The sequence below is a fragment of the Streptosporangium roseum DSM 43021 genome (assembly GCF_000024865.1).
Taxonomy (GTDB): Bacteria; Actinomycetota; Actinomycetes; order Streptosporangiales; family Streptosporangiaceae; genus Streptosporangium; species Streptosporangium roseum.
In genome coordinates this window covers 10,284,649-10,341,314 of sequence record NC_013595.1, presented here as the reverse complement: position 1 = coordinate 10,341,314, position 56,666 = coordinate 10,284,649, and the positions used below count along the sequence as shown (strand labels likewise).

Here is a 56,666-nt window from a genome sequence, read left to right as displayed (position 1 = left end):
TATCCGCGTGTCTCCGGTTTGACCTGGGACACGCGTTCCCCGTAACGTACGACGGTCGGCTTGCCACGCGACGGCTATTTCGCATGCCCCGCTTCCGGCAAGCCAGCCATCGTCGAGCGTCCCCATGTGCTGGGGATGCGTCTCAAGCCTGGAGCCCACTCGTGAGCAAGCGTACTTTCCAGCCGAACAACCGTCGTCGCGCCAAGACCCACGGCTTCCGGCTGCGCATGCGCACCCGCGCCGGTCGCGCCATCCTGGCCGCCCGCCGCCGCAAGGGCCGCGTCGAGCTCTCCGCCTGACGCATCCGTTGCGCCCGGTCCGCCGGGCCAAGGCAGCGTTCCGTCGCCCGTCGGCCGTGATGTCGGCGGGCGATAGCCGTACCTGCCCAGGGTCAGACAAGGTCCTCTCGTGTTGCCGTCCGGGTCCCGCATGCGTCGGGGCGAGGAGTTCGCCAACGCGGTCAGAAAGGGAAGCCGTGCAGGCCGTCCCACCCTGGTCGCGCACTTGAGCGTGCGCGCGGAGGCGGACGAGCCGCCCTTGGTGGGATTTGTGGTGAGCCGCGCTGTGGGAGGTGCGGTTATCCGAAATCGAGTCAAACGTCAGTTGAGACACCTCATCCGGGACCGTCTTCACCGTCTCCCGAGAGGTAGCCTGCTGGTTGTACGCGCCAATCCACCGGCCGCGTCCGCGCGAAGCGAGCGCCTTGCCGCCGAACTCGACGTCGCGCTGGATCGTTTACTCAGGCGGCGAGAGCCTTCCAAGGCTCACATGGATGGGCGATGATGACGGCGCAGCAGATCGCCGGAGTTTCTCCGGCTGCCAGGATCCTGATGGCTCCGATCCGGTTCTACCGGGCCTTTGTGAGCCCTCTGCTGGGTCCCCGTTGCCGTTTCCATCCTTCGTGCAGCGCCTACGGCCTTGAGGCCATGGCCGTCCACGGTGCGCTGCGCGGCACATGGTTGACGATCCGGAGAATCGGGCGTTGCCACCCATTCCATCCCGGAGGTTTTGACCCGGTGCCCCCACGCCCGGTCCGGTCCGACGAAACGCAAGGGAGCTAGCTCGGTGGAGCTGTCCTGGCTGAACTGGCTGTATACAGCCGTCGCCCAAGTCATCACCTGGATTCACCAGGGTTATAGCAGCTTCCTCGCCCCTGACAGCGGGCTGACCTGGGCGCTGACCATCATCACCCTGACGGTGCTGATGCGGCTGCTGATCTTCCCTCTCTTCCTCAAGCAGATGCGCTCGTCGAAGAAGATGCAGGAGCTGGCGCCGAAGGTTCAAGAACTGCGCAAGCGTTACAAGAACGACAAGCAGCGCATGAACCAGGAGGTCATGGCGCTGTACCAGGGGCAGGGAGCCAACCCGCTCGGCGGCTGTCTGCCGATCGTGGCCCAGTTCCCCATCTTCATCTCGATGTTCACCGTGCTGCAGGCGATGGCCAACGGCCAGCTCAAGTTCGGCATGACGCAGCATCTCGTCGACAGCGCCCGTGCGGCGCACATCTTCGGCGCGCCCCTGCCGGCGACGTTCTGGACCAGCTCGGCCGACATCATCAAGCTGGGTGCCGACCCGGTCGTCACCAAGGTCGTTCTCGCGATCTTCGTGGCGATCAGCTCGCTGACCACCTTCCTCACCGTCCGGCAGAGCGTGACCCGCTCGATGGCCCAGATGCCGGACAACCCGATGGCCCAGCAGCAGAAGATCCTGATGTACATCTCGCCGCTGTTCGCCATCTTCTCGCTGAACTTCCCCCTCGGCCTGATCCTCTACTGGGTCACCACCAACCTCTGGACCCTCGGGCAGCAGCACTGGTTCTACAGCCGCAACCCCTCCCCGGTGGCCGACGCCAAGGGCAACATGGTCATGCCCGAGCCCAAGCCGAGCCTGCTGAGCAAGGTCAGGAAGACCGCTCCCGAGCCAGAGGCGCCTCCTGCGGCACCGGAGCCCAAGCCGATCCGCCAGCAGCCGACCCGCCAGCCCCGCAGCAAGCGGACGGGTAGCAAGAAGTCCTGACGACATCCCCGACAGCACGAAGGAGTGGCCGGACGTGACCGAGGCCGAGGCCGAAAAGGAGACCGTGAAAGCGGCTCCTGATCTCGCTGCGCTGGAGCAGGAAGGCGAGATCGCGGCGGACTACGTCGAGGGTCTGCTCGACATCGCCGACATCGACGGTGACATCGACATGGACGTCGAAGGCGATCGCGCCGTGGTGTCGGTCGTGGACATCAAGGGCGGCGACCTCGTGGGCCCCAACGGCGAGGTGCTGGAGGCGATCCAGGAGCTGACCCGGCTCGCCGTCCACCGCCAGACGGGCGAGCGCTCGCGGCTGATGCTGGACATCGGCGGTTACCGCGACCGCCGCCGGACGGAGCTGCGCGAGCTTGGCACCAAGATCGCCGCGGACGTCAAGCGCGACGGCGAGCCCAAGTCGTTGCAGCCGATGACCCCGTTCGAGCGCAAGATCGTGCACGACGCGGTCGCAGCGGCGGGTCTGCGGAGCGAGTCCGAGGGCGAGGAGCCCCGTCGCTTCGTAGTGATCCTGCCCGTATAGCGGCATAACGGACGGAGACTGGCCGTCGCCCCCGGTTTCCCGGGGGCGGCGGCCTTTTTCGTGGCCTGCCCTTGTGCGCCGCCACGGAACGGGCCGTTAGCCTTAGAAAATCCTGACCCAGACAGTTCCGAGGAAGAGTGAGCGTCGAGTGAGCGAGCAGATCCCCGAGCCGCCCGAGGTTGCGCGCGAGGTGTTCACCGGCGACGCATGGTCCAGAGCGGAGACGTTCGCGGAGTTGCTGGCCGGCCCGGGAGTGGTGCGCGGACTGCTCGGCCCCCGCGAGGTGCCCCGCATCTGGGACCGTCACCTGCTCAACTGCGCCGTGGTCGCCGAGGCCGTCCCCGCCGACGTGCGGCTGGTGGACATCGGCTCGGGAGCCGGCCTGCCCGGCCTGGTGCTGGCGATCGTACGGCCGGACATCACGGTCACCCTTCTGGAGCCGCTCCTGCGCCGGACGGTGTTCCTTGAGGAGTGCGTGGAGGCCCTGAAGCTCGACAACGTCGAGGTGCTGCGCGGCCGGGCCGAGGAGTTCGCGGGCAGGCGCGAGTTCGACGTGGCCTCCGCGCGCGCGGTGGCGCCGCTCGAACGGTTGCTGAAGTGGTCGCTGCCGCTGCTGCGCGAGGGGGGCGAGCTCCTCGCGATGAAGGGAGAGCGGGCAGCGGAGGAGCTGGCGGACGCCGAGGGGCAATTGCGGTCCAGTGGGGTGCTGGCTGCCGAGCTTGTATCGGTCGGGCACGGTAAGGTCGAGCCGCCTGCAACTCTCATCCGAGTGGTCGCCGGTCGGGCCCCCGAGGGAGCGCGGCAGACCTCTCGCCGGAAGGATCGTGAATCGCGATCGAAGCGACCACGACGCCAGTAGACAGACCGAGCAAAGCGAGTACGAGGCCAGTGAATGACCGTGGAAGTGCGATCGTCGGCGCAGCGGGCGGTCTCGGCTGGCCGGAGAATCCTGTCGCCTTGCCCCATGGACGCTCCTCTGGCCTGGGCTGGCCGGCATCGGCTCCCGCCCCCGTAGTCAGGCCGGCTGAAAGGACGACGACCGTGACCCAGACCCCCCTTAATCCCGGCGACTCGCCGCTGGTACGAGAGGCACTCAGCTCAGTGGTTTCACGTGAAACATCGGCCCAGACGACTACGGCCTCCCCTGGAGGCTCCACGGGAACCCGGGATGGGGACTGGCCCCGTCCTCCCAAGACACGCATCTTCACCGTCGCCAACCAGAAGGGCGGTGTGGGCAAGACCACCACTTCGGTGAACCTGGCGGCGGCGCTGTCGATGCACGGCCAGCGGGTGCTCGTGGTCGATCTCGACCCGCAGGGCAACGCCTCGACGGCGCTGTCCATCGAGCACCGCGGCGATGTGCCCGACATGTACAAGGTCCTGGTGGAGGACGTGCCTCTGGTGGAGGTCGTCAAGGAGGTCCCGGACATGCCCGGCCTCTACTGCGCTCCCGCCACGATCGACCTGGCCGGTGCCGAGATCGAGCTGGTCTCCATGGTCGCGCGTGAGGCCCGCCTGCAGCGCGCGCTGGGCGCGTACAAGGCGACCGAGTTCGACTACGTCTTCATCGACTGCCCTCCCTCGCTCGGCCTGCTGACCGTCAACGCGCTGATGGCCGCGACCGAGCTGCTGGTCCCCATCCAGTGCGAGTACTACGCGCTGGAAGGCCTCGGGCAGTTGCTCAGGAACGTGGACCTCGTCCGTGCCCATCTGAACCCGGCGCTCGACATGTCCACCATCCTGCTGACGATGTACGACGGGCGGACCCGGCTGGCCTCCCAGGTCGCCGAGGAGGTCCGGTCCCACTTCGGCGACACCGTGCTGACCACCCTGATCCCCCGTAGCGTGCGCGTCTCCGAGGCGCCGAGCTACGGCCAGTCGGTCATGACCTACGACCCGGGTTCCAGCGGTGCGATGGCCTACATGGACGCAGCCCGTGAGATGGCCTACCGAGGCGCGGCCGTGTGAGCGTCGAAAGTTTCGCGGCCGTCACTGCCGCGGAGATGACTGAGGGTGGAACCTTGAGCCTCGGGAGGGGCAGTGAGTAAGCAGCCGAGAGGGATGGGCGGCAGGGGGCTGGCGGCGCTCATCCCGGGCCCGCCCGTGGTGCAGAGCGCCGCACCGTCGGCGACCGCGACGATGGTCGCGCCGGAGCCCGCGGTGCAGCAGCAGCCGTCCCCTCAGCCGGTGGCGGGTGCGTATTTCCTTGAGATCCCGATCGAGAGGATCGAGCGCAATCCGCGCCAGCCCAGAACCGTCTTCGACGGCGAGGCCCTGAAGGAACTCGCCGACTCGATCACCGAGGTCGGTCTGCTCCAGCCCATCGTCGTCCGCGCCACGGGCAAGGACAGCTACGAGCTCATCATGGGAGAGCGCCGCTGGCGTGCCTCCAAACTCGCGGGCCTCAAGGAGATCCCCGCGATCGTCCGGAGCACCCAGGAGGACAAGCTCCTCCTGGACGCGCTCATCGAGAACCTCCAGCGCGAGCAGCTCAACCCCCTGGAGGAGGCGGCGGCCTACCGGCAGCTGCTCGACGACTTCGGCGCCACCCACGAGCAGCTCGCCGTCCGTGTCGGCCGCTCCCGTACCCACGTGACCAACACCCTGCGCCTGCTCAAACTGCCCCCCCGAGTCCAGCTCCGCGTCTCGGCCGGCACGATCACCGCCGGGCACGCGCGGGCCCTGCTGGCCCTGGACGACCCCGCGGCGCAGGAACGCCTCGCCGCCCGGATCGTGGCCGAGCTGCTGTCGGTCCGCGCGGTCGAGGAGATCGTGGCGATGGGCGACGCGCAGGCGGCACCGGCGCCTGCGCCGAAGGCTCCCCGGGCGAAGCCGGACGAGGAGCCCGCTCTCCGCCATCTGGCCGACCGCCTCTCCGACCGTTTCGAGACCCGGGTGAAGGTGGACTTCGGCCGCCGGAAGGGCCGCATCGTGGTGGAGTTCGCGACCATCGACGACCTGGAGCGCATCATCGGGACCATGGCTCCGGGATCCATGCAGCCGGCGGAGGAGTAGTCACCTCACGCATGAGTAGACACCCACGGGCGGTCTCCCTGTTTCACGTGAAACAGGGAGACCGCTTCCGTTTTACCCCGGGGGTTGAACCGGAGACTGCGCGTCGCGCGCCCAGGAAGGTGCCTGGCCGTCCGTATGCCCGTTGGGCGGATGTCTCTCCGGTCAGACAGCTCGGGCGCCACCGTGTCGGGCGCGGGTGATAGTACGGGGGTGATCGATACGTTTGACGGTCGCTACGGCCCGTCTCCTCGATGATCGTGAGAAAGGTGATGCGATGAGCTACGCGGAGGTCAACGGGCTGTCCCTGTACTTCGAGGAGCACGGTTCCGGCGAGCCCCTGGTGCTGCTGCACGGTGGTATCGGCGCGGGCGAGATGTTCGCGCCCATCCTGCCGGCGCTGGCGGAGAGGCGGCGGGTCATCCTGGTAGATCTGCAGGGCCACGGGCGCACGGCGGATGTCGACCGCCCGCTGCGTCCGGAGCTGATGGCCGACGACATCGTCGCTCTGATCAAGCACCTCGGCCTGGCACGGGCCGACATGATGGGCTACTCCCTGGGAGCGGATGTCGCCCTGCGCGCCACGGTCCAGCACCCCCATGCCGTCCGTCGACTTGTGCTCGTCTCCACCCCGTTCAAGCGGGCTGGATGGCATCCGGAGGTCGTGGCGGCGATGGACCGGATGAGCGCCGAGACCGCCGAGGCGATGAAGCACTCCCCGATCTACGAGCTCTACTCCCGGCTCGCGCCGAGGCCGCAGGACTGGCCGGTGCTGATCGGCAAGATAGCCGAGCTGAAGAAGCAGGACTACGACTGGTCTGCCGAGATATCGTCCATCACCGCTCCGGCCCTGCTGGTCTTCGGTGACGCTGACGCGGTACGCCCCGAGCACATGATGGAGTTCTACGGGCTGCTGGGCGGAGGGCTGCGGGACGCGGGATGGGACGGGGCAGGCCGCTCGATCGCCCGGCTGGCGGTCCTGCCCGGCGCCACGCACTACGACATCCTGACGGCACCCGGGCTGGCTGCCACAGTCCTGCCGTTCCTGGATTCATGACCGAGTCGGTGGGGAGCGTCGCGGCGGTGCCGAGATTGATGCGCCCGCGCTTGCCGGAGCGGGCCGGACAGGACGACTCCCAAGTCCCGCCGCTCCGACTCGCGGATTCACCGGAGCGCCCCGGCCATACTCGCTCGCGCCCTCCTCACCCTCGCTCCCTCCGTTCCGAGTGCGCACACCCTCCGTTCTGAGCGCGCAAGTCTGGAGAGGGCGCCGCTGTTTCACGTGAAACAGCGGCGCGTGGAAGGCTGAGCTCTCTGCACTGACCGCACCTCCCCGGGGAAGACCCGATTGGTCATGTGGAATCCAGCCCGCCCGGAAGGTCAGCGCCCCTGCTCCGAAGGTGGACGCCAGGAGGACGGGCGACTGTTTCACGTGAAACGTAGCGCGCGAAGGCGAGACCTCCATGTCGGAGGCATCGACCAGACCGAGGAGTCGCCGTTTCCCGTAAAGCCATGACCCGCCCGGAAGCGGCGCCCTCTGTCCACACAAAGCGCGGCTCGTCTGGAAGCCGGACCCTCTGATTCAGGAACGCGGCCCGCCTGGAAGCTGTGCCTCTGTTCACACGGAGCCTGGACCGCTTGGAAGTCGAGCCTGTGGTTCACATGAAGCACAGCCCGTTTACGGAGCCAGAGCTCCCGTCCGCGTGGAGCGCGGACCGCCCGCAAGCCGGGCCCTCTGGTTCACGCCGAGCCCTCTGGTTCACGTGGAGCACGGCCCGTCTGGAAGCTAGGGCTCCTGTCCGCGTGGAGCGCGGACCGCCCGCAAGCCGGACTCTCTGGTTCACGCCGGGCCCTCTGTTTCACGCCGAGCCCTCTGGTTCACGTGGAGTAGGACCCGTCTGGAGCTGGAGCTTCCGTCTGCGCGGAGCATGGTCCGCCCGCAAGCCGGGCCCTCTGTTTCACGTGAAACGTGGATTCGCCGTGTGGTGATCGCTGGTCCGTCCGCTCCGGGGGCGGCGACCTTCTCTTCTGCCGATGGCCTCACCCGAGGAGCTCCGGTTAGCCGTCGATCGCCGCGCGGACAGCGAGGTGGATGTCGGAGATGAACGTGTTGACGTGCTCGGGCGTGGTGTCGAAGGACGTCACCCACCGCACCACGTTCTCGTCCGCGTCCCAGACGTGGAAGAGGTAACGCTGCTGGAGCTCCGCGATCGCCTTCTCCGGGAGAGCTGGGAAGACGGCGTTGGACTGGACGGGATAGCGGAGCGAGAGGCCGGGGAGGTCGGCGACGCCGTCGGCCAGCCGGTGGGCCATCGCGTTGGCATGAGCGGCGTTCTCACGCCAGAGGTCACCGGTGAGGAGCGCAGTCAGCTGAGCGGAGACGAAGCGCATCTTGGAGGCGAGCTGCATGCCCTGCTTGCGGAGGAACAGCGCCGGAGCGTCCAGCTCGGGGTTGAGGATGACGAGCGCCTCCGCGCCCATGGCGCCGTTCTTGGTCCCGCCGAAGCTGAACAGGTCCACCCCCACGTCGGTGGTGAGCGCACGCATCGAGCAGTTGAGCTCGGCCGCCGCGTTGGCCAGGCGAGCACCGTCCATGTGGAGGAAGAGACCACGGGCGTGAGCGAACTCCGCCAGGTCGGCGATCTCGTCGGCGGTGTAGCAGGTACCGCACTCGGTCACCTGGGAGATGGAGATGACGCGAGGCTGGGAGCGCTGCGTGTTGCCCAGTGCGGAGAGCTGGCCGCGGATGTCGTCCACAGTGATCTTGCCGTTGCCCGTGGGAAGGGGGATCAGCTTGGTGCCGAGCACGCGTTCCACGGCACCGCATTCGTTGCTGTTGATGTGGGCGGTGTCAGGGCAGAGCACGGCGTCGTAGGGACGCAGCACGAGGCCCAGCCCCACCACGTTGGCGCCGGTGCCGTTGAACATGGGGTAGACGGTCGCCTGGGCGCCGAACTCGGCGCGGAAGGCGTCCTCTGCCGCCCGGGTCCAGATGTCATCCCCGTAGGCAGGGGCGTCTCCGGTATTGGCCTCGACGACGGCGGCGAGCACCGCGGGGTGCACGCCCGCGTGGTTGTCGCTGGCGAAGCTCTTGGGGAAGGGAGTGGGAGTCAGCACAGGACCAGCCTAGGTGAGCGGCCCTCGCCGCCGATCTACACACTGGACGCGCCCGCCGTACGCACACCGGGGCCTGCCGTACGCGCACCGGGTGGGTCCGCCATACGCAGCCGGTGGGTCCGCTGTGCGTGCGCCGTGGGCGTGTGTGCCAGGGCGTCCGCTGTGCGTGTGCCGGGTGGGCGTGTGTGCCAGGGCATCCGTTGTGCGTGCGCCGAGCGCGCTCGCCGTCCTCGCCGTATGGATTCGCCGTGCCCGCTCGCCGTCCCCGCTGTATGGATTCGCCGTGCCCGCTCGCCGTCCTCGCCGTATGAATCCGCCGTGCCCATCGTAGGTCCGCCGCGCATGCACCTGGCGCGTCCGCCGTACGCACCGGGTGCGTGTCTGTCGTATGCGCACCCGGTGCGCTCTGCCGGGTGCGCCGAGGGCGTCCGGCGTATGGGTCTGCCGGGTGCACCGGGGGCGCGGCGTACGGGTTCGGCGTGTCCCTCGGGGGCGGCGCGTCCCTTCCGTAGATCGTGGGCGATCCGGGGACGTGGGGTCAGGCGGCGCCGCGGGCGGCGGCCTGCTCCAGCAGGACGCGGCAGAGGGTGCCGAGGTCGTCGCCGGCGGCCTCGACGGCCATCGGGAGAAGGGAGGTCTCGGTCATGCCGGGGGCGACGTTGACCTCAAGGAAATGGGGGAGGCCGTCCCCGTCGACGATGAGGTCGGTGCGGGAGATGTCACGGAGGCCGAGGGCGGTGTGCGCGGTCACGGCCATCTCGGCGCAGGCGGCGGCGGCCTCGGGGGACAGGCGGGCTGGGGCGAAGAACTCGGTGTGGCCGGCGGTGTAGCGGGCCGCGTAGTCATAGACGCCCTTGTCGGGAACGATCTCCACGGGGGGCAGGGCCATCGGGCCGCCGCCGAGATCGACCACGGAGACGGCCACCTCGACACCCTCGATGCAGCGTTCGATCAGCGCGGTGTCACCGTAGGCGAAGCAGCCGACCATGGCGGCGGGGAGGTCCTCGGCGGCACGGACGATCGACGCGCCGAGCGCGGAGCCGCCGCGGGAGGGCTTGACGAACAGGGGGAGACCGAGGCGCTCCACGATGCGGGTCAGCACCGTGGAGGCGCCGAGGTCGTGGAAGGTCTCCTTGGGGAGCGTCACCGAGTCGGGGGTGCGCAGCCCGACGGAGCGGACGACCGTCTTGGCGGTGGGCTTGTCGAAGGCCACCCGGCAGGCGTCGGGGCCGGCGCCGACATAGGGGACGGAGAGGAGTTCGAGCACCGAGCGGATGGCGCCGTCCTCACCGGCCCCGCCGTGAAGGGTGACGAAGACCGCGTCCGGCGGGTCGGCGAGTATGGAGGGCACGAGCGAGGCGTCGGTGTCACGGGTCTCCACGACGATCCCCGCCGTGCGCAGCACCTCGCTCACCCGGCGGCCGGAGCGGAGGGACACCTCCCGCTCGTAAGACAGTCCGCCTGCCAGGACGAGCACGTAGCCCAGATCACTCACCCGAAATACCTCTCTTTGCTGCCCGCGCCGAGCCAATGAGGGGCTCTCACCACGACCGGGGTGTTCGCCGCACAACGACGCCGGAAATCACCGTACGGCAACTCGCCGCGTCGGTGTGCACCCGAGTGATCCCATGTCGGCAGGCGCCTCCGCCTGGAGGCGCCTGCCGGGGAAGGTGTCAGGCGAGATCCGGCCCCGGGGTGTCCACTCCGATGTGGTCGGGAGAGGAGCCGGTGCCGAACGTGTCGCGCAGCCGCAGCTCCTGCTCGATCACTCCGGCCAGGCGGCGGACGCCTTCGCGGATGCGGTCGGGCTCCGGGTAGCAGTAGGACAGCCGCATGTGCCGCGCACCGCCGCCGTCGGCGTAGAAGCCGGTGCCCGGGACGAAGGCCACCCGCTCGGAGACCGCGCGTGGCAGGAGCGCCTTGGAGTCGAGCCCCTCGGGCAGGGTGGCCCAGACGAAGAAACCGCCGCTGGGGCGGGTCCAGGTGAAGTCGGCGGGCATGAGGGCCTCAAGCGAGCTGAGCATGGCGTCCCGCCGCTCGCGATAGAGCTCCCGGAAGGTCTTGATCTGCTCACGCCACGGCTGGGTGGCGAGGTACTGCCCGACGGCGAGCTGGGTGAAGGAGGAGTGGGACAGGACCGCAGACTCCATCGCGAGCACCAGCTTGTCGCGGATGGCGTGCGGGGCCAGCGCCCAGCCGACCCGGAAACCGGGGGCCAGGGTCTTGGAGAACGAGCCGAGGTAGACCACGCCGTCGGCGTTGTCGGCGCGCAGCGCCCGCATGGGCTCACCGTCGAAGCCGAGCATGCCGTACGGGTTGTCCTCGACGATCAGCACGTCGGCTCGCTGGCAGATGTCCAGCACCTGCTGCCTGCGCGCCACGTTGAGCGTCACTCCGGCGGGGTTCTGGAAGGTGGGGATGGTGTACAGGAACTTGATCGGGCTGCCCGCGGTCTTGAGGGCGTAGATGGTCTGGGCGAGCGACTCGGGGATGATCCCCTCGTCGTCCATGGCGATGTGGATGACCTTGGCCTGGTAGGCGGAGAAGGTGCCCAGCGCGCCCACGTAGGAGGGCCCCTCGGCGAGGATGACGTCGCCGGGGTCGATGAAGATGCGGGTGATCAGGTCGAGTGCCTGCTGCGAACCGACGGTCACCACGACGTCGTCGGCGTTGGCCTCGATCCCCTCCATGCGCATGACGTCGCAGATCTGCTCGCGCAGGTGCGGGTCGCCCTGGCCGGAGCCGTACTGCAGGGCGACCGGGCCCCGGCGGGCCACCAGATCGGCGACGAGCTCCCCCACGGTGTCGAGGGGGAGTGCCGTGACGTACGGCATGCCACCGGCGAGCGAGACCACCTCGGGCCTCGACGCGACGGCGAAAAGAGCTCGAACCTCGGAGGCGACCATCCCGGTAGCTCGTGCGGCGTACCGGTCGACGTAGGCGTCGATGCGGGAGCCTTGGGCCGCGACGGTCTGACCGTGATCTGACTCTTGGGGCACGGTCCACCTCCTAGATTATGTGGAGCACAAGGTGCTCATGCTTAGAGAAACCAGGGTACGTCAGTGGCTATTGTCGTCTGCGTGGGGGGACGGGACACCCTGAAACCAGGGCCCTCACTGAGCTACGATGCCAGCTGGAGACGCCGTTTTCGCGCGTTTTTCGCCATGGCTTGCACTCGTCTCGCCAGGATTGGGGCCAACAGGTGTCGCGTCGGCTGGCAAACGTCACACTCGACAATCTCGACGACCTGCCGCGCCGTTGCCGCCGGTGCGTCTTCTGGGAGCTGGATCCCGTGAACGGGAACCGGGCCGTCGAGGTCGGTGATCCGGGGCTGGAGAAAGAGGCCTGGATCTCGTCCACCCTGCTGGAGTGGGGGAGCTGCGGCAAGATCGTCTATGTGGACGGCGTGGCGGCCGGTTTCGTGCTCTACGCGCCGCCGCACTACGTGCCGCGCTCGGTGGCCTTCCCGACCTCGCCGGTCAGCGCCGACGCCGTGCTGCTGATGACCGCGCACATCGTCCCCGAGTTCTCCGGCGGTGGCCTGGGCCGGATGCTGGTCCAGGGCGTGGCCAAGGATCTGACCCGGCGCGGGGTGCGGGCGATCGAGGCGTTCGGCGACCTGAAGTGGGAGCAGCCGGGGGCGTGCCTGATGCCCGCCGACTACCTGCTCTCCGTGGGGTTCAAGACGGTCCGGCCGCATCTGCGCTTCCCCCGGCTCCGCCTTGAGCTCAAGACCGCCGTGTCGTGGCGGGAGGACGTCGAGGTGGCGCTGGAGAGACTGCTGGGCTCAATGAGCCCTGAGAGAGCGCTACGGCCCGTCTGACGGCCCCGGGCTCCCGGGCCCGCGGCTCCGCCCGGAGAGGCGCTATGGCTCATCTGGGCCTGGTATGGACTCCCTTTGGAGGACGCGCGAAAGCCCCCTGCCGTCGGGCGAGGGGGCTTTCACTGGGTGGGTGTGCCGCTCGGAAGCGGGTGGTACGGCGTGCGCCGTGGGGTGCGCGGGCCGCAGGGGGCCTAGATGATGCCCTCGAGCTCGCGGAGCAGCATGGCCTTCGGCTTGGCGCCGATGATCTGCTTCACGACCTCTCCGTTCTTATAGACGTTCAGGGTCGGAATCTGGAGTACGCCGTAATTGCCGGCAGTTGACGGGTTCTCGTCGACGTTCAGCTTGACGATGGTCAGCTTGTCGGCCTGCTCGTTCGCGATCTCCTCCAGGATCGGCGCGACCTGGCGGCAGGGGCCGCACCACTCGGCCCAGAAGTCGACGATGACGGGCTTGTCGCTCTTGAGGACGTCGGCGTCGAAGCTGGCGTCGGTCACGTTCTTGATGGCGCCCAAGGTTCCTGCTCTCCCTATCCGATGGTGCTGTTGGTGTCAGTTGTCGTCGTGGTCGCTCAGCCAGCGCTCGGCGTCGAGCGAGGCGGCGGTGCCGGTGCCCGCGGCGGTGATCGCCTGGCGGTAGGTGTGGTCGACGACGTCGCCGGCGGCGAAGACACCGTCAAGGTTGGTCCGCGTGGAGGGGGAGTCGACCTTGATGTAGCCCTCGTCGTCGAGCTCCACCTGGCCCTTGACGAGCTCGGTGCGGGGGTCGTGGCCGATCGCGATGAACAGGCCGGTGGCCGGGAGCTCGCTCTCCTCGCCGGTCTTGAGGTTGCGCAGGCGGACCCCGGAGACCTTGGACTCGCCCAGGACGTCGGCGACCTCGCTGTCCCAGACGAAACGGATCTTCTCGTTGGCGAACGCGCGGTCCTGCATGATCTTGCTGGCGCGCAGCTCGTCGCGGCGGTGCACGACGGTCACCGAGCCGGCGAACCGGGTGAGGAAGATGGCCTCCTCCATGGCGGTGTCGCCGCCGCCGACGACCACGATGTCCTGGCCGCGGAAGAAGAAGCCGTCGCAGGTGGCGCACCAGGAGACGCCGTGGCCGGACAGGCGCTTCTCGTTGGGCACGCCCAGCTCGCGGTAGCCGGAGCCCATGGCCAGGATGACGGCCTTGGCGTGGTAGGTGTCGGTGGCGGTCCTGACGACCTTGGGGGTGACGGTCAGGTCGACCTCGACCACGTCGTCGGCGATCAGCTCGGCGCCGAACCGCTCGGCCTGCTTGCGCATGTTGTCCATGAGGTCGGGGCCCATGATGCCGTCGGGGAAGCCGGGGAAGTTCTCCACCTCGGTGGTGTTCATCAGCGCGCCGCCGGCGGTGACCGAACCCTCGAAGATCAAGGGCTTGAGGTCGGCACGCGCAGAGTACACAGCCGACGTGTAACCGGCGGGACCCGATCCGATGATGATCACATTCCGGACGTCCATCACTGCTGCGCCTCTCCCTTTGTCATTGCCAGTGGCGTCAACAGATCCTAGGCGGCGGTGATTCCCGGCTGAGACGAGAAGGCCCGGCATGGACGAATCCATGCCGGGCTTCTTCTTGGATGGGGGCTCCCGGTGATCAGTTCCAGCTTGCGAGAGCAGGCTTGCGCAGGTTCTCACACTGCAGGCCCACGACGTGGACGCGCACCGAGTTCTTCTTCTTGTTCTGCCAGAAGACCATGATGTTGGCGTCCTGACCGTTGTAGAGGCCCTGGTCCACCGCGAACGGCGACTTCCCGACCTTGGCGGAGACCTGCTGGACGCACTGTTCGAGCTTGGCGCCCGCACTCATGTCCTTGGCGTCCACGATCTGCGCCGGGCCGATGTAGTCGAGCAGCGAGCCGCTGAGCTCCTGTTCGGTGTAGTTCCAGTTGCTGTCGGTCAGCTTGTAGCCCTGGCCGACGGCGATGGCCGACGGGGCGGTCGGCTGACCGCGCTCCACACCGGGTGCGGAGAGCACGCCGCTCGTCACCACGGTCCCGCCGACCACGGCGGCCAGCACTCCCGCCGCCGCGACGGGCATGGCCCACCGGCGCCGTCGCGTGGCCTGACGCCGCTTGGCCGGAATGACCGGAGTGACGGTGCCGTCGTCGCCGACGACTCCGAGCCGTGTCACCGGCTCCGGCTCAGGCTCCGGCTCGGGAAGAGAGGTCCTCTCCCACGGCGCGTCGCGCATTATGTCGTCCCAGGCCGGTGCTTCCACCAGGCCTACTCCACCTCCACGGAAGCTTTCGGCCTCTGCGGCCAGCGCGCGGTCGATCCTGAGTGCGACTCCCATCGGCATGGCCGGGGTAGGCGTCGCTGACAGCACCTCACGGACCGCTGCGAGGTCGGCAAGGCTCTCGCCACAGGGATCGCAGATCGCGAGATGCTCGCGTACCTGCAGGGCCGTGGCGGCGTCAAGAAGACCTTCGGCCAGCTCGGCCAAGATCTCCAGGTCGTAGTGCGTATCACCCGTCACGAAGTTCTGCTCCCTTCGCGGATGAGACGCGAGACAGGTCTGATCGGTTCCGTAAGTGCGAAAGAATTGGCGCGAGTTTCGCGCGTCCACGCGCGCATCGGCTCTTCACGGTGCCGCTCGGCACCTCCAGGACCTGGGCGGCGTCCTCGACGGAGTAGCCCATCATGTCCACGAGCACCAGCGCGGCCCGCTGGTCGGCGGGGAGCAGCTTGAGCGCGGCCGAGACCTCCATGGAGACCTCGCGCTCGGCTGTCTGGTCGAGCACCGGGGTGTCGCGTTCGGCGGCCTCGACGAGCTCGTCGTCGGCGACCGGGCGCACGGACTTCCGGCGCATGCGGTCCAGGCAGGCGTTCACCACGATGCGGTGCAGCCACGTGGTGACGGCCGCCTCGCCGCGGAAGCTGTCGGCCTTGCGATAGGCCGAGACGAAGGCGTCCTGTACGGCGTCGGCCGCCTCGTCGGGGTCGCCCAGCGTGCGAAGGGCGACCGCCCACATGCGGTCTCGATGTCGCTTGACTATTTCACTGAAAGCGTGCGGATCCCCGGCGATGTGCCGGGTCAGCAGATCGGCGTCGGACACTGCTGCCCGCGCCATCTGCTGTTCCGCCGCTGGCGGGGTCTCGGGTGGGGAATTCACAAGGAGAGTCCTGCTGCCGGTCCGGGGAGAACACCACTACGTGATAGATGGTGCCACGAAATCTCCCATGATCGTCAACGAGACGGGTAAAACCCAGCAAATCGCCCCGGTGTCACTTCGCGGCGAGGACCTTGACGTCGATCACGGTGCCACGGTATTTGCCCTGGTAGGTGGGCATCTTGGTGAACCAGATCAGGACGTGTCTGCCCTTCTTCGGAGACTCGGCGGTGAAGATCTTCTTGCCGGAGGCCTCGGCGGACTTGCCGATCACGGTCATGTTCTTCAGGTCCTGGGAGTCGCCGACCCTGATCTCCGCGGAGCCGCCGGAGCCGCTGCCGAAGTCGACCGACACCTGCTTCACCGGCACGCTCTGGTCCAGGGTGAGCATCAGGCCGACACCGTCCTTCAGCCGGCCGAAGTCCTCGGAGTTGTAGGACTCGGAGTGCCAGTCGGTGGAGGGCTTTCCGTCCACCGCGTAGAGGGCGAGCTCGCCCCGCTCGTCGCCGCCGCCCAGGGGGTCGAAGCCGGTGGCGGAGGCGGGCTTCACCTCGCGGGTGGCGGTGGCCGCGGTCGGCGTGGGTGTGGGCGTCCCCTCCGCGATCGGGGTGCCGGCGTTGCCGATGCTGCGGCCGAGCGTCCAGGCGCCCAGGCCGACGGCCACCATCACCAGCAGCACGACCATGGTCATGGCCACCTTGTTGAGCATTCCGCCGCCGCCCGCCTGACGCGGCGGCTGCTGGTGGTGGTGGTGCTGCGGAGGGGCGGGAGTGCTGGGGTGCTGGGGCGCCGAGGTGTCGAGGCCCTCCGAGCGGGAGGACGCCACCGGGAGCGGGGGCGGGGGCGCCACGTGCATGGGGGTGGGCCGGGGCACCGAGGCGAGGGCTTCGGCGACCCCCTCCGGGGTCGTCAGCGGTTCGAGCCCGCGCCTGCTCTCCGGCAGCAGCACCCGGCAGGTGATGGTGTCGAGGTAGCCGGGGACGCCCGCGGTGACCTGGCGCGGTGAGCAGAAGTGGCCGTCGTCCATGGGGGCGGCGGGCAGGCCGCTCTCCTGCTCGTCACCCGGCCAGTGGCCCGTCAGCCCGGCGTACAGCAGGCGGCCGAGGCCTTCGGCGTCGGTCCGGGCCGGGTCGTCGCTCGTCACGTCGGCCAGGACGGCGTCGACTCCCACGCCGAGCAGCTTGACCGTGCTGCCCGCCGTCCACACCAGGTGGTCGGGGGTCAGGCACAGGTGGGCCTGGTCCGCCTCGTGCGCGTGGGCCAGCGCCTCGGCGGCCTCCGCGACCAGCGCGGCGGCCCGCTCGGGGTCCAGCGGCCCTGAGGTGATCATGTCGGTGAGGGTCTCGCCGCTCACCCACTCGCTGACGACGTAGGAGTGACCGTCGTCCTCGGTGGCGTCGAAGACCTGGGTCAGCCGCGGGTCGGTCAGCCTGCTGGCCGCCCGGGCGGCCGTGACGACCTCGTTGAGGCGGGGGAAGTCGGGGTCGAAGGTGTGCACGGCGACGGGCCGGGCGAGCACCTCGTCGATGGCCTTCCAGAGCGTGGCCCCACCGGACTCGTGGACGCGGTCCTCAAGCCGGAAACGCTCGGCAAGCTTGGTGCCGGGCTCGACGGCGGAGGAACTCATGAGCTCTCCGTAACTGAGAACACGCCAGCGTCTTGCCGGGTTGACACATCAGGACACATCACGCGATGCCGGGTGGATCCGCCCACGCCCTCCTGCTTCCATTAGCCGCATGTCGTCACACGCGTCGCACCATGGTAGTCCCGCGCCGGTTCCGCCCGTGTTCTGCTTGTCAGACGCTTGGGACAAGTCTTGGGGTTACCGGCCTACCCTGCCCGCAACCATTCCAACGACCGAACTGACTTCCGGGATACGCATCCGGTGCGCGATGACCAGGTAGAGCACCATACCGAGACCGCCGCCCGCGGCCAGCATGATGGCCGCGCTGAGCGGGTTCAGGTCGGTCAGCTCCTGGGTGAGCCACAACACACCCAGCGCGGCCGCCGCGGCCGGAAGCGCGGCCATGTACATCCGGGACAGCCCGGCGGCCACGACGCGCCCCTGCAGGCCACGCACGCGGCGGCTGGCGAGCGCCCAGGCCACCCCGGTGCCCGCGATATAGGAGACGGTGAGCGCGAAGGCCAGGCCCATGACGACGTATCGGGCGGGCAGGACGGCCGAGGCGAGGAAGCTGAGCGCGATGCTCACCGCCGTGTTGCCCGCCCCGATGAAGACGGGGGTCCGGGTGTCGCCGAAGGCGTAGAAGACACGCAACAGGAGCTGGAAGATCGAGAACGGCACCAGCGCCAGGCCGAAGACCTGGAGTACGTTGCCTATGTAGACGGCGTCGTCGGGGTTGTTGTTGCCCCAGGAGTAGATCATCACGGTCACGGCCGGACCCAGCACCATCAACAGCAGCCCGGCGGGCACGAGCAGCGACGCCACCAGACGCACGCCTGAGGAGAACTCCTCGCGGATGGAGTCCAGATCGCCCTCGGCGGCCGACCGGCTCATCCGGGGCAGCATCGCGGTGATCACCGAGACCGCGATGATCCCGTAGGGGAGTTGGAACAGCTGGAAGGCTTGCGCGTACGCCGTGTTGCCGGCCCCCGCGGCCTTGGCGCCCGCCCCGGAGGCGATGTTGGTGGTGACCAGGAAGCCGAGCTGGGTGACGCTCACGTAGACGAGGGTCCAGGAGCCGGTGCGGACCATCTCGCCCAGTCCGGCCTCACGCAGGTCGAACCGGGGCCGGAAACGGAAGCCCACCTTGTGCAGCGAGACCATCAGCACCAGGCACTGGACCACGATCCCGGCGGTGGTGCCGAGCCCCAGGAGGGCGAGGTCGGCTTCGCTCACCGTGCCGACGTCCGCGCCCGCGCTGCCCGCCTTCAGGTAGTAAAGGACCAAGACGGCGATCATCACGACGTTGTTCAGCACCGGTGCCCACATCGGAGCGGCGAACCGGTCGCGGGTGTTGAGGATCGCCCCGGCGAGCGCCCCGATGCCGAAGAAGGCGATCTGGGGAAGGACGAACTGGGCCAGGGTGACCGCGACCTCGATCCGCCGGGGGCTCCAGTCCGAGGTGTAGAGGCCGATCAGCGGCCGGGCGAGCAGCACCGCGACCACGGTCAGCAGCGTCAGTGTGATCGTGCCCACGGTCATCAGCCGCTGCTCGTAGGCCCGCCCGCCGTCGATGTCGCTCTTCTGCCGCCGCACGATCATCGGCACGACGACGCTGCTCAGGATCCCGCCGATGAGGAAGTCGAACAGGATGAACGGGATCGCGTTGGCGACGGTGTAGGCGTCGCCCATCTGCGCGCTGCCGAGCGCGGCCACGAGCACCGCCGAGCGGATGAAACCCGTGACGCGGGAGACCATCGTCCCCGCAGCCATGATCGCGCTCGCACGCAGGACCCTGCTCATGCGTTTTCCTCCGCTAGGTCGCTAGGTGCTCAGGACTCGGTGCCGGCCGGCGCGCTCGCGCGCCTCGGGGGTACGGTCGCCGCCGAGGCGCGGCGGGTCCCCCTGCGGCGCAGGACGCGCATGACCACGGCCGCCAGCATCACCAGCAGGGCCGCTCCGACGATCACCAGCGCGATCCCGGTGTAACCGGTGGTCCGTACCGTCAGCTCCACGGGCTTGCCGTAATTCCGGCCGTCCGCCGTGGTGAGCTGGACCGTCACGGTGGTCTGCCCGCTGGCCGTCGTCGTGGCGGTCATCGGGACCCGGATGGTCCGGTTCTGACCGCCGCGGAGCACGATCGGGTCGTCCCGGGCCTCGTAGGGCTCGATCTTCAGCAGGTCGGGCTGGTCGGAGGTCACCTTGAGCCGGACCGTGACCTGGTTGGCGTCGACGTCCTGGCCCAGCCCGTTGTGGACGGTGATCGGCACGTCGCCGTTCTTGCCGGCGAGCGTGCGGATCTGGGTCTGCCCGGTGCCGGTGATGGAGATCTTCCCGATCCGGGCGTCGACCGCGGTCCCGACCTGCTTGACGTACGGCGTCGCGGTCTCGGCCCTGTCCCGCCAGGCGGAGGAGGCGAGCCGGAGCACCGCCAGGTCGAACACGTCGAGGTCCTGCTCCGTGGTCACCGCGGCCGTCAGGTCGGCGCGCGCGGCGACCCGCTTGACGCTGCCCACGTACGGCTTGGCGAGCTCCTTGCGCCGGTCCTGGTCGGTGTAGGTCAGGCCGGTGCGGGGCGTGGGGGCGCCCTTGCCCCGCTTGATCGCGTCGAGCGTGGCCGGGGCGAGCCACGGCAGGGTGGCGGCCGTCTTCGCCAGGCCGGTCACGTAGGCCGGGTCCGGGTCCCAGCGCCGGGGCGGGACGCCGACGACCGTCCTGGCCGTGGTGACGGGCTCGGAGCTGATCATCGCGGTCTCCGCGATGAACCGCTGGCGGTTCAGCAGGGCCGCGCCGGGGGCGGAGGTCTCGGCCCCGATGATCTCGCCCAGCACCGTGTCGGTGACCAGCGCGGTGATCGGGCCGTTCACGCTCTCCACGGTCGCCGAGGCGTCCGGGGTGGTGACCGGAGGGATCGCCGGCGGCAGGTTCAGCGGGTTCAGCAGGACGGTGGCGACGTCGCCGGTGGACAGCAGGTCCAGGCCGTCGTAGTCGATCAGGCCGTTCACCGGCCAGTTCACGTCGGTCAGGACGTCACGGCCGAGGGTCTCCCTGGCGACGATCTTGGCCGCGTCGATCCCGGTCTCGGTGACGTCGTCGACGCCGTTGTGGGCCAGGGCGGCCACGTCGGGGTCGCCGTAGGGGGTCGCCACGACCGGAGGCTTGGCGAGAGCCGTACGGAGGTCGCCGAGCCACTTGGCGGCCGCGGCGTTCGCCGGGCGGTTCTCGCTCTTGTCCTTGGTCCTGAGCGTGTAGGCCCTGCCCAGCGCCCGCACGTCGTCGAGGAGGGCGGGGTCGACCACCCAGGTGAGCCCCTTGGCCGAGGCGGTGTCCCGGGCGATCTCCAGGAGGTTGCCGAGGCGCTTGCCGTCGGCCAGGGCCCCGGGCAGGCCGTCGCTGACGAAGGTGCGGTCGTCGGCCCGGCGGGGCTGGTCGATGAGCGGCAGGACCATGGCGAGCCTGGTGCGCGGCACCTTGACGTCCTTGGGCATGTAGGCCACGAAGGTGCGCTGGACGGCGAGCTGCTGGCCGACGGGGTCGAGCACCTCGACCATGACCGGGTAGACGCCGAACCGGGTCAGGCCCAGCTGCTGCGGCGTGGAGACGAACTCCCACGGCGCCTTGGCGGAGGGCGCGACCTGCGGGACGCTGAGCTGGTTCCAGGTGGTCGGCTGGAGCCCCTGGCCGCTCTGGTAGGCCGCCATGTCGGCGCGCCCGGCGAACGGCTGGGAGGAGTAGCGCATCCGGATCCGCAGGTTGGCGAGCGCCTCGGTGCCGGTGTTGGTGAAGGACCCGGAGATCTTGATCTCGGTGGTCGGCTCACGGGGCACGTCGGGGCTGATCGTCTCCACCACGAGTTGGGGGCTCTGGCGGCTCGCCATGGTGGTCTGGGCGTTCGCCGTAGCCGGAAGCACCACGGCCGCGGGAAGAAGCAGCGTGGTGGTGAGCACGGCGAGCAGCGCGGCCTTGTTGATCACATGCCGGCCATGGGTCGAGTACGGCGCACGCCCGTAATGCTATGGCCTATCCAGCGAGGGGAAAGGTCGCAGGCTCCCTCCGTGACCGGGAATGGACTAGGTCAATGGTCTTCCCAGAGACAAGTGTGAGCAGGTGGTCGGCGCGTATCCGCAGTGCCGTGTGACGCTCTCCCGTGGGTGTGTGGACAACCTGCCCGGTTCCGGCGAGCCGCTCGTCGACCAGCACGGTCAGCCCGTCGGGGAGCAGCAGCGGGCAGATCAGCCCGGCGGCGTAGTCGGTGACGGAGTTCACCGTGAAGGCCGTGGCGGGACGGACCCGGCGGGCGCCCAGGGTGCCGCCGATCACGCCGGGCCGGGGAGGCGAGTCGACGGAGGTGACGACCGCGACGGGCTCGCGGCCGATCCGGGTCATGACCTCGAAGACTGTGACTTGCACGCAGGTCGCCGGGCTCGCGGACAGCAGCTCCGGCAGTTCGTCGACGCATGTCATCGCGCGCGGAAGGCGTACGATCTCATGGTGGACCTGGTGTGCGAGGAGCCAGCGGTGGATCGCGAGGGCGTCCTTCATGTATGTGCTCCTTGCCTCGACGCACGGCCCCCGACGGTCTCCTGACTGACCGTAACCTGGTGATCGCGTCAGGTGTATCCCCAGAGGGGAACATGTTCCGTAACCGAAGGACCTACCCGGCTTGTCCCTTTCAAATCTGTCTGAGAGCCAGCGGCACGGCATGAGCGAGCTGTTCCGAAAGATCGCCCCCGTGGCCGACGAACTCGGCGAACTGTTCTCCGCCAGGGGATACCAGATCGCCCTGGTGGGTGGCTCCGTCCGCGACGTCCTCCTCGGCAGGATCGGCAACGACCTCGACCTGACGACGGACGCGCGTCCGGAGACGGTCCTGGAGCTGATCCGCGACTGGGCCGACTCCATCTGGACGATCGGCATCGACTTCGGCACGGTCGGCGTGCGCAAGGGCAACTGGCTGCTGGAGATCACCACCTACCGCAGCGAGTCCTACGACCCCAAGTCGCGCAAGCCCGACGTGGTCTACGGCGACACGCTGGAGGGCGACCTCGCCCGGCGTGACTTCGCGGTCAACGCGATGGCGCTGCGCCTGCCGTCCCGCGAGTTCGTGGACCCGCACGGCGGCCTCGACGACCTGCACGCCAAGGTGCTGCGCACCCCCGCCCTCCCCGAGCGGTCCTTCGACGACGACCCGCTGCGGATGCTCCGCGCCGCCCGGTTCGCCAGCCAGCTCGCCTTCACCGTCGATCCGGCCGCGTTCGCCGCGATGACCGCGATGGCCGAGCGGATCGAGATCGTCTCCGCCGAGCGGATCCGCGACGAGCTGAACAAGCTGATCTGCGGCGACCACCCCCGCGAGGGGCTCAAGGTCCTCGTCGACTCCGGACTCGCCTCCCACGTCCTGCCCGAACTGCCCAAGCTCCGCCTGGAGATCGACGAGCACCACCGGCACAAGGACGTCTACGAGCACACGCTGATCGTGCTGGAGCAGGCGATCGACCTGGAGGAGAACGGCCCCGACCGCATCCTGCGCTGGGCGGCGCTCCTGCACGACGTGGGCAAGCCCAAGACCCGCCGCCACGAGCCCGGCGGCCGGGTCTCCTTCCACCACCACGAGATGGTCGGCGCGCAGCTCGCCAAGAAGCGGATGTCGGAGCTGAAGTTCCCCAAGGACGTGGTGGCCGACGTGTCCCGCCTGGTGGAGCTGCACCTGCGCTTCCACGGGTACGGCACCGGCGAGTGGACCGACTCGGCCGTGCGCCGCTACGTCCGCGACGGCGGGCCCCTGCTCGAACGCCTGCACAAGCTGACCCGTGCCGACTGCACCACGCGCAACAAGCGCAAGGCCCAGGCGCTGTCGCGGACCTACGACCAGCTTGAGGAGCGCATCGCCCGGCTGGCCGACGAGGAGGAGCTGGGGAAGATCCGTCCCGAGCTCGACGGCAACGAGATCCAGGCGCTCCTCGGCGTCCCCCCGGGCCCGGTCATCGGCCGCGCCTACAAGTTCCTCCTGGACATGCGCCTGGACAAGGGCGTCATCGGCAAGGAGGCGGCGACCGAGGCCCTGCGCCAGTGGGCCCACGAGAACGGCCTCCCCCCTGAGTGACATCGCGGACCTGGACCGCGAGCACGTCTGGCACCCCTACGCGGCCCTGCCGCCGCGGGGGCCCGTGCACGTGGTCTCCAGGGCCGAGGGGGTACGGCTGACGCTCGCGGACGGGCGGGAGCTGGTCGACGGGATGTCGTCCTGGTGGGCGGCGATCCACGGCTACAACCACCCCAGGCTCAACCGGGCCCTGAAGGACCAGGCCGGGAACATGGCGCACGTCATGTTCGGCGGGCTCACCCACGAGCCCGCCGTACGGCTGGCGCACACGCTGGCCACCATGACCGGGCTGCCGAAGGTGTTCCTCGCCGACTCGGGCTCGGTGGCCGTCGAGGTCGCGATCAAGATGGCCTTCCAGCTCACCGGCAAGAGCCGCCTCTTCACGGTCAGGGGCGGCTACCACGGCGACACCTTCGGGGCGATGGCCGTCTGCGACCCGGTCAACGGCATGCACCACCTGTTCTCCGGCGCGCTGGCCGGGCACGTTTTCGCCGGACGGCCGCCGGCCGAGTTCGACGAGGGCTACGCGGCCCGGCTGGACGAGATGGTCGCCGGGCACGCCCACGAGCTGGCGGCGATCATCGTGGAGCCGGTCGTCCAGGGGGCGGGCGGCATGCACTTCTACCACCCCGCCTACCTGCGCCGGCTCCGCGAGCTGGCCGACGAGCACGGCATCCTGCTGATCGCCGACGAGATCGCCACCGGGTTCGGCCGGACGGGGGAGCTGTTCGGCTGCGACCACGCCGGGGTCAGGCCGGACATCATGTGCCTGGGCAAGGCGCTGACCGGCGGCTACATGTCGCTGGCCGCGACGCTGTGCACCGAGCGGGTGGCCGAGGGCGTCGGCGTGCTGATGCACGGGCCGACCTTCATGGGCAACCCGCTGGCCGCCGCCGTCGCGGGCGCCTCCCTGGAGCTGCTGCGGGAGCGCCCGTGGCGCGAGGAGGTCGGGCGGATCGAGGCCGGGCTCGTGCGGGGCCTGGCGGAGGCCGCGGACGCCCCCGGCGTGAAGGACGTGCGGGTGCTCGGCGCGATCGGGGTCATCGAGACCCACGAGCCCGTCGACGTCGCGGCGGTCCAGGACGTCGTCATGCGGCACGGGGTCTGGCTGCGCCCGTTCAACCGGCTGATCTACACGATGCCGCCCTACTCGGTCGGCGACGACCTGGAGAGGATCACGACGGCGATGACGGCAGCGGCTCGGGCGCTCGGGCCGGCGTGAGCACCCGGTAGAGCAGCGCGCCGCCCAGGTAGCCGGCGGTGATGAGGACCAGCACCGCCATCGACCGGCCGTCGGCCGGCAGCAGCGCCGCGGCCAGGGTAGCGGCCAGCACGTAGGTGCCGTTGAAGAGCATGTCGTAGATCGAGAAGGCCCGGCCGAGGTAGGCGTCCTCGACGTCCCGCTGGACGCTGGTGTCCGCACAGATCTTGATGCTCTGCCCGGCGATGCCGAGCACGAAGCCGCCGGCCGCGAAGCCCCACTGCTGGAACGGCGCGCAGAGCGCGAACGTCAGCACCCCGGCGCCGGCGAGCATGCCCTGCACCCACCGCTCGATGCCGAAGCGCTCGGTGGCCCACGGCGTGACCAGGATGGCCAGGGCGTAGCCGACCCCCGAGGTGGCGACCACGATGGAGACCGCGTTCAGCGCGTCCTCGGCGCTGTCGGCGAAGTAGTAGCGCGACAACAGCACCAGCATCGCCGTGCACATGCCGTACACGAACCGGTGGGTGGCCATCGCCCCCATCGCGGCGGCGGCGGCCCGGTGGTGGACGAGGTGCCGGGCGCCGTCGGCCAGGCCGCTCAGCACGTGGCGCACGGCGGCGCGGGCCTGCGGCCGGTCCGGGTCGTAGGCCGGGCCGAGCAGCTTCCTGCCCATGGTCCTGGCGATCAGCGCGCTGAGGCCGAAGACGAGGCCGGAGGCGACCAGCAGCACCGCCGTGCCCCGGTGGTCCGAGCCGAAGACCATCCGCAGCAGGTAGCCCGCGCCCACGCCCACGAAGGTCAGCACGGTGCCGGAGGTGGGGGTGACCGCGTTGGCCACCATCAGCCGGTCGGCCGGGACGACGTGCGGGAGCGAGGCGCCCAGCGCGGCGAGGAAGAAGCGGTTGACCCCGAGGACGGCGAGCGCGGCGGTGTAGAAGAGCGCGTCGGGGGCGCCGGTGGCGACGAGGGCGGCGGCCACCAGCAGCAGCGCCCCGCGGACCAGCGGCGCGATCACCAGGATCTGCCGCCGGGACCAGCGGTCGATGAACACTCCCACGAAGGGGCCCAGGATCGAGTACGGCAGCAGCAGCACCGCCAGGCCGGCGGCGATCTGGACGGCGCTGGTGCTCTTCTCCGGGCTGAAGAAGGCGAATCCGGCTACGGCGAACTGGAAGATCCCGTCGGAGAACTGTGAGACCAGGCGGGTGCTGAACAGCCGCCGGAAGTCCCGACCATCCAGGACAACGCGTAGATCGGATACGAATGACACGGGCTCAGCCTACGCTCGACCGCCCCTGCGGAGACATCGGGAACATCCCTGAGATACGTGGGGGGGACACTTCCACACCTTTCATGATCTAACGCTGATCAGGCATGACGGGCCGACATGGTCACGTACTCTCGGTCGGGTGACGCCTCAAGAACACGTCGTGCTCGTCGACGCCGAGGGAAACGCGATCGGCACGGCCCCCAAGGCCGTGGTGCACGGTCCGGAAACCCCCCTCCATCTCGCCTTCTCCAGCTACGTGTTCGACGGGCAGGGCCGGGTGCTCCTCACCCGCAGGGCATCGCACAAGATCACCTGGCCCGGCGTGTGGACCAACAGCTGCTGCGGCCACCCGCTGCCCGGCGAGCCGATGGCGGAGGCGGTGACCCGCCGGCTCTCCCACGAGCTGGGGCTGAGCGCCGGCGGCGTCGACCTGCTGCTGCCGCGCTTCTCCTACCGAGCGGTCATGGACAGCGGGATCGTCGAGCACGAGCTCTGCCCGGTCTACCGGGTGGTCGTCGGGTCCGACGCCGCGCCCAACCCCGACGAGGTCGACGACGTGCGCTGGATGCCGTGGAAGGAGTTCGTCGACGGGGTGCTCGCCCATCGCCTGGCCGTCTCCCCGTGGTGCCGCGAGCAGCTCCCCCAGCTGGTCGAGCTCGGAGCCGACCCCCTCGGCTGGCCGGTCGCCGACCCCGCCGAGCTCCCCGCCGCCGCCCGCTGACCACGGATCGTCCGACCACGGATCGTCCGGGAACAGGCCCTTGAACGCGGGCCCTCGACCACGGGCCCTCGAACGCGGAGAGCCCCCCGCCCGGTGGGCGGGGGGCTCCTCACAGTCGGGCGCTCAGCGCTCGACCTCGCCGCGGATGTACTTCTCCACGTACTCACGGGCCTCGTCGTCGGAGTACTGCTCCGGCGGGGACTTCATGAAGTAGGAGGAGGCCGACAGGATCGGCCCGGCGATGCCCCGGTCGAGGGCGATCTTCGCGGCGCGGACCGCGTCGATGATGATGCCGGCGGAGTTGGGGGAGTCCCAGACCTCCAGCTTGTACTCCAGGTTCAGCGGGGTGTCGCCGAAGGACCTGCCCTCCAGGCGGACGTAGGCCCACTTGCGGTCGTCGAGCCACGGCACGTGGTCCGACGGGCCGATGTGCACGTCGGCCTTGCCCATCTCGTGCGGGATCTGGGAGGTGACGGACTGGGTCTTGGAGATCTTCTTGGACTGCAGGCGCTTGCGCTCCAGCATGTTCATGAAGTCCATGTTGCCGCCGAAGTTCAGCTGGTAGGTGCGGAGCAGCTCGACCCCGCGGTCCTCGAACAGCTTGGCCATCACGCGGTGCGTGATGGTCGCGCCGACCTGGGACTTGATGTCGTCGCCGATGATCGGGACGCCGGCGTCGGTGAACTTCTGGGCCCACACCGGGTCGGAGGCGATGAACACCGGCAGCGCGTTGACGAACGCGACCTTGGCGTCGAGGGCGCACTGGGCGTAGAAGCGGTCGGCTTCCTCCGACCCGACGGGCAGATACGAGACCAGGACGTCGACCTTGCTGTCCTTGAGGACCTGCACGACGTCGACCGGGGCCTCGTCCGACTCCTCGATCATGTCCCGGTAGAACTCGCCGAGGCCGTCGAAGGTGTGGCCACGCTGCACGGTCACGCCCAGCGGCGGCACGTCACAGATCTTGATGGTGTTGTTCTCCGAGGCCACGATCGCCTCGGACAGGTCACGCCCGACCTTCTTCGCGTCGACGTCGAAAGCCGCGACGAACTCGACGTCACCGACGTGGTACTCGCCGAACTTGACGTGCATCAGGCCCGGCACCCGGGCGCCGGGGTCGGCGTCCCTGTAGTAGTGCACGCCCTGCACGAGCGACGTGGCACAGTTGCCTACACCGACAATGGCTACGCGCACCGAACCCATGGCACTCGCTCCCCTTGTTCTGAGTGGTCATTTGTCTTCCGGGACGGCATGCCGTCCCGTGTTATCTGCTCCGGGCGCGGGCGCCCGGGATGTTCCTTCTTGCGTGGACTGCCGCTCTTCGTCGGCTGAGGAGCTCCGTCGCTCGGTGGCGATCAGCTCATTCAACCAGCGCACTTCGCGTTCGACCGACTCCAGACCGTGACGCTGCAGCTCGAGGGTGTAGCTGTCGAGCCGTTCCCGTGTGCGGGCGAGGGCCGTCCGGACGCCGTCGAGGCGTTCTTCCAGCCGGCTCCGGCGTCCTTCGAGGATGCGCAGGCGCACCTCGGCCTCGGTGTGCCTGAAGAAGGCGAAATGGACTCCGAAGCTCTCGTCCTCCCAGGCGGACGGGCCGGCCTGGGTGAGCAACTCCTGGAGCCGCTCCTTACCCTCCGCGGTCAGCTTGTAGACGATCTTCGACCGGCGGCCGGTGAGCGTTATGGGGCTCTCGGCGGGGGCAGAGGCCGTGTCGGACGCGCTGTCCTCCACGATGAGCCCGTCGGTCAGCAGCTGGCGGAGGCAGGGGTAGAGCGAACCGTAGGAGAACGCTCGGAACATGCCGAGGAGAGCGTTGAGCCGTTTGCGCAGCTCATAGCCGTGTAACGGGGTCTCGTGCAGCGACCCGAGCACGGCGAGCTCCAGTACGCCGCCCCGTCCACTGGCCACTGGAAACCACCACCTCTCGCGTCGATGTATCGAGCCGATACATCTTGAGGATACGTCGAACCAACATATCTCTGCAATTAACGACTTTCCCAAGAGGTTGGGCGCAAACAGTAAAAAGCCGTAGTGTGACGCCTATGTGGTCGCAGCGGACGGTAGTGGGCCGTGGCCCCCGCACGCTCGGGACCGCCTTCCGATACGGGGAATCCCGCGCTCAGGCGGGAGAGGTCTGCCAAGGTTGTTCTCGGAACCACCCGCCGGTCTCGTCCGTCCCCGGGATTGGAGATCCACCCGAAGAAGTCGGCTACCAGTCAGCCAAGGCGACGAGATCTTCCGTGATCTGGAGGTAATCTCCCCGCCAGCACGCCGCCGTAGACCCCGATGACCGAACGAGGACGCGTGAGTAACAGCCACAGCCATGACCCGGAGCCGGACGGACGCCAGCAGCGCCCGGACGCGTCGGCTCCCCAGGGACGGCGCCGTCGCTCAAGCCCAGGCGCCGCTCCCCGTGCAGTTCCCCCGTCCCAGCCCTCCCAAACCGGTGACGCGGCCTGGAATACGCCCCAGGCGCAGGGACGGTCGCAGGGCGTAGGACCGGACCCTCGGGACTTCGGACGGGCGCCGCAGGGCGCCGGGCGTGACCCCCGGGAGACCGGCCGGGCGCCGCAGGGCGCCGGGTACGGTCCCGGGGAGGGCGGAATGCGCAGGCGCGACCCCGACCCGGCCCCCGGCCGCCGTCCCGAGGCCGCCTTCGAGGACACCCAGGCCATGCTCGCCGCCCAGGCGAGGAGCGAGCGCTCCCCGGGCTCCGGTCCCGGCGGGCGGAGCAGGCGCGGCCGGGCCGGGCGCGCCGTCGCGGCGGAGGACACCGTGGTCTCCGGCGGTCCCGGCGGTCCCGGCGGTCCCGGCGGACGCGGCGGACGCGGACCGGGCGGCCGCGGTCCCGGCGACGGCGACGGCGACGACGAGCCCGACAGCCGGGGATGGAAGCGTTTCGTCCCCAGCTGGAAGATCGTGCTGGCGAGCTTCACGGTCGTCACCGCGGGTGTCTTCGGCATGATCGCGGTCGGCTACGCCAACACGCCCGTCCCCTCGGCCACGGACAAGCAGGACAGCGTGGACGACCAGGGCAGCGTCATCTACTACAGCGACAAGACCCCGCTCGCCCGCCTCGGCGTCAAACGGACGCTGGTGACGATCGACAAGATCCCGCGGCACGTCCAGGACGCGGTGATCGCCGCGGAGAACCGCAGCTTCCGCGAGGACAACGGCATCGACTTCAAGGGCATGGCCAGGTCGCTGTGGAGCACCGTGAGCGGCGAGCAGGTCCAGGGCGCCTCGACCATCACCCAGCAGATGGCCCGTAACTACTACGACGGCCTCAGCCAGGAGCGGTCGATCCAGCGGAAGGTCAAGGAGATCTTCGTCGCGATCAAGCTGGACAAGGAGATCAGCAAAGAGGAGATCCTGACCCAGTATCTCAACACCATCTACTTCGGACGGGGCGCCCACGGCATCCAGGCCGCGGCGCAGGCGTTCTTCAACAAGGACGTCGACAAGCTGACCCCGGAGATGGCGGCCTACCTCGCCGGCCGCATCCAGAACCCCGACGCGTTCGACCGCGCCGAGAACGCCAAGAACCTGGCCTCCACCCAGGAGCGCTACGACTACGTGATCAAGGGCATGGCCCAGATCGACCCGGCCAAGTACGGCTCGCTGCCCGCCAAGTCCCCCACGGCCCCCAAGCGGATCGCCGTCCGCAACAAGGACTACTACGCGGGCATCAAGGGATACATGATCACCGAGGTGCTCCGGGAGCTCAAGCGCAAGGGCATCAGCCAGGAGGACGTCGAGCGGGGCGGCTACAAGATCTACTCCACGTTCGACAAGCGCCTGATGCTGGCGGCCAAGAAGGCGGTCCAGGAGAACACCTCCGGCCTCTCCTCCGAGATCCACACCGGCCTCGCGGCCGTGGATCCCCGCAACGGGCGGGTCGTCGCCTTCTACGGGGGGCCCAACTTCCTCAAGCGCGAGTGGAACGACGCGTTCATGTCCGAGAAGCAGGCGGCGTCGGCGTTCAAGCCCTACGTGCTGGCCGCCTGGCTGGAGGCCGGCAACAGCCTCAACAGCTACCTGCTGGGCAAGGGCCCTATCAAGGCGCCGGGCACCAACGACATCAAGAACTCCCACGACATCCCCGGCGGCTCGGTCAACACCATCAGGGCCACCGCCGAGTCCGTCAACACGGCGTTCGTGCAGATGGGCATGGAGGTCGGCCTGGAGGAGGTCGTCAAGATCGCGGCCGGGGCGGGCATCGGCGAGGACAACCTCCAGAAGACCGTGAAGGACCACGCCTTCGCCCTCACCATCGGCTCCGGCCCGGTCACCCCGGTCCAGCAGGCCGGCGGTTACTCGATCTTCGCCAACGAGGGCAAGCACTTCGAGAACCACGTCGTGATCAAGGTCGTCGACCGCGACAAGACGGTGGTCCTCCCGGAGAGCACCCAGCACACCCAGGTCATCAGCCCCGACAGCGCGGCCGACGCAATCGTCGCCCTGGAGCAGGTCGTCAAGGACCCCCGGGGCACCGGCAGGGCCGCGGCCCTCTACGACCGGCCGGTGGCGGGCAAGACCGGCACCAACGACGAGAACAAGGAAGCGTGGTTCGTCGGGTTCACCCCGCAGCTGTCCACCGCCGTCGGCATGTACCGGCAGGACAAGAAGACGAACGCCGAGGAGTCGCTGGGCGCCGAGATCCAGGGCGCCACGTATCCCACCCGGGTGTGGCACGCCTTCATGGCGGAGGCGATGAAGGGCAAGGAGGTCATCCCCTTCCCGCCGCGCGCCAACGTCGGCACGGACAACAACATCGTCCCCAAGCCCACCCCGACGCCGACCCCGTCGCCCACGCCGGACCCGTTCGGCACCGAGGACCCGGGCGACGACGGCATCCCCGAAGACCTCGGGGACCAGCAGCCCTCGCCTGACGACCAGGGCTGCCTGCCCGGCGACATCACCTGTGACTCCACGGGGGACGACACCGGCTTCCCGGACGAGAACGGCGACGGCGGCGGCGACGGCGGCGGCGGCGACATCGGCAGCAACGGCGGCGCCCCCGCCGCGGTCGCGCCGGACCCCAGGGGCAGACCGTCCGGGCAGCGTCCCTGATGAAGAGCCTCCAGTCGCCGCTGAACACGGTGTCCGGCCTCGGGACGCGCGCGGTCCCGTACATCCCCCTGGCCCTGTTCGCGGGGCTGGGGGCGCTGCTCTCCTACCTGTGGAAGTGGCCCTGCCGCTTCGGCGGGGCGTGGAACCACGGGACCCTGCAGTTCACGAACTTCTGTTACACCGACATCTATCCGCTGTGGTGGAACGAGAAGCTCAACGAGGGCAAGGTCCCCTACTTCGACTACCCGGTCGAATACCCCGTCGGCATCGGCGGGATCATGGAGTTCTTCCGCCGCATCGTCACGCCCATGAGCGATCCCGGGACGGCGTTCTACGACCTGACCGTGATCCTGATGGCCCTCTGCCTGGTCGTCGGCGTGCTGCTGATGGCCGCGCTGGCCGGACCGGCCCGGCGCTGGGACGCGCTCTGGTACGCCCTCGCCCCCGCGCTGATCCTCACCGCCTACATCAACTGGGACCTGGCCGCCAACGCCCTGGCGCTGGGCGCGCTGCTCGCCTGGTCCAAGCGGCGGCAGTGGCTGGCGGGCGTCCTGCTCGGCCTGGCGATCGCCACGAAGTTCTACCCGCTGATGTTCCTGGGCCCGCTGTTCCTGCTGACGCTGCGCACCGGCAAGTGGGTGCCGTTCCTCAAGACGGTCGGCGGCGCGGCCGGGATCTGGCTCCTCGTCAACGTGCCGATCATGCTGACCGCCTTCGACGGGTGGAAGCGGTTCTACGTCTTCAGCCAGGAGCGCCCGGCCGACTGGGGCTCGATCTGGTACTTCTTCAACCAGAAGCAGTGGCCGATCCTCGGCGACGCCGACCGGCTCGACACGCTGGGCATCCTCGCGCTGGGCGCCTTCTGCCTGGCGATCGCGGTGCTCACGGTGACCGCCCGGACCCGGCCCCGGCTGATGCAGCTGTGCTTCCTCACCCTGGCCGCGTTCATGCTGACCAACAAGGTGTGGTCGCCGCAGTACGTGCTCTGGCTGATCCCCTTCGCGGTGCTGTCCCGGCCCAACTGGAAGGCGATCGCGCTCTGGCAGGTCGCCGAGTGCTGGTACTTCTTCGCGATCTGGCTCTACCTGGTCGGCATCCAGCCCGGCAACGAGGCGCTGGGCATCTCCGGCGACACCTACTTCACCGCCGTGTGGGGCCGGGCGATCACCATCCTGATCATGATGGCCCTCGTCGTGCGCGACATCCTCAAGCCGGACAAGGACGTGATCCGGCAGGCCGGGATCGACGATCAGGCCGGCGGCGTCTTCGACGGGGCCCCCGACCGGTTCCGCATCGCGCTCTCCTGACCCCCGGCCGGTCTCCGGCCACGGCTCCCGGCCGGTCTCCACGGCCTCCACGGATCCGGTACGGCACGCACGCCGTACCGGATCCGTGCTGTCGGGAGGGGGCGGCCGTCCGGAAGTGGTCAACCTCATGACCTTTCCGGCTGGCCTCAAGACATGATGATCCGCCACAATTCCACCGTATGACCACCCCCCTGGAACCTCCGCGCGACACCGCGATGGAGGCGTTGACGCTCTGGCTGAGCTCCCGGTTGGGAATCGTCGTCCTCGCGGTCGTGGGGGCCGGGGCCATGTCGGGGGGAGATACCGTTGCGCCGTTCCTGGAGCGCTGGAAGCACTGGGACACCCAGCTCCTCATCACCATCGCCGAGCACGGCTACGGCGGCGACCCCGCCGCCGCCGAGCCGGACAAGGGGCTGCCCGCGTTCTTCCCCGGCATGCCGCTGACGCTCCGCGCGGTGCACACGTTCGTGGGCGACTGGACGCTCGCCGGGCTGCTCATCTCCTTCGTGGCGGGCGCCGTCGCGATGGTGGCGCTGGCCAGGCTCGCCGAGTTCGAGGGACCGCCGGGAGCCGGGTGGCGCGCGGTGCTGGCGCTGCTGCTCTGGCCGATGTCGGTGTTCCTGTTCACCGGCTACAGCGAGGCGCTGTTCCTGGCCTTCGCGATCCCGGCCTGGCTGGCGGCGCGCCAGGGGCGCTGGTCACTGGCCGCCGGTCTCGCGGCGGGGGCCTCCTGCATGCGGATCACCGGCCTGTTCCTGGCCCTCGCCCTGATCGTGGAGTTCTTCACCCGGCGGCAGGCCGTACGGCAGGCGGCGTGGCTGGTGCTGCCGTTCGTGCCGCTGGTGCTCTACTCCGCCTACCACTACAGCCTCAGCGGCGACTGGCTGGCGTGGAAGCACGCACAGGAGGCCGGGTGGGGGCGGCACCTGGTGTGGCCGTGGGAGTCGCTGATCACGACGTGGAACTCGGCCATGGGGGAGGGAAGGTTCGCCTGGGCGTTCCGGCTGGAGATCGCCGGGGCGGTCGTCGGGATCGGGCTCGTGCTGGTCCTGCTCTACCTGCGGCGATGGAGCGAGTTCGTCTACGTGGGTCTCCAGGTGGGCGCCCTGATCTGCTCCGCCTACTACCTGTCGATCCCGCGCTCGGCGCTGCTGTGGTGGCCGCTGTTCCTGCTCATCGCGCGGACGGGCACCCCGGGCGCGCGCTGGAGACAGTGGGTGATCCTCGTCTACGCGCTGGTGGTCGGCCCGTTGATGGTGCTCAACACGCTGACTTTCATGGATGGTGCCTGGGTGGGGTGACTCTCCTTACCCATTCTTGGCACGGAGTAATCCAGAAAAGTTATCCACAGGCTGTGGATCAAACGCTCTTGCTGATCAGAGGCTCTTTCTGAGGAGAGAGATGTCCTCGGCCTGGCCCTCGAACGGCGTCTCCACCACGATCGGCGCCCCGGCGCTCCGGCAGACCGAGAGGATCAGCTCGGTGTCGATCCGGCCCGCGCCGAGGTTGGCGTGCCGGTCGGCACCGGACCCCGCGGCGTCGCGCGAGTCGTTGCAGTGGACCAGGTCGATCCGGCCGGTGATGGCCATGATCCGCTCGACCACGTCGGCCAGTTCCTCACCGGCCGCGTGCGCGTGGCAGGTGTCCAGACAGAAACCCACGTCGAAGCCGTCGAGGGCGTCCCACAGCCGGGCGATGCGCTCCAGCTTGCGGGCCATCGCGTTGCCGCCTCCCGCGGTGTTCTCGATGAGCACCGGGACCTCGTGCTCCTCCAGGCGCTCGAACACCTTGCGCCAGTTGTCGAAGCCCTTCTGCGGGTCGTCGCCGGCGCCGACGTGGCCGCCGTGGACGATCAGGCCCTTGGCGCCCAGCTCGGCCGCCGCGGCGAGGTTGGAGCTCAGCAGCTTGCGGCTGGGGATGCGGATCCGGTTGTTGGCGGTGGCCACGTTGATCACGTAGGGCGCGTGGATGTAGACGTCCACGCCGGAGTCCCTGATCTCCGGGGTCTTCTCGCCGATGACCGGGCCCTTCCAGCCCTGCGGGTCGCCGAGGAAGAACTGCGCGACCTCGGCGTCGCGCGCCCTGGCGTGGGTCAGCGGGTCGTCCTGGTCGACATGGGCTCCGATACGCGGCATGTGTTCGAGCCTAGCCGTTTCGAGCCGCCTTTCACGGGCAGTCGCACGGCGCGCCCCGATGCCCGCTACCCCCCGCGGGCCGAACGCAAGGAGTCGAAGTGGCTTACTACCGCAGAGGGATCAGCCTGATCGGCCTGATCTACATCCTGATCGGTCTCTACGTGGCCTGGGTCTACGACTACATCACCCCCAAGCTCCTGAAGGACGTCGCCGAGGCACTGCTGGCGGTCTTCCTGTGGTTCCTCGTCCTGCTCGGCGTGGACCTGCGGCTGGGCGGTTAGCCGCCCGGGAGTGGCCTTCGGCCGTCGGGGCTCTACGGGTAGAAACCACCGTGGTAGATGCCGAAGGCCACACCCACGAACGAGGCCACGATGCCCACGATGTTCAGTGAGCGCTCGGCCGTCGTCGCCGAGACGTACTGCGAGTAGAAACCTCCGACGAACCCCACCGTCCCCAGCCACGCCCCGATCGCGTGCGCGCCGGGGAAGAACGCGGACACGAAGGCGATCAACCCGCAGGCGAGCGTGACGACACTCAGGACGTTCTCGACGGGGTGCCGTCGCCCGTCGCTGTTCAGTCGCAGCCGGGACGGCCGGCCCCCGGTGGAACGAAACACGTGCGGCATGGCTCACCACCCCCGTCCTCCCATGGTAGGGAGGTTCCCGGCGAGGTGACGGCCCAACCCTTGACCGGCTGGTAGGCTGGCACGGCTACGTTTCATGGGCGTGTTATGACCCGCCCTCCACCACGGCCGCCGAAATGGGCGACCGCGGTGAAGACGTCAGCGTCCTCCTGTCACGGCACGGTGTCGTGACCGCAAGAGTCCAGAGGAGGTTGGAAGCCAGCATGCGTCGTTACGAAATGATGGTCATTCTCGACCCTTCGCTCGATGAGCGTACGGTGGCCCCTTCCCTCGACCAGTTCCTCACGGTCGTCCGCAATGACGGCGGCAGCGTGGAGAAGGTCGACGTGTGGGGTCGTCGTCGGCTGTCCTACGACATCGACAAGAAGCCCGAGGGCATCTACGCCGTCATCGACCTGACCGCTGAGCCCGCCACGGTCAAGGAGCTCGACCGGCAGATGAACCTCAACGAGGGCATCCTGCGGACCAAGGTCCTCCGTCCGGACGTGCACTAACCCCCGGCATTTTGTCGGGCGGCAGCCGTACTCTGAGCCGATAACCAGCTAAGGCCGCAGGAAGGGCAGCGCTAGCCATGGCAGCAGGCGACACCACCATCACCATCGTCGGCAACCTCGTCGACGATCCGGAGCTGCGGTTCACCCCTACGGGGCAGGCTGTGGCCCGGTTCCGCATCGCATCCACTCCGCGGTTTCTGGACAAGACGACCAACGAGTGGAAAGACGGCGAAGGCCTCTTCCTGACCTGCAACGTCTGGCGACAGGCGGCGGAGAACGTCGCCGAGAGCCTCCAGCGCGGCATGCGGGTCATCGTTCAGGGACGGCTCCGCCAGCGGTCTTACGAGACCAAGGAAGGCGAGAAGCGCACCGTCTACGAGGTCGAGGTCGACGAGGTCGGCCCCTCCCTGAAGAACGCGACCGCCAAGGTCAACAAGACCGCCCGTCAGGGCGGCGGTGGCGGCGGCTTCGGCGGCGGCCCGGCCAACGACCCGTGGGCCTCCGCGGCGCCCGCCGCCCCCCAGGGCGGCGGATTCGGCGGCGGTAACAACTACGGCGGCGGTGGCGGTGGCGGCGGCAACTTCGGTGGCGGCCAGCAGCAGGGTGGCGGCAACTTCGGTGGCGGCGACTTCAGCGACGAACCGCCCTTCTAGGTCGATCCTTCCAGGTCGGTACGGCCGTCCTCCGGGACGGCCGAAGATCGCATCCTGAAATCCAGTCCATATCCGCAGCGACCATTCCCGCCTCACGGCGGGGCTCTGAAAGGAGCACCACGATGGCCAAGCCGGCACTGCGCAAGCCTAAGAAGAAGGTTTGCCTGTTCTGCCATGACAAGATCTCCTACGTCGACTACAAGGACACGGCGCTGCTTCGGAAGTTCATCTCCGACCGCGGCAAGATCCGTGCCCGCCGGGTGACGGGCAACTGCACCCAGCACCAGCGTGACGTGGCGACCGCTATCAAGAACGCTCGTGAGATGGCGCTCCTGCCGTACATGAGCACCGCGCGCTAAGGAGGTCGGACAGATGAAGCTCATTCTCACCAGTGAGGTCACCGGCCTCGGCGCCCCCGGCGACATCGTCGAGGTCAAGAGCGGCTACGGCCGCAACTACCTGCTCCCCCGCGGCTTCGCGATCCTGTGGACGCGCGGCGGCGAGAAGCAGATCTCCTCGATCAAGAAGGCTCGCGACGCCCGCGAGATCCGCGACCTGGGCACCGCCCAGGAGGTCGCGGGCCAGCTCAAGTCCCTGAAGGTGGTCCTGAAGACGAAGGCCGGCGACTCCGGCCGTCTCTTCGGCTCCATCACCACGGGCGACGTCGCCGATGCCGTCAAGGCCGCCGGCGGCCCCCTGCTCGACCGCCGTCGCATCGAGATCGCGCCCGCGATCAAGAGCCTCGGCTCCCACCGGGTCAGCGTCAAGCTGCACCCGGAGGTCTCCGCGGCCCTCGACATCGAGGTTGTCGCGGCCTGACCGGTCACGCATCATGAGGGCTCTTCTCCGTCCGCGGGGGAGAGCCCTCATCCGTATGGCGAGACGGTGTCACTCGGGGTCACCGCACATACGTAGAATTCGTGAGTCGTTGCTTGATTCTGGAGGTTTGTCATGGTCCGTCCTTCGATGCTGCTCGCGCTCGGCGCCCTCGCGGTGGCCGCCGTAGCATGTGCGCCGGCCTCGGAAACGGCGGTCAAGGCAGCCCCCTCCGCCCCGGCCACCTGCGCCAAGGACCAGCTCACGCTGAAGACCCCGGGCAAGCTGACCATCGGCACCGACAAGCCCGCCTACGAGCCGTGGTTCAAGGACGACGACCCGGCCAACGGCAAGGGCTTCGAGAGCGCGGTGGCCCACGCCGTCGCCAAGCAGCTCGGCTTCGAGAGCGGCGAGGTGGCCTGGGCCACGGTGAAGTTCGACACCGCGTTCGCCCCCGGCGCCAAGCAGTTCGACTTCGACCTCAACCAGGTCTCCGTGACCCCTGACCGGGCCAAGGTCGTCGACTTCAGCAAGGGCTACTACACGGTCAAGCAGGCCGTGGTCGCGCTGGACGGCTCCAAGGCCGCCTCCGCGACGGACCTGGCCGCCCTCAAGGACGCCAAGATCGGCGTGCAGGTCGGCACCACCTCGCTGCAGGCGGTCAAGGACGTCATCAAGCCGGCGGCCGAGCCGAACGTCTACAACGAGCAGATCGACGCGGTGAACGCGCTGAAGAACAAGCAGGTCGACGCGGTGGTGGTGGACCTGCCCACCGCCTTCTACGTGACCGCCGCCCAGGTCGAGAACTCCAAGATCGTCGGCCAGTTCGGCGCCGCCTCCGGCACGCCCGAGGTCTTCGGCGCGGTCTTCGAGAAGGGCAGCCCGCTGGTGGGCTGCGTGAACGAGGCGATCGACAAGCTGACCTCCTCCGGCGAGCTCGCCAAGATCGAGACCGAATGGCTCGGCTCGGCCGCGGGTGCCCCGGAGCTGAAGTGACCGGGACGGGCGCACCGGCCACCGGCATGTCCCCGGCGCGGGCGGCGTTCCACGGACGGGACGCCGTCACCCGGCGGAGAACGGTGATCGCGTGACGGCCCACGCGGCCTGGGTGAAGAGCGAGCGGCAGGCGGAGCGGGAGCGACTCCGAAGGCAGAGGTCGATCCGGTCGAGTTCGATCGCGACCGCCTCGACGATCCTGCTGATCGTCCTGCTCGTCTGGCTCTTCACCAACTCGCCCGGCTGGCCCCGGGTCCAGGAGACGTTCTTCAACCCCGAGCAGTTCGTGAAGGCGCTGCCGGACGTTCTGAGCGGCTTCCTGCTGAACATCAAGATCTTCCTGATCGCCGAGCCGCTGATCCTGATCGTGGGCCTGCTGGTCGCGCTGGCGCGCAACCTCAAGGCACCGGTGTTCTTCCCGCTGCGTGCCCTCGCGGTGGCCTACACCGATGTCTTCCGCGGCGTGCCCACGATCCTGGTCATCTACCTCGTCGGCTTCGGCCTGCCCGCGCTCGGCCTGCAGGGCATGCCGACGGATCTGGCGACGCTGGGCGTCATCGCGCTCACCCTGTCCTACGGGGCCTACGTGGCGGAGGTGTTCCGGGCGGGCATCGACTCGGTGCATCCGAGCCAGTGGGCCGCGGCCCGCTCCCTCGGGCTGAGCCACGGCAGGACCATGCGGTACGTGGTGGTGCCGCAGGCCGCGCGCCGGGTGGTGCCGCCGCTGCTCAACGACTTCGTCTCGCTGCAGAAGGACACCGCGCTGGTCGCCACGATCGGCCCGCTGGAGGCCCTGCGCCAGGCGCAGATCCACGCCGCCAGCACCTTCAACTACACGCCCTATCTGGCGGCGGCGCTGCTGTTCATCCTGCTCACCATCCCCATGGCCCGCTTCACCGACTACCTGGCGGCCCGCTCGCAGCGGCGGCGGGGCCAGTGAGCGCGCGCGCCGGACGGGCCGGCGGGTACGGCGGTGGGTACGGCGCGCGGCCCGGCGGGCACGACGGCCCCGGTTCACGGCCCGGCGAGCCGCCAGTCGAGGAGAACCCATGAGCCTGCTGACCATCGAGGGCGTCTGGAAGAACTACCACGGCCACAGCGTGCTGCGCGGTGTCGACCTGTCGGTCGAGGCGCACGAGGTGGTCTGCCTGATCGGCGCCTCCGGCTCGGGCAAGTCCACGCTGCTGCGCTGCGTGAACCTGCTGGAGACCGTGGACGACGGTGTGATCTACCTGGACGGCGACGAGATCACCGACGTCCGGGTCGACGCCGACGAGGCGCGCAGGCGCATGGGCATCGTGTTCCAGGCCTTCAACCTCTTCCCGCACATGACCGTGCTGGACAACATCACGCTGGCCCCGCGCAAGGTGCACAGGGTCGGCCGCGGACAGGCCGAGAAGGAGGCCCGCGAGCTGCTGGCCAGGTTCGGCCTGGCGGACAAGGCCGGGGCCTACCCCGACCGGCTCTCCGGCGGTCAGCAGCAGCGCGTCGCCATCATCCGGGCCCTCGCCACCCGGCCCAGCCTGATGCTGCTGGACGAGGTCACCTCGGCGCTGGACCCGGCCCTGGTCAAGGAGGTGCTTGAGATCATCCGGGAGCTCAAGGCGGGCGGGATGACCATGATCCTGACCACCCACGAGATGGGCTTCTGCCGGGAGATCGCCGACACCGTCTGCTTCCTGGACGGCGGAGTGCTCCTGGAACGCGGCACCCCCGAGCAGATCTTCACCGATCCCCGGGAGCCCCGGACCCGGGAGTTCCTGCGGAGCGTGCTCGACAGCCGGCGGCTGTAGGGTCTCAGCGGCGGTGCCGGCCGCGGGTCTCGGCGCCGAGGGGGGCGGCCGCCGGCCGGACTCCGGCGAGCACGCTGTTGCGCCTGCCGTACAGCAGGTAGACCAGCATGCCGAGGGCCATCCAGGCGGCGAAGTACAGCCAGGTGATGACCTGCAGGTTCACCAGCAGCCACAGGCAGGCGAGGATCGAGGCGATCGGCACGCCGGGGGAGAGCGGGACCCGGAAGCCGCGGGGCAGGTCCGGCATCGTCCGCCGCATCCTGATCACCCCGGCGGCCACGGCGATGAAGACGAACAGGGTGCCGATCACGACCAGCGGTTCGAGCGTCAGCACCGGTACGAACTCGGCCAGCAGGATCGCCACCCCGCCGATGAGCAGGGTGACCCTGGTCGGGCTGTGGTAGCTCCGGTTGATCCTGGCCAGCGAGCGGGGGAACAGCCCGTCCCGGGCCATGGCGAACATCACCCGGGTCAGGCCGACGAGCAGCACCAGGACGACCGTGGTGAGGCCGAGGACCGCGCCGATGTTGATGATGTGCGCCATGAAGCCCTCCTCCGCCTGGCGGAAGGCGTTGGCGAGCGGAGCCTTGGAGCTCATCTTGTCGTAGGGGGTCATGCCGACCATCACCAGCGCGACCGCGATGTAGATGATCGTGGTGATCACCAGGCTGCGGATGATGCCCTTCGGGATCGACCGGGGGGCGTCCTCGGCCTCCTCGGCCGCGGTGGCCACGATGTCGAACCCGATGTAGGCGAAGGCGATGACCGCCGAGGCGGCGAAGATGCCGAACCAGCCGAACGCGCCCGTCTGGCCGAACAGGACGCCGAGCAGCGGGGAGTTCAGGGTGTCGTCGGCCGGCCCGGCGGGGACCGCCGGGACGGGGATGGTGGAGAGGTTCCGCTGGTCGAAGTGGGCGGCGCCGACCACGATGACCGCGCCGACGGCCAGCAGCTTGGCGACCACGATGATCCACAGGGTGCGCAGGCCGACCCGGGCGCCCAGCGCCACCACGGCCGTCAGCACCACCAGGATGAACAGCGCGAACAGGTCGAACCCCTCGGCCTGGCCGGTGATCTTCGCCAGGAGGTCCGGGAGGCGCACGCCGAGGTCGGCGAGCATCTGGGCGGCGTAGAGGGACCAGGCGCGGGCCACCACCGCGGTGGCGAGCAGCAGCTCCATCACCAGCGCCCAGCCGACGAGCCAGGCCCACACCTCACCGAAGATGACGTAGGTGAAGGTGTAGGCGCTGCCCGAGGTCGGCATGGCCGACGACAGCTCGGCGAAGCAGAAGGCCACGAGCAGGCTGGTGATACCGGCGATCATGAAGGAGAGGATCACGCCGGGGCCGGCCATGGTGGCCGCCTGCCGGCCGGCGACGCTGAAGATGCCCGCACCGATCATGACACCGACGCCCAGGACGACGAGGTCCGTACGGCCGTAGGCCTTGGGGAGACCGTGGCGCGCGCCGGTCCATCGGTTCGTGACCTCGGTGGGCGGCAGGCGGCGTAAGATCGATAAGGATGTACCTTCGGGCACGGCGCAACCCAATCATCATGGGTGGAACACCTTCATAGCGGACGTGTTCACAGTGCCGCAGGGGGTTGCGTCGTACAAGAGGTAGCCGATCACGTGGTGGACACCGCCAGATCACGCACCGATCACCAACCACGCCCTGCCGTACGCGCGCGTTCCCAGAGTGACCAGCCGGGCCGTCATCCACACCCCCAGCGCCAGCCAGAGCGCGGTCAGGCCGCCGCCGGCGAGGACCACCAGCAGCGCGGCGGGCAGGTAGGCGAGCGTCGTCCACATGCTCGCCCAGGCGAGATAGCGCTGGTCGCCGGCGCCGATCAGCACCCCGTCCAGGACGAAGACCACCCCGGCGATCGGCTGCAGGGCCGCGATCACCCACATCAGGTCGAGCAGCTCCCCGGCCATCGCCGGACCGGCGTCGAACAGACCGGGCACGAACGGCCTGGCCACGACCACGGCGAGCCCCAGCACCACGCCCGAGCCGATCCCCCACATGACCATCCGCCAGGTCGCCGTCCGGGTCCCGGCGACGTCACCCGCGCCCAGGGTGCGGCCGGTGATGGCCTGCCCGGCGATGGCGATCGCGTCCAGGGCGAAGGCCAGCAGGGTCCAGATCCTGACGGCGACCGTGTGCGCCTCGATCTGGTCGTCCCCCATGCGGGTGGCCACGGTCGCCGCGATGGTCATCACCACCTGCATGCACGCCGTACGGATGACCAGGGCGACCCCGGCGGAGCCCGCGGCCCTGATGCCCGCCAGATCCGGCCTGAGCGGCGCTCTGTGCCGCCCGAAGACCAGGACGAGATAGACCGCGGCGGCGAGCGACTGGGCCAGCACCGTGCCCCAGGCCGAGCCCGCGACACCCCAGCCCATGCCCAGGACGAACACCAGGTTGAGCACCGCGTTGAGCGCGAAGGAGCCGACGGACACCAGCAGCGGGGTCGCGGTGTCCTGCATGCCGCGCAGCACGCCGGTCCCGGCCAGGACGAGCAGCATGGCCGGGACGCCCAGCAGGCTGATCCGCAGGTAGGTCACCGCCTGCCGGGCGAGCTCGCCCTCGGCGCCGATCAGGTGGACGAGCGAGGGCGCGAGCGGCCACACCACCGCGATGATCGCCAGGCCGACCCCGGCGGCCAGCCAGAGGCCGTCCACCCCCTGCCGCATCGCCCGCCGGGTGTTGCCCGCGCCGATCTGCCGGGCCACCGCCGCCGTCGTGCCGTAGGCCAGGAACACGCACAATCCCACCAGGACACTCAGCACGGTGCTCGCCACCCCCAGCGCGCCGAGCGCGGGGGCGGGCAGGTGGCTGACGATGACGGAGTCCGTCAGCAGGAACAGCGGCTCGGCGACCAGTGCTCCGAAGGCCGGTACGGCCAGCCGGAGGATCTGCCTGTCATGTTCGCGGCCGGCTCTGGGGGTAAGAGGCACCCATCTATTGTGCCTCTTACCTGTGGGTCGGCTCCCCTAGGGATCAACGGGACGGGACATGCCATGTGAGCATAGTCTCGGCGTGTCGTCCCAACTTTCTTTCCTCCACAGGCAGTGGATGACGTTTTTGCTGGTCAGGCGGCCCTGTGGGCCTACAGAAAAGAGTTATCCACAGAACTGTCCCCAGGCTGCCCCCGCCCCTGGGGAAGAACTGGCCACCTTATCCACACCCCTGTCTACAGGTCGCGTTGCCACTTGGTCCGGGGAGCGAGGAAACTGTCAGACTGGGCGGCTAAAAATGGGGATAGCGTAACTGTGTTCGAAAGAGGGGGTGTGCGGTGAGCATCGCGGAGCCACCGGTCTTCGAGCCGGGATTCGAGCGCACCCCACCGAACAACATCGAGGCGGAGCAGTCCGTCCTCGGTGGCATGCTGCTGTCCAAGGACGCCATCGCCGACGTCGTCGAGATCCTGCGCTCCGACGACTTCTACCGTCCGGCCCACCAGATCATCTACGACATCATCACCGACCTCTACGGCCGGGGCGACCCCGCCGACGCCGTCACCATCTTCGACGAGCTGCAGAAGCGCGGCGAGGTCGCCCGGGTCGGCGGCGGCGCTTACCTCCACACCCTGACCGCCGTCGTGCCCACCGCGGCCAACGCCGGCTACTACGCGCGGATCGTCCGCGAGCAGGCCATCCTCCGCCGGCTGATCGAGGCCGGCACCCGCATCGTCTCCTTCGGGTACGGCGGGCAGGACGAGGAGGTCGACGACCTCGTCGACCGCGCCCAGGCCGAGATCTACAAGGTCACCGAGCGCCGCACCTCCGAGGACTACGTCCCCCTGGCCGACATCATGCCCGGCGCCCTCGACGAGCTGGAGGCCATCGGCGGCCGGGGCGGCCAGATGGTCGGCGTCCCCACGGGCTTCCAGGACCTCGACTCCCTCACCAACGGCCTCCACCCCGGCCAGATGATCGTCGTAGCCGCCCGCCCGGCCATCGGCAAGTCGACTTTGGGGCTGGATTTCGCCAGATCTGCCGCTATCAAGCACGGTATGACCACTGTCGTGTTCTCGCTGGAAATGTCGCGTAATGAGATCACGATGCGTCTGCTGTCCGCCGAGGCTCGGGTGGCGCTGCACAACATGCGTTCGGGCACCATGACCGACGACGACTGGGCCAAGCTGGCCCGGCGGATGGGCGAGGTGGCCGAGGCGCCGCTGTTCATCGACGACTCGCCCAACATGTCGATGATGGAGATCCGGGCCAAGTGCCGCCGTCTCAAGCAGCGCAACGACCTGCGCTTCGTCATCATCGACTACCTGCAGCTCATGTCCTCGCCGAAGAAGACCGAGAGCCGCCAGAACGAGGTCTCCGAGATCTCCCGGGCCATCAAGCTCCTCGCCAAGGAGCTGGAGGTCCCGGTCATCGCGATCTCCCAGCTCAACCGTGGTCCCGAGCAGCGGACCGACAAGCGCCCCATGGTCAGCGACCTCCGCGAATCGGGCAGCATCGAGCAGGACGCCGACATGGTCATCCTGCTCCACAGGGAAGACGCGTACGAGCGTGAGTCGCCCCGTGCGGGCGAGGCCGACCTGATCGTGGCCAAGCACCGTAACGGCCCCACCGCCACGGTCACAGTGGCCTTCCAGGGCCACTACAGCCGCTTCGTCGACATGGCTCCCCACTAGAGCCTGTCCTGCGGGGGCCCGTTCTCCGTGGCCGGTTCCCATCGGCCGTGGACACCGGGGCGGACGAAGATCTGATGCTCGTCGATCAGCCCGAGCTCGGTACTGGGGCGGACGAAGATCTGGTGCTCGTCGATCAGCCCGAGCTCGGCGAGGAACCCGGCGAGGGTGCTGCCGCCGAACAGCGGCAGGTCGGCGCGGGCTCCGGAGCTGTTCACGAGTGGCTGGACCTGCGGCAGGCAGGCGGATGCACTGATCGTTTCCCGTGAGCGGGATGATCGTTTCCCGCGTGTGACGGCCTCTCGAACGGCATGCGTTGTCCCCTGAGACCGGCTGAGGTTTTCCGCACCCTCGAAACGGCCATGAGCCTCATGGTGGCCATACCCTGATCATTCCTAGTCTCTTGGACATGACGGAATGGCTGGTTGAACTGATGGAAGCCCTCGGCGCGCCGGGGGCCGGGATCGCGATCGCGCTGGAGAACCTCTTCCCGCCCCTCCCGAGCGAGGTGATCCTGCCGCTGGCCGGCTTCGCCGCCTCCCAGGGCGAGATGGACCTGCTCGGCGTGCTGCTGTGGACGACCGCCGGTTCGGTGATCGGGGCGCTGGCGCTGTACTGGGTGGGCGCGTTGCTCGGCCGTGAGCGCACGCTGGCCCTGGCCGCCTGGATCCCGCTGCTGAAGGTCTCCGACATCGCCAAGACCGAAGCGTGGTTCCTCAAGCACGGGCGCAAGACGGTGTTCTTCGGCCGGATGATCCCGATCTTCCGTAGCTTGATCTCCGTTCCCGCCGGGGTGGAGCGCATGCCCCTGGGGGTCTTCACGCTGCTGACCACGGCCGGCAGCCTCATCTGGAACACGATCTTCGTGTTGGCCGGCTACGCCCTGGGTGAGAACTGGTCGCTGGTGGAGACCTACGTCGGCATGGGCACCAACGCGGTCATCGCCACCGTGCTGCTGGCTGTGCTGGTCTTCGCGGGCGTGCGGCTGGGTGAACGGCGCAAGGGGCGGCATGCGCTTCGCGGTTGAGAGCGCAAGGGGCGGCATGCGCTTCGCGGTCAGGAAACGCCGGAACCGGCTGTGGCAGCGCACCACGCGCGGATACAGTCAGCCGCGGTCGAACACGTGAGCGATAACCAGGCTCGCGCCTTTGGCCGTCACTCACCGCCGGGAGGGCGGAGCCCGCGTCACCCGGAACGGGATCGCGGGCTGGGGCGTGGAAACCCGCGTAAACGGGGCCGGAAGGTGAACCGCCAAGCAACAGCGTCGCGACCGTGCGCAGAGCCGCACGGTTGGGATGGCTGGAATCCCCCGGATTCATCCGTGGGGAGCGCTTCAAGAACACCGCGAGCTGTGCGAGACCGTTGGAATCGGCCCCTGAGGTCTCCGTCGAAGCCGGAACGCTTCACTTGGGGTGCGGCCGGAATACGAGCGAAGAGACTGTCATGGACAGTCTCTTCGCTCGTATTCCGGCCCCGGTCGCCAGGCGAGCCGATGTGGTCCCGTCAGTCGGTGCCGGACTCCATCGCGGCGCGGTCGAGCATCGCGTCTTCATCGGAGACCGTGCCGCGTGAGGCGATGGCCTCGGCGCCGCCCTGCGGCATCGCGCCGATCAGTCCGGTCGAGGCCGCCTGGGCGGCACCGATGAGCGCGGGGTGGGTGGTGCCGACCATGCCGAGGCTGGCGTACTGCTCAAGCTTGGCGCGCGAGTCGGCGATGTCGAGGTTGCGCATGGTGAGCTGGCCGATCCGGTCCACCGGACCGAACGCCGAGTCCTCGGTGCGCTCCATCGACAGCTTGTCCGGGTGGTAGCTGAAGGCCGGGCCGGAGGTGTCCAGGATCGAGTAGTCCTCACCGCGCCGCAGCCGCAGCGTCACCTCGCCGATGACCGCCGTGCCGACCCAGCGCTGCAGCGACTCGCGCAGCATCAGCGCCTGCGGGTCGAGCCAGCGGCCCTCGTACATCAGCCGGCCGAGCCGCCGTCCCTCGTTGTGGTAGCTCGCCAGGGTGTCCTCGTTGTGGATCGCGTTGACCAGCCGTTCGTACGCCGCGTGCAGCAACGCCATCCCGGGGGCCTCGTAGATGCCGCGGCTCTTGGCCTCGATCACCCGGTTCTCGATCTGGTCCGACATGCCCATGCCATGCCGTCCGCCGATCGTGTTCGCCTCCATCACCAGGTCGACCGGGGTGGCGAACTCCTTGCCGTTGATCGTCACCGGGCGGCCCTGGTCGAAGCCGATGGTCACGTCCTCGGTCGCGATCTCGACCGCGGGGTCCCAGAACCGCACGCCCATGATCGGGTCCACGGTCTCGATACCGGTGTCGAGGTGCTCCAGGGTCTTGGCCTCGTGGGTGGCGCCCCAGATGTTGGCGTCGGTCGAGTAGGCCTTCTCGGTGCTGTCACGGTAGGGCAGGTCGTGGGCGAGCAGCCACTCCGACATCTCCTTGCGGCCGCCGAGCTCGGACACGAAGTCCGCGTCCAGCCAGGGCTTGTAGATGCGCAGGTGGGGGTTTGCGAGCAGGCCGTACCGGTAGAACCGCTCGATGTCGTTGCCCTTGAACGTCGAGCCGTCGCCCCAGATCTGTACGTCGTCCTCGATCATCGCCCGGACCAGCAGGGTCCCGGTGACGGCACGGCCGAGCGGCGTGGTGTTGAAGTAGGTGCGCCCGGCCGAGCGGATGTGGAACGCGCCGCAGGTGAGCGCGGCCAGGCCCTCCTCGACCAGTGCCGCGCGGCAGTCGACCAGGCGCGCGACCTCGGCACCGTACGCCAGCGCGCGGCCGGGCACCGAGGCGATGTCGGGCTCGTCGTACTGGCCGATGTCGGCGGTGTAGGTGCACGGGACGGCACCCTTGTCGCGCATCCACGCGACGGCGACCGAGGTGTCGAGGCCGCCCGAGAAGGCGATGCCGACGCGTTCGCCGGTCGGCAGGGAGGTGAGAACCTTGGACATGAGACAAGAGTATGCATTGCGGCGCATGATCATGCAAAACTTTGATGGGCTCGCCCGAGATTTGGCGGCTCATGACGCGTTTCTTGACGGCATTCCGGCCCTGGTCCCGTGATTCCGGCCCCGGTTCCATGATTCCGGCCCCCGGTCCCGTGGGGGGCCGGGGGCGATGACGGGGAGGGGGCCTATGCCCCGGAGGAGGTGATGCCGCCGTGGAGCACCAGGGCCCAGACGAGGCAGCCGAACGCGGCGGTGGACGTCAGCGCGCGGATGAGGTTCCAGCGGTTCCACGTCGCCTCGAATGCCTCGCGCACCGCCGCGAGGTCGGTGATGCCGTCGGGCTCTCCGGCCGCGGCGAGCTGGTTGTTGAGCGGCACGTTGACGGCGGCGGTGATGGCGAACGTCATCCCGTACAGCACGAGGGCGGCCACGATCCAGGGCAGCACGGAGCGGCCGTCCCCGCGCAGGTGAAGCGCTCCCGCCAGGGCGATCAGCGCCAGCGCGCCCATGAAGGGGATGAGGAACCAGCCGTTGAGGATCTTCACGTTGATCCACTGCATCGCGCTGACGAAGGTCCGGTCGTCCGTCCGGCCCAGGCCGAGCATGACCGCGCAGCTGAACGCGTAGAACAGGCCCGCGATGAGCCCCGTGGTCAGTGTGGACGCGACCAGTGCGGTGCTCCGGAACAACTCGAACATCCCATCCTCCGTTACGGAAATCCAATGTGCTGTGGTCACGGACACCGGGCGTGCCCCCGTGGGATCCCGCCCGGTGTCCGTGGACTGCGGGTCTCTCAGCCGTTCCAGACGCCGGTGGCCGCCGCGTCCCGCGCGTAGTCGGCGAAATCCCGGGGCTCCCTGCCCAGGACGCGCCGGACGCCGTCGGTCAGATGGGCGTTGCGGCCGTCCAGGACCTTGGTGAACAGCTCGGTCAGCATCGTTGCCTCCTCGGCCGGTACGCCGTGCTCCACGAGCGCGTCCGCGTACTCTTCGGCGGAGACCGGTACGTACCGTACCTCCCGGTCTGCCGCCTTGGCGATCTCTCCGGCGGCGTCGGCGAAGGTCAGCAGCCGGGGGCCGGTCAGCTCATATATCCGGCCCGCGTGCCCGTCCTGGGTCAGCGCCGCGACCGCGACGTCCGCGATGTCCTCGACGTCGACGAACGGCTCCGCCACGTTCCCGGCGGGCAGCGCCACCACGCCGCTGAGCACCGGCTCCAGCAGGTAGTGCTCGCTGAAGTTCTGGTTGAACCAGCTCGCCCGCAGGATCGTCCACTCGGCGCCGGACTCCTGGACCGTCCGCTCGCAGGCCCGGGCCTCTTCCTCGCCCCGGCCGGACAGCAGGACGAGCCGCCGGACGCCGCTGCCGGCCGCCAGCGCGGCGAAGGAGCCGATCGAGGCGGCGGCACCGGGGGCGGCCAGGTCCGGGTAGTACGTCACGTACACCGACTCAACGTCCCACAGCGCGGGTGCCCACGTGGCCCGGTCCTCCCAGTCGAACGGGGGCGTGCCCGAGCGGGAGCCGGCCCGCACCGGCAGGCCGCGAGCGGCGAGCCGCTCCACCACGCGGCGGCCGGTCTTGCCCGTTCCGCCGAGGACCAGCGTCGTTCCCTGTCGCGTGTTCTCTGTCATGCCACAAGTGAAGCGCCGATGGGATGAGACGGTCCATGGCCGAAAGTCGCAAAACCATGTTTATGCGTCTAAGGTCAAGCATATGGACGTACTCGCGGGTCTCCTGGACGGGCCGAGGGCCCGAGGAGCGTTCCTGCTGCGATCGATCTTGAACCCGCCCTGGTCCCTGCGGATCCAGGACCGGGCGCCGCTCACCCTGGTGGCCATGATGCGGGGCCAGGCGTGGGTGATCCCCGACCACGGTGACGCGGTGCGGCTGCATCCCGGGGACGTCGCGATCATGCGCGGCCCGGATCCGTACACGGTCGCCGACGACCCGGCCACCCCGCCCCAGGTGGTGATCCAGCCCGGGCAGCACTGCACCACCCCGGAGGGTGAGCCCCTGGCCCAGGAGATGGCTCTGGGCGTCCGCACCTGGGGCAACAGCCCGGACGGCTCGACGATGATGATCACCGGCACCTACCAGATGCACGGAGAGATCAGCCGGCGGCTGCTCGCGGCGCTGCCCGCGCTGCTGGTCCTGCCCGAGGACGCCTGGGACTGCCCGCTGATCCCGCTGCTCGGCGACGAGATCGTCAAGGATGAGCCGGGCCAGGAGGCCGTGCTCGACCGGCTGCTCGACCTGCTGCTCATCGCGGTCCTGCGGGCCTGGTTCTCCCGCCCGGAGGCGGAGGCCCCGGCCTGGTACCGCGCCCACAGCGACCCCGTGGTGGGCCGGGCCCTGCGGATGCTCCACAACAACCCGGCCCACCCCTGGACCGTGGCCGCGCTGGCGGCCGGGACCGGAGTCTCCCGCGCGTCGCTGGCGCGTCGCTTCACCGATCTGGTCGGCGAGTCGCCCATGGCGTTCCTCACCGGCTGGCGGCTGGCCATGGCCGCCGACCTGCTCCGCGAGACCGACGCCACCATCGGCGCGGTGGCCCGGCAGGTCGGCTACGGCAGCTCCTTCGCGCTCAGCACCGCCTTCAAACGCGTGCTCGGGGTCAGCCCGCAGGAGCACCGCGCCATGTGAGGGCGCGGGAGGGCCGGGCCGCCTCGCCGTACGGGGTCAGCGGACCAGGCGCATGTGGGTGGTGAGGCGGCCGTCGTCGAAGACGTGCATGGCGATCTGGGGCGGGAGGTCGAAGTCGCGGGGGTCCGGCGAGGCGTACTCCTGGGGGAGCAGCGCGGTGGAGACGACCCCCGGGGCGACGATCAGGGGCAGGCCGGCGAAGGTGGTGCTCGCCGGGGTGTGGGCGTGACCGGCCAGCACGGCGACCACCTGGGGGTGCCGCCGCAGGACCCCCTCCAGCCGCTCCGGCTCCCGGAGCCCGATGGTGTCCACGTAGGGGATGCCCAGCGCCACCGCCGGGTGGTGCATGCCCACGATGACCGGGGTGGCGGGGGACTCGGCGAGCACGGCCTCCAGCCAGGCGATCGTCTCGTCCTCCAGGACACCCTCCGGCCGTCCGGGGATGCTGGAGTCGCACAGGGCCACGGTCAGGCCGTCGAGCCGCAGGACCTGGTTGACCGGGCCGTCGCCGTCCTGGCCGAGAAGGACCTCGCGGAAGGCCGGGCGGACGTCGTGGTTGCCCGGGCAGAGCACCGTCGGGTAACGCGAGGTCAGCAGCTCGCGTGCGGTTCCGTACTCCTCGGCCGTGCCGTGGTCGGCGATGTCGCCGGTCACGATGACGGCGTCCAGCGGGCCCGGCAGCTCCTCCAGGTGTCGCATGACGGCCCGCGCCCGCTCGACGCTGCGGGGGGAGCCGCCGATATGAATGTCACTCACATGCGCCAGTGTCAGCATGCTCCACAGGGTGGCACGCGCCGCGCTCCTCCCGCTCGCCCGGTACGGCCCACCGGGGCCGTACGGGACGGGACGTCAAAGGGCGGATCGGGATGTCAGGGGAGCAGGACGAGGCGCCCGCGGAGGCCGCCCGCGGCGAGGCGCTCGTGGGCGGCCGCGGCCTCGGCGAGCGGGAGGGCGCCGGCCACCCTGAGGGTCAGCCGGCCCTCGTCCGCCAGCCGGGCGAGCTCGGCCAGCCGGGCCCCGTCGGCGCGGATCCAGACGTTGGCCACCCGGGTGCCGCGCAGCGGGACGGGCGCCGCGCCGCCGAGCACGGCCACGAGGGAGCCGCCGTTGCGCACCGCGGTGAGCGTGGCCGTGCCGACCGCGGCGGCGTCGATCGCGCCGTGCGTCCCACCCGGCACCAGCTCCCGTACGGCGGAGCCCAGCTCGGCGTCGCGGGGTACGAAGAACTCCGCGCCGAGGCTCCGGACGAGCTCCTCGTCCCCGGCACCCGCCACGGCGACCACCCGGAGCCCGCGTGTCACGGCCAGCTCGACGGCGTAGCCGCCCACCCCGCCCGCCGCCCCGGTCACCAGCAGGGTCTGGCCCGTGGTCAGGCCGGCGAGGTCCAGGGCCTGGTCGGCGGTGAGGCCGTTGAGTGGAAGCGTGGCCGCCTGCTCCGGGGTGGCGCGGGCGGGCGCGGGGGCCACCGCGCCGGCGTCCAGCACGATCTGCTCGGCGTAGGCGCCGAGGGGGAGGTCGAGCCGGTCGGCCAGGCCGATCACCCGGTCGCCCGGGGCGAACCCGGTGACCCCGGCGCCGATCTCCTCGACCACCCCGGCCACGTCCCAGCCGACCCCGTGGACCTCGCGCCGCTCCGCCAGGCCGGCCTCGACGAGCAGTCCGGTCCGGACCGCCACGTCGACGGGGTTGACGCCCGCCGCCTCCACCCTTATCCGCACCTGACCGGCGCCCGTCCCGGGGACCGGCACCTCCTCGATCTCCAGGACCTCGGGTCCGCCGAACGAACGGACCACCACTGCGCGCATCGCCGCCTCCATGACTTCTGATCGGATGGCAACGAACCTATGGAGTGTTACTCTCTATCGGGAAGTACGTACCTGGAAGTGCGTACCGCACCGGAAGGGGCGCCATGGCCACCGAGACGGCCGCACAGCGGCGAGACGGCGCGCGGGCCGCCTATGACGCCTACCTGGCGGCCTGCCCGGCCAGGGAACTGCTCGACACGATCAGCGACAAGTGGGTCAGCCTGATCCTGAACGCGCTGTCGGACGGACCGCTGCGCTACAGCGACCTGGGCCGGGTCATCGCCGGTGTCAGCCAGAAGATGCTCACCCAGACCCTGCGCGGCATGGAGCGCGACGGCCTGGTCTCCCGCACGGTCACCCCTTCGGTGCCGGTCCGCGTCGACTACGCCCTCACCGATCTCGGCCGCGGGCTCCAGCCGGTCATGCTGGCCATCAAGACATGGGCCGAGAGCAACATCGAGCGGGTCCACGGCGCCCGCCAGGCCTACGACAGCCGGTCCTAGCCGCGCGGGCTGTCGCCCCGGGGGTCGAGGGGGCGTTCGAAGAAGGTCTCCAGCACGACCACGGTCCGGGTGCCGGTGACCCCGGGGACCTCGTACAGGCGCCTGAGCACGGCCTGCAGGTCCTCGGTGCTGGAGGTGCGCACCTTGACCAGCAGGGTCGCGGCCCCGGCGACGATGTGGGCCTCCTCGATCCAGGGCAGCGCGGCGAGCGCGGCGGCGGTCTCCTCGCCGCCCATCCACGCGTTGGCGTCGATCATCACGAAGGCCGCCACGCCCTTGCCGACTGCAGCCGGATCGACGTCCACCGAGGTCCGCCTGATCACGCCACGCAGGCGGAGCTTGCGCACGCGCTCGTGGGTGGCCCCGCTGGACAGGCCCACGGCCTCGCCGAGCGCGGCGTAGGACTGGGTGGCGTCGGCCTGGAGCAGGGCGAGGAGTTCGCGGTCGATGTTGTCCACGATGGTTCATCGTAGCGCCGAACATCAATCGAAGAACGCGGGGATTGACCGAATGCCATACTGTCCTCTTAGGTAAAGACAGAATGAGATCCTAAGGATGGGGACGATGGAGACGATCGAAGCGCGTTTCGAGACGCTGGACGACCGGTTCAAGGCCTGCCGGGGTGACGATCGCGTCGAACGGCTCCACACGGGTTGCCGCTGGGCCGAGGGCCCGGCCTACTTCCCGGCGGGCCGTTTCCTGGTCTGGAGCGACATCCCCAACGACCGGATGCTCCGCTGGGACGAGATGACCGGCGCGGTCGGCCCGTTCCGGCAGCCCGCCGGCTACACCAACGGCCACACCGTCGACCGCGAGGGGCGGCTGGTCTCCTGCGAGCAGGGCAACCGCCGGGTCACCAGGACCGAGCACGACGGCTCCGTCACGGTGATCGCCGACCGCTGGGAGGGCAGGCGGCTCAACAGCCCCAACGACGTGGTGGTGAAGTCGGACGGGTCGATCTGGTTCACCGACCCGTCCTACGGGATCGACACCGACTACGAGGGCCACCGCGCGGAGAGCGAGATCGGGGCCTGCCACGTCTACCGCGTGGACCCGGCCACCGGGGAGGTCCGGGCAGTGGCCGAGGACTTCGTCCGCCCCAACGGGCTGGCCTTCTCCACCGACGAGTCCACGCTCTACGTCGTCGACACCAGGATCAACCACATCCGGGCGTTCGGCGTGAACGAGGACGGCACGCTCTCGGGCGGACAGGTGCTCGCCACCTGCGACTCGGGCGTCTTCGACGGCATCCGTGTGGACACCGCCGGACGGATCTGGGCCGCGGCCGGGGACGGCGTGCACTGCTTCGACCCCGACGGCACGCTGATCGGCAAGATCCACATTCCCGAGACCGTGTCCAACCTCTGCTTCGGCGGCCTCAAGCGCAACCAGCTGTTCATCACGGCCACGGCCTCGGTCTACACCATCCTGCTCACCGTGAACGGCGCCGCCCGGCCCTCGTAGGCCGGAGCCGGACGGCGGGGGGCGCCGGCCGCGAGGTGGCGCGGGGTCAGGCCGTGGAGCCGCCGTCCACCACGATGTCGCTGCCGACGACGAAGCCGGCGTCCTCGGAGGCGAGCCAGAGGACGGTGCCGGTGATCTCGTCGAGGGAGCCGACCCGGCCGATCGGGAGCTGCCCCTTCACGCGGGCCGCCCGGTCGGCCTCCGTCTCGCCCGGGCGCATGGACATCGAGGTGTCGTGCGGGCCGGGGCTGATCGCGTTGATCCGGATGCCCCGGCCGATGTACTCCAGCGCCGCGGTGCGCGTCAGCGCCGTCACCCCGGCCTTGGACGCGGCGTAGGCGCCGAATCCGGGGATGCGCTTGTGCGTCCCGATCTGCGAGCTGAAGTTGACGATGACCCCGCCGCCGGCGGCCAGCATCGCCGGGATCTGGTGCTTCATCGACAGGAAGATCCCGTTCAGGTTGATGTCGATCACCTGGGCGAAGTCGTCCTCGGGCTGGTCGGCGACCTGGCCCATGGCGAGCACGCCGGCGTTGTTGATCGCGATGTCCAGCCTGCCGTACCGCTCCACGATCCGGCCCACCAGGCCGGCGACCGAGGCGGAGTCGGAGACGTCCACGGTCAGCGCGGCGGCCCGGCCGCCCTCGGCCTCGATCAGCTTCACGGTCTGGTCGAGCGCCTCCTGCCCCCGCGCGGCCACCACCACCTGCGCGCCCCGGCGGGCAAACCCCTGCGCGACGGCCCGGCCGATGCCCGACCCGCCCCCGGTCACCAGAACTACCTTGTCCTGAAATTTCATGACTGCTCCAAAAAATAGATTGATCAGTCCAGAATCGTGAGCGCCTGGGCGGCGGCGTCACGCAGGCGATCCGGATCCGGCAGCCCCTTGGCAGTCAGCCGCAGCCCCTGCAGGAAGACCAGCAGGAACCGGGCCAGCGCCCTCGGGTCGCGGCCCCCGGCCAGCTCCCCCTGTGCCTGGGCCCGGATGAGCGCCGAGGTCAGCGCGGTCTCCAGCGCGGTCCATTCGGCGTCCACGAACCGGGCCACCGTGTCGTCGCCGGGAAGCATCTCCCCGGCCGCGTTCACGATCATGCAACCGCGTCGCCGCTGGTCATGGATGGAATCCTCGGTGTAGAGCTCGACCAGCCCCCGTACGGCCGGCAGCGCGGGCCCCGGCTGCGACAGCATCACCACCGGCGACGGCTCCCTGGTCTCCCGGTAGCGCCGCAGGGACTTCATGTAGAGCTCGTGCTTGCCGCCGAACGTGGCGTACAGGCTCGCCCTGCCGATCCCCAGGTGCTCCACCAGGTCGGTCACGGAGGTCGCCTCGTAGCCGCGCTCCCAGAACAGCTCCAGCGCCGCCCGGAGCGCGACGTCCGGATCGAACGCCTTCGTCCTCGCCATGGGCACACCATAGAACAAACTGGAATGATCAATCAAATAAGGTGCGGCGCCCCCTCGGGGTGGGCCGTACCGGGCGGGAGGCTACTCCCACCGGAACAGCCGCGCGGCCAGCACGCCGGTGACGAGCACGGTCGCGGCCATCACCACCAGGTGCAGCGGCTGGGGTGCGTGACCCGCCCACGTGTCGCGGAGCGCCTGGGCGAACGGCGCCATCGGCAGGAAGTCGCCGATCCGCTGCGCCAGGTCCGGCAGCAACTCCCGGGGGATCCACATGCCCGCCAGGAAGAGCAGCGGGAACATCAGGAGCGAGCCGATGCCCGGCGCGGACTTGGCGCTGGGCGCCACGGCGGCGATCAGCAGGCCGAGGCCGAACATCGAGGCGCTGCCGAGCAGGAACACGCCCGCGAACGCCAGGAGACTCCTGGGCACGGCCACGCCGAGGACGAGGTTGCCCAGGCCGATCAGCAGGGCGGTCGCGATGACCGCCACCGCGATGTTGTTCACCACCTGGGCGACCAGCAGCCGGACCGGCCGGACCGGGGTGGTCGACATCCGGCGCAGCACGCCGCTCTCCCGGTAGGCCACCAGGGTGGCCGGCAGCGCGGTCAGCGCCATCGTCACCACCGACAGCACCACCATCATGCCGGGGAGCTGGGTGTCGATCACCCGTTGCCCGCCCAGGGCGGGATCCGCCGTCTGGAAGCCGGGGATGCTGCCCAGCCCGAGCAGGAGCGCCAGGGGAAGCAGGATCGCGAAGATCGGACCGCCCGGCTCCCGC

At 69.5% G+C, this 56,666-nt stretch carries 57 protein-coding genes (1 of these 57 running past the window's edge); 29 read left to right on the top strand and 28 right to left on the bottom strand.

What is annotated here, in order from left to right; all coding sequences use genetic code 11:
* Positions 1-161 precede the first annotated feature (161 nt).
* The 9 genes from rpmH to SROS_RS45310 all read left to right on the top strand — a co-directional run bounded on the left by rpmH (position 162) and on the right by SROS_RS45310 (position 6,623).
* Positions 162-299: a 50S ribosomal protein L34 gene (rpmH, locus tag SROS_RS45340; RefSeq protein WP_012895733.1), complete on the top strand. Its 138-nt coding sequence runs from the start codon at positions 162-164 to the stop codon at positions 297-299.
* 109 nt (positions 300-408) lie between these two features.
* Positions 409-783, top strand: coding sequence for a ribonuclease P protein component (rnpA, locus tag SROS_RS48485; protein ID WP_081453375.1), 375 nt, complete (start codon positions 409-411; stop codon positions 781-783).
* A complete protein-coding gene (gene yidD, locus SROS_RS48480) occupies positions 780-1,061 on the top strand; it encodes a membrane protein insertion efficiency factor YidD (RefSeq protein ID WP_218919791.1) in 282 nt (93 codons plus the stop codon). Before rnpA ends, yidD begins: the two co-directional genes overlap by 4 nt.
* 4 nt (positions 1,062-1,065) lie before the next feature.
* Positions 1,066-2,016: a membrane protein insertase YidC gene (gene yidC / locus SROS_RS45335; protein WP_012895731.1), complete on the top strand. Its 951-nt coding sequence runs from the start codon at positions 1,066-1,068 to the stop codon at positions 2,014-2,016.
* Positions 2,017-2,050: 34 nt separating this feature from the next.
* Positions 2,051-2,554 carry a Jag family protein gene (locus SROS_RS45330; RefSeq protein WP_012895730.1) on the top strand — a complete coding sequence of 168 codons (504 nt, stop codon included), beginning with the start codon at positions 2,051-2,053 and terminating at the stop codon, positions 2,552-2,554.
* A 148-nt stretch (positions 2,555-2,702) separates the two neighbouring features.
* The gene (rsmG, locus tag SROS_RS45325; protein WP_012895729.1) at positions 2,703-3,413 is read left to right on the top strand and encodes a 16S rRNA (guanine(527)-N(7))-methyltransferase RsmG; all 711 of its coding nucleotides are present in this window, start codon (positions 2,703-2,705) and stop codon (positions 3,411-3,413) included.
* 341 nt (positions 3,414-3,754) lie between these two features.
* The gene (locus tag SROS_RS45320; RefSeq protein WP_245564805.1) at positions 3,755-4,522 is read left to right on the top strand and encodes a ParA family protein; all 768 of its coding nucleotides are present in this window, start codon (positions 3,755-3,757) and stop codon (positions 4,520-4,522) included.
* A gap of 72 nt (positions 4,523-4,594) precedes the next feature.
* Entirely contained in the window at positions 4,595-5,569 is a 975-nt protein-coding gene (locus SROS_RS45315) for a ParB/RepB/Spo0J family partition protein (protein ID WP_012895727.1), read from the top strand.
* A 274-nt stretch (positions 5,570-5,843) separates the two neighbouring features.
* Positions 5,844-6,623, top strand: a complete 780-nt coding sequence (locus tag SROS_RS45310) for an alpha/beta fold hydrolase (RefSeq protein ID WP_012895726.1) — start codon at positions 5,844-5,846, stop codon at positions 6,621-6,623.
* A gap of 1,001 nt (positions 6,624-7,624) precedes the next feature.
* On the opposite strand, the gene SROS_RS45305 is transcribed toward SROS_RS45310, so the two are convergent.
* From SROS_RS45305 to SROS_RS45295, 3 genes are all read right to left on the bottom strand, one after another.
* Positions 7,625-8,683: a threonine aldolase family protein gene (locus SROS_RS45305; RefSeq protein ID WP_012895725.1), complete on the bottom strand. Its 1,059-nt coding sequence runs from the start codon at positions 8,681-8,683 to the stop codon at positions 7,625-7,627.
* A gap of 538 nt (positions 8,684-9,221) precedes the next feature.
* The gene (locus SROS_RS45300) at positions 9,222-10,178 is read right to left on the bottom strand and encodes a D-alanine--D-alanine ligase family protein (protein WP_012895724.1); all 957 of its coding nucleotides are present in this window, start codon (positions 10,176-10,178) and stop codon (positions 9,222-9,224) included.
* Between the two features lie 178 nt (positions 10,179-10,356).
* Positions 10,357-11,589, bottom strand: a complete 1,233-nt coding sequence (locus SROS_RS45295) for an aminotransferase-like domain-containing protein (RefSeq protein ID WP_245564804.1) — start codon at positions 11,587-11,589, stop codon at positions 10,357-10,359.
* Between the two features lie 296 nt (positions 11,590-11,885).
* Here SROS_RS45295 and SROS_RS45290 point away from each other — a divergent pair, with 296 nt between their 5' ends.
* A complete protein-coding gene (locus tag SROS_RS45290; RefSeq protein WP_012895722.1) occupies positions 11,886-12,506 on the top strand; it encodes a hypothetical protein in 621 nt (206 codons plus the stop codon).
* A 191-nt stretch (positions 12,507-12,697) separates the two neighbouring features.
* Here SROS_RS45290 and trxA read toward each other — a convergent pair whose 3' ends face one another.
* The 8 genes from trxA to SROS_RS45250 form a co-directional block, all read right to left on the bottom strand.
* Entirely contained in the window at positions 12,698-13,021 is a 324-nt protein-coding gene (gene trxA / locus SROS_RS45285) for a thioredoxin (protein ID WP_012895721.1), read from the bottom strand.
* A 36-nt stretch (positions 13,022-13,057) separates the two neighbouring features.
* Positions 13,058-13,993 (bottom strand): thioredoxin-disulfide reductase, encoded by a 936-nt coding sequence (trxB, locus tag SROS_RS45280; protein ID WP_043654302.1) that lies wholly within the window; start codon positions 13,991-13,993, stop codon positions 13,058-13,060.
* 133 nt (positions 13,994-14,126) lie between these two features.
* Positions 14,127-15,008, bottom strand: a complete 882-nt coding sequence (locus tag SROS_RS45275) for an anti-sigma factor family protein (RefSeq protein ID WP_012895719.1) — start codon at positions 15,006-15,008, stop codon at positions 14,127-14,129.
* Positions 14,998-15,603: an RNA polymerase sigma factor SigM gene (gene sigM, locus SROS_RS45270; protein WP_012895718.1), complete on the bottom strand. Its 606-nt coding sequence runs from the start codon at positions 15,601-15,603 to the stop codon at positions 14,998-15,000. Before sigM ends, SROS_RS45275 begins: the two co-directional genes overlap by 11 nt.
* 154 nt (positions 15,604-15,757) lie before the next feature.
* On the bottom strand, positions 15,758-17,269 hold the full coding sequence (locus SROS_RS45265; RefSeq protein WP_012895717.1) for a protein kinase family protein: 1,512 nt from the start codon (positions 17,267-17,269) through the stop codon (positions 15,758-15,760).
* A gap of 195 nt (positions 17,270-17,464) precedes the next feature.
* Positions 17,465-19,069 (bottom strand): murein biosynthesis integral membrane protein MurJ, encoded by a 1,605-nt coding sequence (gene murJ / locus SROS_RS45260; RefSeq protein ID WP_012895716.1) that lies wholly within the window; start codon positions 19,067-19,069, stop codon positions 17,465-17,467.
* Between the two features lie 29 nt (positions 19,070-19,098).
* Positions 19,099-21,240, bottom strand: a complete 2,142-nt coding sequence (locus SROS_RS45255) for a DUF6049 family protein (RefSeq protein WP_012895715.1) — start codon at positions 21,238-21,240, stop codon at positions 19,099-19,101.
* Between the two features lie 46 nt (positions 21,241-21,286).
* Positions 21,287-21,808 (bottom strand): aminoacyl-tRNA deacylase, encoded by a 522-nt coding sequence (locus SROS_RS45250; RefSeq protein WP_012895714.1) that lies wholly within the window; start codon positions 21,806-21,808, stop codon positions 21,287-21,289.
* Between the two features lie 160 nt (positions 21,809-21,968).
* Here SROS_RS45250 and SROS_RS45245 point away from each other — a divergent pair, with 160 nt between their 5' ends.
* Both SROS_RS45245 and SROS_RS45240 read left to right on the top strand, forming a co-directional pair.
* Positions 21,969-23,369, top strand: a complete 1,401-nt coding sequence (locus tag SROS_RS45245; RefSeq protein ID WP_052317172.1) for a CCA tRNA nucleotidyltransferase — start codon at positions 21,969-21,971, stop codon at positions 23,367-23,369.
* 1 nt (position 23,370) lies between these two features.
* Entirely contained in the window at positions 23,371-24,591 is a 1,221-nt protein-coding gene (locus SROS_RS45240; protein WP_012895712.1) for an adenosylmethionine--8-amino-7-oxononanoate transaminase, read from the top strand.
* Here the strand turns inward: SROS_RS45240 and SROS_RS45235 are convergent.
* Positions 24,545-25,843: an MFS transporter gene (locus SROS_RS45235; RefSeq protein ID WP_012895711.1), complete on the bottom strand. Its 1,299-nt coding sequence runs from the start codon at positions 25,841-25,843 to the stop codon at positions 24,545-24,547. The genes SROS_RS45240 and SROS_RS45235 overlap by 47 nt on opposite strands.
* Before the next feature lie 139 nt (positions 25,844-25,982).
* On the opposite strand from SROS_RS45235, the gene idi reads away from it, so the two are divergent.
* Positions 25,983-26,564 carry an isopentenyl-diphosphate Delta-isomerase gene (idi, locus tag SROS_RS45230; RefSeq protein ID WP_012895710.1) on the top strand — a complete coding sequence of 194 codons (582 nt, stop codon included), beginning with the start codon at positions 25,983-25,985 and terminating at the stop codon, positions 26,562-26,564.
* Between the two features lie 123 nt (positions 26,565-26,687).
* On the opposite strand, the gene SROS_RS45225 is transcribed toward idi, so the two are convergent.
* Positions 26,688-27,767: an inositol-3-phosphate synthase gene (locus SROS_RS45225; RefSeq protein ID WP_012895709.1), complete on the bottom strand. Its 1,080-nt coding sequence runs from the start codon at positions 27,765-27,767 to the stop codon at positions 26,688-26,690.
* A gap of 27 nt (positions 27,768-27,794) precedes the next feature.
* Positions 27,795-28,469, bottom strand: a complete 675-nt coding sequence (locus SROS_RS45220; protein WP_012895708.1) for a PadR family transcriptional regulator — start codon at positions 28,467-28,469, stop codon at positions 27,795-27,797.
* A 696-nt stretch (positions 28,470-29,165) separates the two neighbouring features.
* Between SROS_RS45220 and SROS_RS45215 the strand changes: the two genes are divergently transcribed.
* The 3 genes from SROS_RS45215 to SROS_RS45205 all read left to right on the top strand — a co-directional run bounded on the left by SROS_RS45215 (position 29,166) and on the right by SROS_RS45205 (position 34,242).
* On the top strand, positions 29,166-31,634 hold the full coding sequence (locus SROS_RS45215) for a transglycosylase domain-containing protein (protein WP_012895707.1): 2,469 nt from the start codon (positions 29,166-29,168) through the stop codon (positions 31,632-31,634).
* Positions 31,634-32,941, top strand: coding sequence for a glycosyltransferase family 87 protein (locus SROS_RS45210; RefSeq protein ID WP_012895706.1), 1,308 nt, complete (start codon positions 31,634-31,636; stop codon positions 32,939-32,941). Before SROS_RS45215 ends, SROS_RS45210 begins: the two co-directional genes overlap by 1 nt.
* 179 nt (positions 32,942-33,120) lie before the next feature.
* Positions 33,121-34,242, top strand: a complete 1,122-nt coding sequence (locus SROS_RS45205; protein WP_012895705.1) for a glycosyltransferase family protein — start codon at positions 33,121-33,123, stop codon at positions 34,240-34,242.
* Between the two features lie 75 nt (positions 34,243-34,317).
* Here the strand turns inward: SROS_RS45205 and SROS_RS45200 are convergent, their stop codons facing one another.
* Positions 34,318-35,076 carry a deoxyribonuclease IV gene (locus tag SROS_RS45200; protein ID WP_012895704.1) on the bottom strand — a complete coding sequence of 253 codons (759 nt, stop codon included), beginning with the start codon at positions 35,074-35,076 and terminating at the stop codon, positions 34,318-34,320.
* Between the two features lie 98 nt (positions 35,077-35,174).
* On the opposite strand from SROS_RS45200, the gene SROS_RS45195 reads away from it, so the two are divergent.
* Positions 35,175-35,357, top strand: coding sequence for a hypothetical protein (locus tag SROS_RS45195; RefSeq protein WP_012895703.1), 183 nt, complete (start codon positions 35,175-35,177; stop codon positions 35,355-35,357).
* A gap of 32 nt (positions 35,358-35,389) precedes the next feature.
* On the opposite strand, the gene SROS_RS45190 is transcribed toward SROS_RS45195, so the two are convergent.
* Positions 35,390-35,701, bottom strand: a complete 312-nt coding sequence (locus tag SROS_RS45190) for a hypothetical protein (RefSeq protein WP_012895702.1) — start codon at positions 35,699-35,701, stop codon at positions 35,390-35,392.
* Between the two features lie 221 nt (positions 35,702-35,922).
* Between SROS_RS45190 and rpsF the strand changes: the two genes are divergently transcribed.
* The 7 genes from rpsF to SROS_RS45155 all read left to right on the top strand — a co-directional run bounded on the left by rpsF (position 35,923) and on the right by SROS_RS45155 (position 40,471).
* The gene (gene rpsF, locus SROS_RS45185) at positions 35,923-36,213 is read left to right on the top strand and encodes a 30S ribosomal protein S6 (protein ID WP_012895701.1); all 291 of its coding nucleotides are present in this window, start codon (positions 35,923-35,925) and stop codon (positions 36,211-36,213) included.
* Between the two features lie 77 nt (positions 36,214-36,290).
* Positions 36,291-36,866: a single-stranded DNA-binding protein gene (locus tag SROS_RS45180; protein WP_012895700.1), complete on the top strand. Its 576-nt coding sequence runs from the start codon at positions 36,291-36,293 to the stop codon at positions 36,864-36,866.
* Between the two features lie 122 nt (positions 36,867-36,988).
* Complete coding sequence (rpsR, locus tag SROS_RS45175) at positions 36,989-37,225, top strand: 30S ribosomal protein S18 (RefSeq protein WP_012895699.1); 237 nt, start codon at positions 36,989-36,991, stop codon at positions 37,223-37,225.
* Positions 37,226-37,238: 13 nt separating this feature from the next.
* The gene (gene rplI / locus SROS_RS45170) at positions 37,239-37,685 is read left to right on the top strand and encodes a 50S ribosomal protein L9 (RefSeq protein ID WP_012895698.1); all 447 of its coding nucleotides are present in this window, start codon (positions 37,239-37,241) and stop codon (positions 37,683-37,685) included.
* A gap of 132 nt (positions 37,686-37,817) precedes the next feature.
* Entirely contained in the window at positions 37,818-38,678 is an 861-nt protein-coding gene (locus tag SROS_RS45165) for an ABC transporter substrate-binding protein (protein WP_012895697.1), read from the top strand.
* Positions 38,679-38,769: 91 nt separating this feature from the next.
* Positions 38,770-39,618 carry an amino acid ABC transporter permease gene (locus SROS_RS45160; RefSeq protein ID WP_012895696.1) on the top strand — a complete coding sequence of 283 codons (849 nt, stop codon included), beginning with the start codon at positions 38,770-38,772 and terminating at the stop codon, positions 39,616-39,618.
* A gap of 109 nt (positions 39,619-39,727) precedes the next feature.
* A complete protein-coding gene (locus SROS_RS45155; RefSeq protein WP_012895695.1) occupies positions 39,728-40,471 on the top strand; it encodes an amino acid ABC transporter ATP-binding protein in 744 nt (247 codons plus the stop codon).
* 4 nt (positions 40,472-40,475) lie between these two features.
* Here the strand turns inward: SROS_RS45155 and SROS_RS45150 are convergent, their stop codons facing one another.
* The gene (locus SROS_RS45150; RefSeq protein WP_012895694.1) at positions 40,476-42,008 is read right to left on the bottom strand and encodes an amino acid permease; all 1,533 of its coding nucleotides are present in this window, start codon (positions 42,006-42,008) and stop codon (positions 40,476-40,478) included.
* 111 nt (positions 42,009-42,119) lie between these two features.
* On the bottom strand, positions 42,120-43,430 hold the full coding sequence (locus SROS_RS45145) for an MATE family efflux transporter (RefSeq protein WP_012895693.1): 1,311 nt from the start codon (positions 43,428-43,430) through the stop codon (positions 42,120-42,122).
* A 338-nt stretch (positions 43,431-43,768) separates the two neighbouring features.
* On the opposite strand from SROS_RS45145, the gene dnaB reads away from it, so the two are divergent.
* On the top strand, positions 43,769-45,124 hold the full coding sequence (dnaB, locus tag SROS_RS45140; RefSeq protein ID WP_012895692.1) for a replicative DNA helicase: 1,356 nt from the start codon (positions 43,769-43,771) through the stop codon (positions 45,122-45,124).
* Here the strand turns inward: dnaB and SROS_RS45135 are convergent.
* Positions 45,121-45,339 carry a hypothetical protein gene (locus SROS_RS45135; RefSeq protein ID WP_012895691.1) on the bottom strand — a complete coding sequence of 73 codons (219 nt, stop codon included), beginning with the start codon at positions 45,337-45,339 and terminating at the stop codon, positions 45,121-45,123. The genes dnaB and SROS_RS45135 overlap by 4 nt on opposite strands.
* A 191-nt stretch (positions 45,340-45,530) precedes the next feature.
* On the opposite strand from SROS_RS45135, the gene SROS_RS45130 reads away from it, so the two are divergent.
* On the top strand, positions 45,531-46,148 hold the full coding sequence (locus tag SROS_RS45130; protein WP_012895690.1) for a DedA family protein: 618 nt from the start codon (positions 45,531-45,533) through the stop codon (positions 46,146-46,148).
* Positions 46,149-46,624: 476 nt separating this feature from the next.
* Here the strand turns inward: SROS_RS45130 and argG are convergent, their stop codons facing one another.
* The 3 genes from argG to SROS_RS45115 form a co-directional block, all read right to left on the bottom strand.
* Entirely contained in the window at positions 46,625-48,073 is a 1,449-nt protein-coding gene (gene argG / locus SROS_RS45125; protein ID WP_012895688.1) for an argininosuccinate synthase, read from the bottom strand.
* Between the two features lie 182 nt (positions 48,074-48,255).
* Positions 48,256-48,768 carry an anthrone oxygenase family protein gene (locus tag SROS_RS45120; RefSeq protein WP_012895687.1) on the bottom strand — a complete coding sequence of 171 codons (513 nt, stop codon included), beginning with the start codon at positions 48,766-48,768 and terminating at the stop codon, positions 48,256-48,258.
* A 95-nt stretch (positions 48,769-48,863) separates the two neighbouring features.
* Positions 48,864-49,700, bottom strand: coding sequence for an NAD(P)H-binding protein (locus SROS_RS45115; RefSeq protein WP_012895686.1), 837 nt, complete (start codon positions 49,698-49,700; stop codon positions 48,864-48,866).
* A gap of 82 nt (positions 49,701-49,782) precedes the next feature.
* On the opposite strand from SROS_RS45115, the gene SROS_RS45110 reads away from it, so the two are divergent.
* Positions 49,783-50,712 (top strand): AraC family transcriptional regulator, encoded by a 930-nt coding sequence (locus SROS_RS45110; RefSeq protein ID WP_012895685.1) that lies wholly within the window; start codon positions 49,783-49,785, stop codon positions 50,710-50,712.
* A gap of 36 nt (positions 50,713-50,748) precedes the next feature.
* On the opposite strand, the gene SROS_RS45105 is transcribed toward SROS_RS45110, so the two are convergent.
* Complete coding sequence (locus tag SROS_RS45105) at positions 50,749-51,468, bottom strand: phosphodiesterase (RefSeq protein WP_245564523.1); 720 nt, start codon at positions 51,466-51,468, stop codon at positions 50,749-50,751.
* A 113-nt stretch (positions 51,469-51,581) separates the two neighbouring features.
* Positions 51,582-52,517, bottom strand: a complete 936-nt coding sequence (locus tag SROS_RS45100; protein ID WP_012895683.1) for an NADP-dependent oxidoreductase — start codon at positions 52,515-52,517, stop codon at positions 51,582-51,584.
* Between the two features lie 104 nt (positions 52,518-52,621).
* On the opposite strand from SROS_RS45100, the gene SROS_RS45095 reads away from it, so the two are divergent.
* On the top strand, positions 52,622-53,020 hold the full coding sequence (locus SROS_RS45095; protein ID WP_012895682.1) for a winged helix-turn-helix transcriptional regulator: 399 nt from the start codon (positions 52,622-52,624) through the stop codon (positions 53,018-53,020).
* Here the strand turns inward: SROS_RS45095 and SROS_RS45090 are convergent.
* Complete coding sequence (locus SROS_RS45090; RefSeq protein ID WP_012895681.1) at positions 53,017-53,478, bottom strand: Lrp/AsnC family transcriptional regulator; 462 nt, start codon at positions 53,476-53,478, stop codon at positions 53,017-53,019. The two genes, SROS_RS45095 and SROS_RS45090, sit on opposite strands and share 4 nt — an antisense overlap.
* Positions 53,479-53,584: 106 nt before the next feature.
* Here SROS_RS45090 and SROS_RS45085 point away from each other — a divergent pair, with 106 nt between their 5' ends.
* Positions 53,585-54,484, top strand: coding sequence for an SMP-30/gluconolactonase/LRE family protein (locus SROS_RS45085; protein ID WP_012895680.1), 900 nt, complete (start codon positions 53,585-53,587; stop codon positions 54,482-54,484).
* 46 nt (positions 54,485-54,530) lie between these two features.
* Here the strand turns inward: SROS_RS45085 and SROS_RS45080 are convergent, their stop codons facing one another.
* The 3 genes from SROS_RS45080 to SROS_RS45070 form a co-directional block, all read right to left on the bottom strand.
* Positions 54,531-55,283 carry an SDR family NAD(P)-dependent oxidoreductase gene (locus tag SROS_RS45080; protein ID WP_012895679.1) on the bottom strand — a complete coding sequence of 251 codons (753 nt, stop codon included), beginning with the start codon at positions 55,281-55,283 and terminating at the stop codon, positions 54,531-54,533.
* A 23-nt stretch (positions 55,284-55,306) separates the two neighbouring features.
* Positions 55,307-55,888, bottom strand: coding sequence for a TetR/AcrR family transcriptional regulator (locus tag SROS_RS45075; protein ID WP_012895678.1), 582 nt, complete (start codon positions 55,886-55,888; stop codon positions 55,307-55,309).
* Positions 55,889-55,969: 81 nt separating this feature from the next.
* On the bottom strand, positions 55,970-56,666 hold the 3' portion of the coding sequence (locus SROS_RS45070; RefSeq protein ID WP_012895677.1) for an ABC transporter permease. 38 nt of this gene lie beyond the right edge of the window; 697 of the gene's 735 nt are visible here — the last part of the coding sequence; the start codon falls outside the window, past its right edge — the gene reads right to left on this strand; its stop codon occupies positions 55,970-55,972.

Coding starts and splice junctions, on each gene's coding strand:
- SROS_RS45295 (WP_245564804.1), bottom strand. CDS start 11,589: ATGGTCGCCTCCGAGGTTCGAGCTCTTTTCGCCGTCGCGTCGAGGCCC.
- SROS_RS45310 (WP_012895726.1), top strand. CDS start 5,844: ATGAGCTACGCGGAGGTCAACGGGCTGTCCCTGTACTTCGAGGAGCAC.
- rpsF (WP_012895701.1), top strand. CDS start 35,923: ATGCGTCGTTACGAAATGATGGTCATTCTCGACCCTTCGCTCGATGAG.
- SROS_RS45130 (WP_012895690.1), top strand. CDS start 45,531: ATGACGGAATGGCTGGTTGAACTGATGGAAGCCCTCGGCGCGCCGGGG.
- SROS_RS45120 (WP_012895687.1), bottom strand. CDS start 48,768: ATGTTCGAGTTGTTCCGGAGCACCGCACTGGTCGCGTCCACACTGACC.
- murJ (WP_012895716.1), bottom strand. CDS start 19,069: ATGAGCAGGGTCCTGCGTGCGAGCGCGATCATGGCTGCGGGGACGATG.
- SROS_RS45075 (WP_012895678.1), bottom strand. CDS start 55,888: ATGGCGAGGACGAAGGCGTTCGATCCGGACGTCGCGCTCCGGGCGGCG.
- SROS_RS45110 (WP_012895685.1), top strand. CDS start 49,783: ATGGACGTACTCGCGGGTCTCCTGGACGGGCCGAGGGCCCGAGGAGCG.
- SROS_RS45100 (WP_012895683.1), bottom strand. CDS start 52,517: ATGCGCGCAGTGGTGGTCCGTTCGTTCGGCGGACCCGAGGTCCTGGAG.
- argG (WP_012895688.1), bottom strand. CDS start 48,073: ATGTCCAAGGTTCTCACCTCCCTGCCGACCGGCGAACGCGTCGGCATC.
- SROS_RS45190 (WP_012895702.1), bottom strand. CDS start 35,701: ATGCCGCACGTGTTTCGTTCCACCGGGGGCCGGCCGTCCCGGCTGCGA.
- SROS_RS45205 (WP_012895705.1), top strand. CDS start 33,121: ATGACCACCCCCCTGGAACCTCCGCGCGACACCGCGATGGAGGCGTTG.
- SROS_RS45245 (WP_052317172.1), top strand. CDS start 21,969: ATGAGCGAGCTGTTCCGAAAGATCGCCCCCGTGGCCGACGAACTCGGC.
- SROS_RS45200 (WP_012895704.1), bottom strand. CDS start 35,076: ATGCCGCGTATCGGAGCCCATGTCGACCAGGACGACCCGCTGACCCAC.
- SROS_RS45085 (WP_012895680.1), top strand. CDS start 53,585: ATGGAGACGATCGAAGCGCGTTTCGAGACGCTGGACGACCGGTTCAAG.
- SROS_RS45155 (WP_012895695.1), top strand. CDS start 39,728: ATGAGCCTGCTGACCATCGAGGGCGTCTGGAAGAACTACCACGGCCAC.
- SROS_RS45095 (WP_012895682.1), top strand. CDS start 52,622: ATGGCCACCGAGACGGCCGCACAGCGGCGAGACGGCGCGCGGGCCGCC.
- yidD (WP_218919791.1), top strand. CDS start 780: ATGATGACGGCGCAGCAGATCGCCGGAGTTTCTCCGGCTGCCAGGATC.
- rplI (WP_012895698.1), top strand. CDS start 37,239: ATGAAGCTCATTCTCACCAGTGAGGTCACCGGCCTCGGCGCCCCCGGC.
- SROS_RS45115 (WP_012895686.1), bottom strand. CDS start 49,700: ATGACAGAGAACACGCGACAGGGAACGACGCTGGTCCTCGGCGGAACG.
- sigM (WP_012895718.1), bottom strand. CDS start 15,603: ATGGCGCGGGCAGCAGTGTCCGACGCCGATCTGCTGACCCGGCACATC.
- SROS_RS45180 (WP_012895700.1), top strand. CDS start 36,291: ATGGCAGCAGGCGACACCACCATCACCATCGTCGGCAACCTCGTCGAC.
- SROS_RS45225 (WP_012895709.1), bottom strand. CDS start 27,767: ATGGGTTCGGTGCGCGTAGCCATTGTCGGTGTAGGCAACTGTGCCACG.
- SROS_RS45250 (WP_012895714.1), bottom strand. CDS start 21,808: ATGAAGGACGCCCTCGCGATCCACCGCTGGCTCCTCGCACACCAGGTC.
- SROS_RS45080 (WP_012895679.1), bottom strand. CDS start 55,283: ATGAAATTTCAGGACAAGGTAGTTCTGGTGACCGGGGGCGGGTCGGGC.
- SROS_RS45165 (WP_012895697.1), top strand. CDS start 37,818: ATGGTCCGTCCTTCGATGCTGCTCGCGCTCGGCGCCCTCGCGGTGGCC.
- SROS_RS45265 (WP_012895717.1), bottom strand. CDS start 17,269: ATGAGTTCCTCCGCCGTCGAGCCCGGCACCAAGCTTGCCGAGCGTTTC.
- SROS_RS45215 (WP_012895707.1), top strand. CDS start 29,166: ATGCGCAGGCGCGACCCCGACCCGGCCCCCGGCCGCCGTCCCGAGGCC.
- rpsR (WP_012895699.1), top strand. CDS start 36,989: ATGGCCAAGCCGGCACTGCGCAAGCCTAAGAAGAAGGTTTGCCTGTTC.
- SROS_RS45210 (WP_012895706.1), top strand. CDS start 31,634: ATGAAGAGCCTCCAGTCGCCGCTGAACACGGTGTCCGGCCTCGGGACG.